Origin of the sequence: Alkalimonas mucilaginosa (assembly GCF_036327005.1) — a bacterium.
In the GTDB taxonomy this organism is placed as follows: Bacteria; Pseudomonadota; Gammaproteobacteria; order Enterobacterales; family Alteromonadaceae; genus Alkalimonas; species Alkalimonas mucilaginosa.
In genome coordinates this window covers 230,687-288,357 of record NZ_JAUGZK010000005.1, presented here as the reverse complement: position 1 = coordinate 288,357, position 57,671 = coordinate 230,687, and the positions used below count along the sequence as shown (strand labels likewise).

General features: G+C 52.2%; 53 protein-coding genes (2 of these 53 running past the window's edge). 33 read left to right on the top strand and 20 right to left on the bottom strand.

Going from position 1 to position 57,671, the window contains the following annotated elements; translation table 11 throughout:
* A protein-coding gene (aroE, locus tag QWF21_RS09440) for a shikimate dehydrogenase (RefSeq protein ID WP_330087798.1) crosses the window boundary here: on the bottom strand, positions 1-784 show its 5' portion. 41 nt of this gene lie to the left of the window's left edge; 784 of the gene's 825 nt are visible here — the first part of the coding sequence; it begins with the start codon at positions 782-784; its stop codon lies off the left edge, out of view.
* Here aroE and QWF21_RS09435 point away from each other — a divergent pair.
* Positions 777-1,226, top strand: coding sequence for a group II truncated hemoglobin (locus QWF21_RS09435; protein WP_407935279.1), 450 nt, complete (start codon positions 777-779; stop codon positions 1,224-1,226). The genes aroE and QWF21_RS09435 overlap by 8 nt on opposite strands.
* On the opposite strand, the gene hemF is transcribed toward QWF21_RS09435, so the two are convergent.
* Positions 1,216-2,145, bottom strand: coding sequence for an oxygen-dependent coproporphyrinogen oxidase (gene hemF, locus QWF21_RS09430; RefSeq protein WP_330087797.1), 930 nt, complete (start codon positions 2,143-2,145; stop codon positions 1,216-1,218). The genes QWF21_RS09435 and hemF overlap by 11 nt on opposite strands.
* A 1-nt stretch (position 2,146) precedes the next feature.
* On the bottom strand, positions 2,147-2,710 hold the full coding sequence (locus tag QWF21_RS09425; protein WP_330087796.1) for a Sua5/YciO/YrdC/YwlC family protein: 564 nt from the start codon (positions 2,708-2,710) through the stop codon (positions 2,147-2,149).
* A 91-nt stretch (positions 2,711-2,801) separates the two neighbouring features.
* Here QWF21_RS09425 and purE point away from each other — a divergent pair, with 91 nt between their 5' ends.
* Together purE and QWF21_RS09415 are read left to right on the top strand one after the other, a co-directional pair.
* The gene (gene purE / locus QWF21_RS09420) at positions 2,802-3,290 is read left to right on the top strand and encodes a 5-(carboxyamino)imidazole ribonucleotide mutase (RefSeq protein ID WP_330087795.1); all 489 of its coding nucleotides are present in this window, start codon (positions 2,802-2,804) and stop codon (positions 3,288-3,290) included.
* Positions 3,290-4,426, top strand: a complete 1,137-nt coding sequence (locus QWF21_RS09415; protein WP_330087794.1) for a 5-(carboxyamino)imidazole ribonucleotide synthase — start codon at positions 3,290-3,292, stop codon at positions 4,424-4,426. Before purE ends, QWF21_RS09415 begins: the two co-directional genes overlap by 1 nt.
* A 72-nt stretch (positions 4,427-4,498) precedes the next feature.
* Here QWF21_RS09415 and QWF21_RS09410 read toward each other — a convergent pair whose 3' ends face one another.
* The 4 genes from QWF21_RS09410 to QWF21_RS09395 form a co-directional block, all read right to left on the bottom strand.
* Positions 4,499-5,041: a DNA topoisomerase family protein gene (locus tag QWF21_RS09410; protein ID WP_330087793.1), complete on the bottom strand. Its 543-nt coding sequence runs from the start codon at positions 5,039-5,041 to the stop codon at positions 4,499-4,501.
* Positions 5,042-5,117: 76 nt separating this feature from the next.
* Positions 5,118-5,591, bottom strand: a complete 474-nt coding sequence (locus QWF21_RS09405; RefSeq protein WP_330087792.1) for a DUF494 family protein — start codon at positions 5,589-5,591, stop codon at positions 5,118-5,120.
* A gap of 2 nt (positions 5,592-5,593) precedes the next feature.
* Positions 5,594-6,679 carry a DNA-processing protein DprA gene (gene dprA, locus QWF21_RS09400; protein WP_330087791.1) on the bottom strand — a complete coding sequence of 362 codons (1,086 nt, stop codon included), beginning with the start codon at positions 6,677-6,679 and terminating at the stop codon, positions 5,594-5,596.
* Between the two features lie 17 nt (positions 6,680-6,696).
* On the bottom strand, positions 6,697-7,797 hold the full coding sequence (locus tag QWF21_RS09395) for a LysM peptidoglycan-binding domain-containing protein (RefSeq protein ID WP_330087790.1): 1,101 nt from the start codon (positions 7,795-7,797) through the stop codon (positions 6,697-6,699).
* Positions 7,798-7,920: 123 nt separating this feature from the next.
* Here QWF21_RS09395 and def point away from each other — a divergent pair, with 123 nt between their 5' ends.
* From def to trkA, 4 genes are read left to right on the top strand one after another with little or no spacing between them, the layout of a single operon-like run.
* Positions 7,921-8,436, top strand: a complete 516-nt coding sequence (gene def / locus QWF21_RS09390; protein WP_330087789.1) for a peptide deformylase — start codon at positions 7,921-7,923, stop codon at positions 8,434-8,436.
* Between the two features lie 13 nt (positions 8,437-8,449).
* Positions 8,450-9,427, top strand: a complete 978-nt coding sequence (fmt, locus tag QWF21_RS09385; protein ID WP_330087788.1) for a methionyl-tRNA formyltransferase — start codon at positions 8,450-8,452, stop codon at positions 9,425-9,427.
* Positions 9,417-10,724: a 16S rRNA (cytosine(967)-C(5))-methyltransferase RsmB gene (gene rsmB, locus QWF21_RS09380; RefSeq protein ID WP_330087787.1), complete on the top strand. Its 1,308-nt coding sequence runs from the start codon at positions 9,417-9,419 to the stop codon at positions 10,722-10,724. Before fmt ends, rsmB begins: the two co-directional genes overlap by 11 nt.
* Entirely contained in the window at positions 10,721-12,097 is a 1,377-nt protein-coding gene (gene trkA, locus QWF21_RS09375; protein ID WP_330087786.1) for a Trk system potassium transporter TrkA, read from the top strand. Before rsmB ends, trkA begins: the two co-directional genes overlap by 4 nt.
* Positions 12,098-12,100: 3 nt before the next feature.
* On the opposite strand, the gene QWF21_RS09370 is transcribed toward trkA, so the two are convergent.
* The 3 genes from QWF21_RS09370 to QWF21_RS09360 are packed head-to-tail and all read right to left on the bottom strand — an operon-like array spanning position 12,101 to position 16,919.
* On the bottom strand, positions 12,101-13,552 hold the full coding sequence (locus QWF21_RS09370; protein WP_330087785.1) for a TrkH family potassium uptake protein: 1,452 nt from the start codon (positions 13,550-13,552) through the stop codon (positions 12,101-12,103).
* Between the two features lie 41 nt (positions 13,553-13,593).
* Entirely contained in the window at positions 13,594-14,916 is a 1,323-nt protein-coding gene (gene pepQ / locus QWF21_RS09365; protein ID WP_330087784.1) for a Xaa-Pro dipeptidase, read from the bottom strand.
* Between the two features lie 50 nt (positions 14,917-14,966).
* Entirely contained in the window at positions 14,967-16,919 is a 1,953-nt protein-coding gene (locus QWF21_RS09360; protein WP_330087783.1) for a transglycosylase SLT domain-containing protein, read from the bottom strand.
* Positions 16,920-17,114: 195 nt separating this feature from the next.
* On the opposite strand from QWF21_RS09360, the gene fadB reads away from it, so the two are divergent.
* From fadB to QWF21_RS09330, 6 genes are all read left to right on the top strand, one after another.
* Entirely contained in the window at positions 17,115-19,268 is a 2,154-nt protein-coding gene (gene fadB / locus QWF21_RS09355) for a fatty acid oxidation complex subunit alpha FadB (RefSeq protein ID WP_330087782.1), read from the top strand.
* A 17-nt stretch (positions 19,269-19,285) separates the two neighbouring features.
* A complete protein-coding gene (fadA, locus tag QWF21_RS09350) occupies positions 19,286-20,449 on the top strand; it encodes an acetyl-CoA C-acyltransferase FadA (RefSeq protein ID WP_330087781.1) in 1,164 nt (387 codons plus the stop codon).
* Positions 20,450-20,585: 136 nt separating this feature from the next.
* Positions 20,586-20,831 (top strand): sulfurtransferase TusA, encoded by a 246-nt coding sequence (gene tusA, locus QWF21_RS09345; RefSeq protein WP_330087780.1) that lies wholly within the window; start codon positions 20,586-20,588, stop codon positions 20,829-20,831.
* A gap of 1 nt (position 20,832) precedes the next feature.
* Positions 20,833-21,258 (top strand): hypothetical protein, encoded by a 426-nt coding sequence (locus QWF21_RS09340; RefSeq protein ID WP_330087779.1) that lies wholly within the window; start codon positions 20,833-20,835, stop codon positions 21,256-21,258.
* Between the two features lie 74 nt (positions 21,259-21,332).
* Positions 21,333-22,388, top strand: coding sequence for a GGDEF domain-containing protein (locus QWF21_RS09335; protein WP_330087778.1), 1,056 nt, complete (start codon positions 21,333-21,335; stop codon positions 22,386-22,388).
* 366 nt (positions 22,389-22,754) lie between these two features.
* The gene (locus tag QWF21_RS09330; RefSeq protein ID WP_330087777.1) at positions 22,755-23,552 is read left to right on the top strand and encodes a response regulator; all 798 of its coding nucleotides are present in this window, start codon (positions 22,755-22,757) and stop codon (positions 23,550-23,552) included.
* A 66-nt stretch (positions 23,553-23,618) separates the two neighbouring features.
* Here the strand turns inward: QWF21_RS09330 and glyS are convergent, their stop codons facing one another.
* The 6 genes from glyS to dnaA all read right to left on the bottom strand — a co-directional run bounded on the left by glyS (position 23,619) and on the right by dnaA (position 32,671).
* Complete coding sequence (gene glyS / locus QWF21_RS09325; protein ID WP_330087776.1) at positions 23,619-25,676, bottom strand: glycine--tRNA ligase subunit beta; 2,058 nt, start codon at positions 25,674-25,676, stop codon at positions 23,619-23,621.
* Entirely contained in the window at positions 25,676-26,593 is a 918-nt protein-coding gene (gene glyQ / locus QWF21_RS09320) for a glycine--tRNA ligase subunit alpha (protein ID WP_305946229.1), read from the bottom strand. The genes glyS and glyQ overlap by 1 nt, the downstream gene beginning before the upstream one ends.
* A gap of 82 nt (positions 26,594-26,675) precedes the next feature.
* Positions 26,676-29,090: a DNA topoisomerase (ATP-hydrolyzing) subunit B gene (gene gyrB, locus QWF21_RS09315; RefSeq protein WP_330087775.1), complete on the bottom strand. Its 2,415-nt coding sequence runs from the start codon at positions 29,088-29,090 to the stop codon at positions 26,676-26,678.
* Positions 29,077-30,177, bottom strand: coding sequence for a DNA replication/repair protein RecF (recF, locus tag QWF21_RS09310; RefSeq protein WP_330087774.1), 1,101 nt, complete (start codon positions 30,175-30,177; stop codon positions 29,077-29,079). The genes gyrB and recF overlap by 14 nt, the downstream gene beginning before the upstream one ends.
* A 7-nt stretch (positions 30,178-30,184) precedes the next feature.
* Positions 30,185-31,288, bottom strand: a complete 1,104-nt coding sequence (gene dnaN, locus QWF21_RS09305; RefSeq protein ID WP_330087773.1) for a DNA polymerase III subunit beta — start codon at positions 31,286-31,288, stop codon at positions 30,185-30,187.
* 12 nt (positions 31,289-31,300) lie between these two features.
* A complete protein-coding gene (gene dnaA, locus QWF21_RS09300) occupies positions 31,301-32,671 on the bottom strand; it encodes a chromosomal replication initiator protein DnaA (protein ID WP_330087772.1) in 1,371 nt (456 codons plus the stop codon).
* 441 nt (positions 32,672-33,112) lie between these two features.
* On the opposite strand from dnaA, the gene rpmH reads away from it, so the two are divergent.
* From rpmH to mnmE, 5 genes are all read left to right on the top strand, one after another.
* Positions 33,113-33,250 (top strand): 50S ribosomal protein L34, encoded by a 138-nt coding sequence (gene rpmH / locus QWF21_RS09295; RefSeq protein WP_091342706.1) that lies wholly within the window; start codon positions 33,113-33,115, stop codon positions 33,248-33,250.
* Between the two features lie 19 nt (positions 33,251-33,269).
* On the top strand, positions 33,270-33,626 hold the full coding sequence (gene rnpA, locus QWF21_RS09290; RefSeq protein ID WP_330087771.1) for a ribonuclease P protein component: 357 nt from the start codon (positions 33,270-33,272) through the stop codon (positions 33,624-33,626).
* A complete protein-coding gene (gene yidD / locus QWF21_RS09285) occupies positions 33,593-33,844 on the top strand; it encodes a membrane protein insertion efficiency factor YidD (protein WP_228612074.1) in 252 nt (83 codons plus the stop codon). Before rnpA ends, yidD begins: the two co-directional genes overlap by 34 nt.
* A 3-nt stretch (positions 33,845-33,847) precedes the next feature.
* A complete protein-coding gene (gene yidC / locus QWF21_RS09280; protein ID WP_330087770.1) occupies positions 33,848-35,509 on the top strand; it encodes a membrane protein insertase YidC in 1,662 nt (553 codons plus the stop codon).
* Positions 35,510-35,578: 69 nt separating this feature from the next.
* Positions 35,579-36,943 (top strand): tRNA uridine-5-carboxymethylaminomethyl(34) synthesis GTPase MnmE, encoded by a 1,365-nt coding sequence (gene mnmE / locus QWF21_RS09275; RefSeq protein WP_330087769.1) that lies wholly within the window; start codon positions 35,579-35,581, stop codon positions 36,941-36,943.
* Position 36,944: 1 nt separating this feature from the next.
* Here the strand turns inward: mnmE and corA are convergent, their stop codons facing one another.
* Entirely contained in the window at positions 36,945-38,006 is a 1,062-nt protein-coding gene (corA, locus tag QWF21_RS09270; protein WP_330087768.1) for a magnesium/cobalt transporter CorA, read from the bottom strand.
* A gap of 95 nt (positions 38,007-38,101) precedes the next feature.
* The gene (locus QWF21_RS09265; protein ID WP_330087767.1) at positions 38,102-39,313 is read right to left on the bottom strand and encodes a hypothetical protein; all 1,212 of its coding nucleotides are present in this window, start codon (positions 39,311-39,313) and stop codon (positions 38,102-38,104) included.
* Between the two features lie 126 nt (positions 39,314-39,439).
* On the opposite strand from QWF21_RS09265, the gene QWF21_RS09260 reads away from it, so the two are divergent.
* Positions 39,440-40,750 carry a DASH family cryptochrome gene (locus QWF21_RS09260; RefSeq protein WP_330087766.1) on the top strand — a complete coding sequence of 437 codons (1,311 nt, stop codon included), beginning with the start codon at positions 39,440-39,442 and terminating at the stop codon, positions 40,748-40,750.
* Positions 40,751-40,891: 141 nt separating this feature from the next.
* Positions 40,892-44,071, top strand: coding sequence for a DEAD/DEAH box helicase (locus QWF21_RS09255; protein ID WP_330087765.1), 3,180 nt, complete (start codon positions 40,892-40,894; stop codon positions 44,069-44,071).
* Here the strand turns inward: QWF21_RS09255 and trxC are convergent.
* Positions 44,068-44,493 (bottom strand): thioredoxin TrxC, encoded by a 426-nt coding sequence (gene trxC / locus QWF21_RS09250; protein ID WP_330087764.1) that lies wholly within the window; start codon positions 44,491-44,493, stop codon positions 44,068-44,070. The two genes, QWF21_RS09255 and trxC, sit on opposite strands and share 4 nt — an antisense overlap.
* Positions 44,494-44,599: 106 nt before the next feature.
* Entirely contained in the window at positions 44,600-46,363 is a 1,764-nt protein-coding gene (locus QWF21_RS09245; protein ID WP_330087763.1) for a DEAD/DEAH box helicase, read from the bottom strand.
* A 295-nt stretch (positions 46,364-46,658) separates the two neighbouring features.
* Here QWF21_RS09245 and mioC point away from each other — a divergent pair, with 295 nt between their 5' ends.
* From mioC to atpD, 13 genes are all read left to right on the top strand, one after another.
* A complete protein-coding gene (mioC, locus tag QWF21_RS09240) occupies positions 46,659-47,096 on the top strand; it encodes an FMN-binding protein MioC (protein WP_330087762.1) in 438 nt (145 codons plus the stop codon).
* A 435-nt stretch (positions 47,097-47,531) separates the two neighbouring features.
* A complete protein-coding gene (mnmG, locus tag QWF21_RS09235; protein ID WP_330087761.1) occupies positions 47,532-49,421 on the top strand; it encodes a tRNA uridine-5-carboxymethylaminomethyl(34) synthesis enzyme MnmG in 1,890 nt (629 codons plus the stop codon).
* Positions 49,421-50,056: a 16S rRNA (guanine(527)-N(7))-methyltransferase RsmG gene (gene rsmG / locus QWF21_RS09230; protein ID WP_330087760.1), complete on the top strand. Its 636-nt coding sequence runs from the start codon at positions 49,421-49,423 to the stop codon at positions 50,054-50,056. The genes mnmG and rsmG overlap by 1 nt, the downstream gene beginning before the upstream one ends.
* Before the next feature lie 23 nt (positions 50,057-50,079).
* Positions 50,080-50,886, top strand: a complete 807-nt coding sequence (locus QWF21_RS09225) for a ParA family protein (RefSeq protein ID WP_330087759.1) — start codon at positions 50,080-50,082, stop codon at positions 50,884-50,886.
* Between the two features lie 14 nt (positions 50,887-50,900).
* Positions 50,901-51,779, top strand: coding sequence for a ParB/RepB/Spo0J family partition protein (locus tag QWF21_RS09220; protein WP_330087758.1), 879 nt, complete (start codon positions 50,901-50,903; stop codon positions 51,777-51,779).
* 126 nt (positions 51,780-51,905) lie between these two features.
* Entirely contained in the window at positions 51,906-52,283 is a 378-nt protein-coding gene (locus tag QWF21_RS09215; RefSeq protein WP_330087757.1) for an ATP synthase subunit I, read from the top strand.
* A gap of 15 nt (positions 52,284-52,298) precedes the next feature.
* Entirely contained in the window at positions 52,299-53,141 is an 843-nt protein-coding gene (gene atpB, locus QWF21_RS09210) for a F0F1 ATP synthase subunit A (protein WP_330087756.1), read from the top strand.
* Positions 53,142-53,199: 58 nt separating this feature from the next.
* Positions 53,200-53,439 (top strand): F0F1 ATP synthase subunit C, encoded by a 240-nt coding sequence (gene atpE, locus QWF21_RS09205; protein ID WP_091342752.1) that lies wholly within the window; start codon positions 53,200-53,202, stop codon positions 53,437-53,439.
* 37 nt (positions 53,440-53,476) lie between these two features.
* Positions 53,477-53,947, top strand: a complete 471-nt coding sequence (gene atpF, locus QWF21_RS09200; RefSeq protein ID WP_330087755.1) for a F0F1 ATP synthase subunit B — start codon at positions 53,477-53,479, stop codon at positions 53,945-53,947.
* Between the two features lie 12 nt (positions 53,948-53,959).
* The gene (gene atpH, locus QWF21_RS09195) at positions 53,960-54,493 is read left to right on the top strand and encodes a F0F1 ATP synthase subunit delta (protein ID WP_330087754.1); all 534 of its coding nucleotides are present in this window, start codon (positions 53,960-53,962) and stop codon (positions 54,491-54,493) included.
* 14 nt (positions 54,494-54,507) lie between these two features.
* Entirely contained in the window at positions 54,508-56,049 is a 1,542-nt protein-coding gene (gene atpA, locus QWF21_RS09190; protein WP_330087753.1) for a F0F1 ATP synthase subunit alpha, read from the top strand.
* Positions 56,050-56,105: 56 nt separating this feature from the next.
* Positions 56,106-56,969: a F0F1 ATP synthase subunit gamma gene (atpG, locus tag QWF21_RS09185; protein WP_330087752.1), complete on the top strand. Its 864-nt coding sequence runs from the start codon at positions 56,106-56,108 to the stop codon at positions 56,967-56,969.
* Positions 56,970-57,001: 32 nt separating this feature from the next.
* On the top strand, positions 57,002-57,671 hold the start of the coding sequence (gene atpD, locus QWF21_RS09180) for a F0F1 ATP synthase subunit beta (protein WP_330087751.1). 719 nt of this gene lie beyond the right edge of the window; only the first 670 of its 1,389 coding nucleotides appear in the window; it begins with the start codon at positions 57,002-57,004; the stop codon falls past the right edge of the window.

The following is a 57,671-nucleotide window of genomic DNA, read 5'->3' as shown; positions in this document are numbered from 1 at the left end:
CCGCAGGTGTTTTACCACGCCAGATGCGAAAAGCTTCAGCCGCCTGCCCCACCAGCATACCCAGCCCATCCGCCTGACGCGGAACGCCTTGCTGCGCACACCAGCGCAAAAATGCGGTCGGCTCCTTGCCATAGAGCATGTCATAGGCAAAGGTGCAGCCCTTCAGTGCTTCCGCTGCAATCGCTGGCCGCTCTCCCGACAAACCGGACGAGGTGGCATTGATCACCAAAGAATAAGCCGCTGGTGGAATTTCCGTTAAAGCACAGCCAGACACCTTACTGCCAAAGTGTTCTGCCAACAATTGCGCTTTGGCAGCGGTTCGATTGGCGATGGTAATGGATGCAGCACCAGCTTGCAGCAAAGGCCCAATTACGCCGCGACTGGCGCCACCGGCGCCAAGCAGCAATACCTGCTGATCTTTTAGTGGTGCTTCAAGCCGCAGTAAGTCCTGCACCAAACCGGCACCATCGGTGTTATCACCACACAACTGGCCGTTTTGATCAAAATACAAGGTATTGACGGCGCCAGCTTGCGCCGCCCGCTCGGTCAACTGCTCCGCCAGAGCAAAGGCCTGCTCTTTAAAAGGCACCGTCACATTGCCACCCCGCCCACCTTCGGCAACAAAAGCCTGCCAGCTCTCGGCAAAGCCATCCAGCGGTGCTAAAATCGCCTGGTACTGCATGGCCTCGGCGCATTGCTGTGCAAAGAGCGTATGAATAAGCGGCGACTTTGAGTGCGCAATCGGATGTCCAAATACAGCGTAGCGGTCCACTTTTATGTCCATCAAACAAATCCTGCAGCAAGTATTTCATAAAAAACAGCCTGAGCGCCAGCCGGAACATCCAACCCCGAAGCAAACGCCTTATGCCATTATGGGTGGAGAAGCCGCAGTGCGCCGCCTGGCCAATCGCTTTTACGATGTGATGGAAACGGCACCAGAGGCGCACGAGCTGTTGGCCATTCACCCCCAACCTTTGGATGCGATTCGGCAAAAGTTCTTTGAGTTCTTATCCGGCTGGCTGGGCGGCCCCGCCCTGTTTGAAGAAAAATACGGCCACCCCAGGCTGCGCGCCCGCCACCTGCCTTTTACCGTCAATCAACAGCTGCGCGATCAATGGATGTTTTGCATGAACCAGGCGCTGGACGAGGTGGTCGAAGACGCCATGTTACGCGAAGGGCTACGCCAGTCGCTGGGACAACTGGCAAGCCATATGATTAACTGTTAACCCCCAGCCAGTCCTGTGGCTGCAGATAACGCTCGTACAAGGCAGCTTCCGGGCTGCCGGGCGCTGGCTGAAAACCGTATTGCCACCGCACCAGCGGAGGCATCGACATCAAAATCGATTCGGTACGGCCACCGCTTTGCAGGCCAAACAAGGTACCGCGATCAAACACCAGATTAAATTCCACATAGCGGCCGCGCCGATACAGCTGGAACTGCCGCTCTCGCTCACCATAAGGGGTCTCTTTACGCCTTTCTACCAAAGGCAAATAAGCAGGCAAGAAGGCCTCGCCGACAGCACGCATCAGCGCAAAACTTTGCTCAAAGCCAGGCTCATTCAGATCATCAAAGAACAAACCACCGACACCACGGGTTTCGCCACGATGTTTTAAGTAAAAATAGTCATCGCACCATTGTTTGTAGCGCGGATAATACTCCGCTCCGAACGGCTCGACCGCCGCCTTAGCAACCTGATGCCAATGCACCACATCCTCTTCAAAGGGATAAAAAGGCGTCAGATCAAACCCTCCGCCAAACCACCAGACCGGCGGCTCGCCTGCTTTTTCAGCAATAAAAAAGCGCACATTAGCATGGGTAGTCGGTAAGTACGGGTTGTTCGGGTGAATCACCAGCGACACACCGCAGGCATGAAAACTACGCCCGGCCAGCTCTGGCCGGTGTGCCGTGGCCGAAGCTGGCATTTGGGCACCATAGACATGCGAGTAATTGACCCCCGCCTGTTCGAACACAGCACCGCCTGTCAACACCCGACTGCGACCACCACCACCTCCAGCGCGTTGCCAGGCATCCTCGACAAAATGAGCTCTGCCATCGGCCTGCTGCAATGCCTGACAGATACTATCCTGCAATTGCTGTAAAAAGCCTTGTACCTCGGCTAGTTGCTGCTGACTGCTAGTTACCATCTTAACTCCTTAACACCTGGCCACTGATGGCATCACGGATCTGGCTGGGCTGGGCAGCACCTCCCAAGTCACCAGCAACCAGAGCTGCAATATCATCGCCCAACTGCCGCAACAGCTCGGCACTATCAATCAGCGCAGGCTCACCGGCACGGTTAGCGCTGGTAGAAACCAGTGGCATCGCCAACGTATGGCACAGTGCCCGCACCACCGGGTGGGTGCTAACCCGCACCGCTATGCTCGAATGCTGACCGGTGATCCAAGTCGGTGCCTTTGCACTGGCCGGCAACACCCAGCTGATATGGCCCGGCCAACTGGAGAAAATTTCGGCCCGACGCTCAAGTGGAATCGCCGCATCGTCAATATAGGGCAGCAACTGTGAGTAATCGGCAGCAATTAAAATTAACCCTTTCTCGACCGGGCGCTGTTTAATCGCCAGCAGCCGCATCACTGCAGCTTCATTTTGCGGGTCACAGCCAAGGCCAAATACCGCCTCGGTTGGGTAAGCAATCACTTCACCAGCTTGCACCAGTTCTGCAGCTGTCTGCATAGATACAATTTCAGCCATGGTCATTTCAGTAAAAATTTAATTCAGAGTCAGTTGCCGCTATAATAGCGCTTTCGTCCACACACTTCATTCTCTTCAGAAGGAAATAGCAATGCTGGTTGGGATTATCATGGGCTCGACGTCGGACTGGCCGACCATGAAGCATGCGGCTGATATGCTGGATCATTTTGGCATCGCCTACGAAACCAAGGTGGTCTCTGCCCATCGCACACCACAACTGTTGGCCGATTATGCTTCCGGCGCCGCAGAACGTGGCCTGAAAGTGATTATTGCCGGTGCTGGCGGTGCAGCCCATCTGCCTGGGATGACTGCCGCCTTTACCAGCTTACCCGTGCTGGGCGTACCGGTACAATCCAAAGCACTGAAGGGGCTCGACTCTCTGCTTTCCATTGTGCAAATGCCCAAAGGTGTTGCGGTAGGAACCCTGGCCATTGGCGATGCCGGTGCTGCCAATGCCGGCCTGCTGGCTGCTCAGGTACTGGCAACGCAAGATCCGGCACTAATGAAAAAAATTGACGCTTTTCGCCAGCAGCAAACTGATACGGTGTTAAGCCAGCCTGATCCGTCGGAGCTATCCTGATGCGGGTACTGGTTCTTGGTGCTGGCCAACTGGCCAGAATGATGGCACTGGAAGCTATCCCGCTGAATATTGAAGTGCAGGCCTTTGATGTACGCAGTGATCAGATTGTCGACCCCATCAATCAACAGGTGTTAGGTGAAGGTCTGCAACAAGCGCTGCGTGATGCAGATGTAGTGACCGCTGAGTTTGAGCATATTCCCCAAGCGGTGCTGGAACCCTGTGAGCAAAGCGGGAAGTTCCTGCCTGGCAGTCGCGCCATTTTATCCGGTGGTGATCGTCGTGTTGAGAAAGCATTGTTGCAGCAAGCCGGGGTCGCCAATGCCGCTTATGCGGAAGTCCACAATAAAGCTGAACTTGAAGCTGCGGTTCAGCAATTAGGCCTGCCTCTGGTACTAAAAAGCGCACTTGAGGGCTATGACGGCAAAGGTCAATGGCGCTTAAAACAGATGGAGCAACTGGATGCAGTCTGGACAGAGATAGCGCAGTTTTTGAAACAAGCCTCAAAAAAGGCCAAACAAGGCATTGTAGCAGAGCAGTTCATTCCCTTTGATTACGAAGTCTCTCTGGTCGGTGCCCGGAGCAACAATGGCGACACGGTGTTTTATCCGCTGACCGAAAACCACCATGTCAACGGTGTGCTAAGTGTATCGCTGGCAAGGCCTGAGCATCCGTTGCAAGCACAGGCTGAGCGGATGTTTCAGGCTATTGCCGATGAGCTTGATTATGTCGGGGTGCTGGCGATTGAGTTTTTCGTGGTCGGTGAGCAATTGCTGGTGAATGAGCTCGCGCCACGGGTGCATAACTCAGGTCACTGGACCCAGCAAGGGGCCGATACCAGTCAGTTTGCCAACCATATTCGGGCAGTCTGCGGCTTGCCACTGGGTGCTACCTCGGTACTGCGTCCCACTTTGATGGTGAATATTCTAGGGCTGGATCAGTTGCCAGACGCCCTACTCACCATTCCTGGTCTGCATTTGCACTGGTATGGCAAAACGGCTCGCCCCGGCCGCAAGATGGGCCATATCAACCTCTCGGCCGATACGACAGAGCAATTGGCAAAGCGTTTTGAGCAACTGATTGCGCTGCTGCCGGAAGAAGACTTTCCCGAGCTGGAGCTGCTACTTCCTAAAATTTAACCATAGCTAGTTTCCACCCTGAAACGGCTTCCCTGCGCTACGTTAGTGCCCGCCTTTCAGGACGGGCACTAACTACGACTGCTCGGCCTGACAAGCTTTATCAGCGCACAGCAGTCGCTCGCCTTTGGCGGTTTTCTTGCGGATCAGTAGTCCAAAGCCACACTGTTGGCAACTGCCTGCGACAGGTTGCTCATTGAGCAAAAACTTGCACTTTGGATAGCGGTTGCAGCCATAAAAGTGCTTGCCGAACTTGCTAATTCGTTCTACCAGCTGGCCTTTACTGCAAGCCGGACAGTCGAATTGTTCGGTTTGGTTATCGGCTTCATGCACCACAAAATCGCAATTTGGATAATCGCTGCAACCGATAAACATACCATAACGACCATTTTTTACCGCCAGCGGCTGGCCGCAGGCTGGGCAAGGCTCATGCGGTAAAACTTTGACCACACTGTGTTCATGCTCGTGCAATGGTTTAAGGTAATGGCAAGTCGGGTAATTGCTGCAACCCATAAAAGGGCCGTTTTTGCCGGATTTGATCAGCAGCGGATGTTGGCATAAAGGGCATTCGCCCTGATGCTGAGGCAGTTTGAACAATGGGTCGGGGTGCGATGTCATGGCTCAGGCTACCACCTTGGAACGAAGGTAGCCAGTATGCCATAACCTCAGGCCCGACCCAACAGAGCTGTTAGTGTCAATGCAGTTGACCATCCGGCTCATCAAAGATCAGATCTTCCATCTGAGCATAGGCACTTTCCCGACCTGGTACATTAAACAGCACCATCAATACCACCCATTTCAGGTCGTCCAGACAAATGCTCTGGCCATCAAGGTCCATCACCCGATCCAACACCATCTCCCGGGTGCTGGCATCCAGCACATTGATTTGCTCCAGAAACATCAGGAACCCCCTGCACTGCGCATCCAGCTTGCGGCTTTCGTCCACGGTATAAACGCGGACAGAGCTGACCGTCAGCTTCGTCAGATAGGGTTTTACATGACTTTCCTGCAGCTTGGAGAGACTGTCGAGCCACTGCAAAGCCCGGAAGATATCGTCATCATGAAAACCGGCCAGACTGAGCTCTTTGGTCAGATCGGCACGATCAGCATAAATTTCCGATTCATTGTGAATGTAGTTTTCGAACAGGTAAACGAGGATATCAAACATACTTAGGTACTCCTCACTCTGATGTAGCCACCAGGCACTACTGCCACCAGACCTGCCAGCTCAAGCTGCAGCAAAGCAATGGTCGTGTCCGCCACCGACAGCCCTGACCGTTCTGCGATCTGATCAACCGCAGTAGCTTCATCTCCTACGTTAGCTAACAAACTGTCATCGAACAAGTCTGGCGTTGAATTTTTTTCACTTTGCTGTTGTTTTAGACCTGATTTTGCGAAAAAAGTCCACTCCTCCAAAATATCGGCGACACAAGTGGTTAGTTTAGCGCCTTGTTGAATTAAAGCGTGGCAACCGGCAGATTGTGGATGATAAATAGAACCGGGAATAGCAAATACATCCCGGTTGGCTTCAACCGCCAAATGCGCACTAATCAGAGAGCCACTTTTTAACGCCGCCTCTACCACCAGAGTTCCCCGTGCCAAGCCTGCCACAATGCGGTTACGCTGCGGAAAATGTGCCGGTCTTGCTTCTACCGCTGGGAAATACTCGGACACCAAAGCGCCCTGCTGCATGATTTGACCAGCCAAAGCCTGATTGGATTTAGGATAGATGCGGGATAAACCATGCCCCAGCACTGCGATGGTGGGCCCCTCGACCGATAAAGCGCCCTGATGTGCGCAGCTGTCGATGCCACGCGCCATGCCACTGGTGATCACATAACCCTGCCGTACCAGCTCAGCAGCAAACTGATACGCTGTTTGTTTACCAGTAGGGCTAGGCTGACGGCTGCCAACGATGGCTATTTGTGGCTGACTAAGCAATGCCGCATTGCCAGCAACAAAGAGCACCAGGGGTGGCTGCCGGGTTTGTTTAAGCAGTGGTGGATAAAGCCGATCCTGATAGCAAATCAACTGATGCAGCGGGCTTTGTTTTAACCAGGACTCGGCCTGCTGCACTAAACGCATATCAGGCTGTCGAATGGCGATGGCCTGTCGCTCGGTCAGGCCCATTTGGCGAAGGGTGCTGACTGGCTGCTGGCAAAGCTCAGCAGCTGTGCAGTGTGAAGCCAGCCGCTGCAGGTGATAACCATTGATACCGGCCTGAGCCAGTACTAAGTAATTCAGGATATCGTCCATGATACCTTCCTTTTGCTCTAGGGACTGACGATATGATCTCCAACCCTCACCGGGCGGTAGGTATCCGTTACAATGGCATAACTGGCACGCTCAGTTACCTTGAATACCATCAGATGCCCCACTCTTTCGCGTGGCATTTGCATTTGTTCATGGCCGAAATTACTGGCCAAGCGCTGGTAACGGCTAGCATCTTCCAGATAGACTGGCTGGCCATTGCCGCGATCTACCACCGCCGGTGATGGCCGCAGAATATCCAGCATATGCCCTGGTTTTAACTGATCGCTAGCGCCACGATTAATGATCACGATATCCCACTTCGAAAATTCACGCAGCTTGGAGGTTGTTTCAATAATTAAGCCATCAATCCTCTGTTCAGGCCGCGCCATATGAAAATAAGCCGGTAGTGCCTCACCATCCAGAGCGGGCAGCACAATATCACCTTGACGAATTTCTCGCTTTACATCCAGAATCTGTAAGGAGGCAGGCTCATTCCGCTCATTGCTGCCCCCACGGAATGCCCGGCTGGTTGCAACCAGCATCATCGCATAGCCCAGGTTATCCCCCGTTTCCGGATCGATATAGGGACGTCCTTTCCGGTAAATGGCATAAGCTTTACCCGGCTCCAGCTCACCTCTGGCATAAAGTGTATGCCCTTCGGTGGCATTCTTTACATTGCTATTGGCACCAAGAATGTAAGGTTTTCCTTCCAGATCACTTTGGCTAAGCATCTGGTCATGCGCTAAAAATGGTCTGATCATCGCCAGTGGGACTGTGGTAATTGCACCTGGCCGGGTATCGCTTGCCCGGGTGTGAGGTGATAACCGTCGAACCCGATCATCACGCACCAGCATAGGTCGGCCATCAGCATCGTAGATCAGTCGTAATACATCGCCAGGGAAAATCAAATGTGGATTATCAATCTGCGGATTCATGCGCCATAGCTGTGGCCAGCGCCAGGGCTGGCTGAGATAAATGGCCGAAATATCCCAAAGAGTATCGCCTTTTTTCACCACATAACGTTCAGGTGCATCTTCGCGAACCTTGAGTTCATCTGCAGTCGCAATGGCAGCAAAACACAAAGCAAACAGCACTAAAAAAATAAGGACAGGTTTTACCATGCCAGCATCCCCAGCGTGATCTTGTTGTAATTATGACAGACGAAGCTGTTCATCGCGCACATTAATGGCTAAAATCAGACCTTAGCACAGTTATTTCAGTTAAGCATAGTATTTGTGGAGCCTATGAGCGTACTTCGAGTGTTGCATTTTCCAGACGACCGGTTACGGACCATTGCCAAACCGGTTGCCGAGATTACCCCAGAAATTCAGCAGCTTGTCAACGACATGCTGGAAACCATGTACGATGAAAATGGTATCGGCCTGGCGGCAACCCAAGTCGATCACCATGTCCGGGTGGTGGTGATTGATGTATCGGAGCAACGGGATGAGCCTTTGGTGCTGATTAACCCGGAAATTATCGCCAAAAGCGGTGATACCACTTACGAAGAAGGCTGCTTGTCGGTGCCAAACAGTTACGCCAAGGTTGAACGGGCCGCTGAAGTCACCGTCAAGGCACAAAATGCCAATGGCGATTGGTTTGAACTGCAAGCAGATGGCTTGTTGGCTATTTGCATTCAACACGAGCTGGATCATTTGCTGGGTAAACTTTTTATTGATTACCTGTCGCCGTTAAAACGGGATCGGATCCGCAAAAAGCTGGAAAAAGAAGCCCGGCTGGCTGCTCGCCACGCCCTTTAACACAGGATAGATTGTGACCGCTCCTCTTCGTATTGTTTTTGCCGGCACCCCCGACTTCGCTGCCGAACATCTGAAAGCGCTACTGAACAGCAGCCATCAGTTGCTGGCAGTCTATACGCAACCAGACCGCCCGGCCGGCCGCGGCCAGCAACTGACGGCCAGCCCGGTGAAGCAACTGGCACAGCAGCATCAACTTCCAGTGTTACAACCCGCCAATTTCAAAGATCCGGCGGCACAACAGCAGTTGGCAGAACTCAATGCCGATGTGATGGTTGTTGTGGCCTACGGTTTGTTGCTGCCACAAGCGGTACTGGATACCCCACGCCTTGGTTGCATCAATGTCCACGGTTCCTTACTGCCACGCTGGCGTGGTGCAGCGCCTATTCAACGGGCGATTTGGGCCGGTGACCATCAAACCGGTATCACCATTATGCAAATGGATAAAGGTTTGGATACCGGTGCTATGCTAAGTAAAGTAACCTGCTCCATCACAGCAGCAGATACCAGTGCCAGCCTGTATCAGAAACTGGCAGAACTTGGCCCGGATGCCCTGGTGCAGGCTCTGAATGATCTACCAGCCTTACAAGCTCAGGCCGAAGTGCAGGATGAGCGCCAGGCCTGTTATGCAGCCAAGCTAAGCAAAGAAGAAGCTGAACTGGATTTCCAAAAAACAGCTGCCCAGTTAGAGCGGGAAATTCGTGCTTTTAATCCCTGGCCCGTCAGTGTGCTTGCACACGGCGCACACCGCATCAAGGTGTTGGCCGCACAGGTAGAGCCCGCGATAGAGCAAGCCACACCGGGCCAGATTCTGGCGCTGAACCGACAGGGCCTGAAGATTGCCACCGCTGAGCATGTATTGGTTATCACCAAACTGCAACCTGCCGGCAAGAAACCAATGGCGATCGCCGACTTTATCAATGGCCGCGCCGACTGGTTCCAGCCCGGCAGTCTGATCCAGGCCGCCACGACCCAAGCAAACAATGCCCGTTAATCTGCGTGCGCTGGCAGCGCAATCTTGCTATCAGGTGGTCGACCAGGGGCGCTCCCTATCCGAAGTGCTGCCCAAAGCGCAGCAACAACTGCAGGACAGTAAAGATCAGGCCCTGTTGCAAGAACTCTGCTTTGGCGTACTGCGCCATCTGGCCCAGCTGGATCATGTCTGTCGCCAACTGATGGATAAGCCGCTGGTGAAAAAGCTACGGCCACTGCAATTTTTGCTGTATGTCGGGATTTATCAGCTGCACTGGCTGCGCATTCCGGATCATGCCGCTATCAGCGAAACGGTGGATGGAGCCCGGGAGCTGAAAGGCAAGTCCATGACCGGCCTGATTAACGGCGTACTGCGCTCCGTGCAGCGCCGGCCAGAGTTGCTGCAGTTTGCACAGCAGCCACCGGCCATTCGCTACAGCCACCCGGGCTGGCTGGTGCAGCAGTTGCAACAGGACTACCCGCAGCAATGGCCCGACATTTTACTGGCCAACCAGCAAAAAGCTCCGCTTTGGCTCAGGGTCAATCAGCAGCAAGTTGCCATCACTGACTTTACCGCCGCACTGAGTGCGGCCGATATTGGCTGGCAGCAACCACTGGCTGACCTGCCAGAGGCGATTTTGCTGGAGCAAGCCCGCGATATCACCAGCCTGCCCGGCTATCAGCAAGGCTGGTTTGCCGTGCAAGATGCAGCCGCCCAGTATGCCGCTCATTTGCTGGAGCCGGCCAATGGCCAGCGCGTGCTGGATGCCTGTTGTGCCCCGGGCGGTAAAACCAGTCACCTGCTGGAACTGGCCCCTTCGGCCCGGGTACTGGCGCTGGATGTTGATGCCAACCGGTTAGAACGGGTGCATGCCAACCTGGCACGTTTACAGCACCAGGCCGAAGTGCAGGCTGCGGACGCCAGTGAGCCAGACCTGTGGTGGGATGGTGAACCATTTGACCGTATATTACTGGATGCGCCCTGCTCGGCCAGTGGCGTCATTCGTCGGCACCCCGATATTCGCTGGCTGCGTAAAGCCAGTGACATCACAGTCCTTGCTGGCATACAGGCCAGAATGCTGCAGCAGCTGTGGCCGTTGCTCAAGCCAGGCGGCATCTTGCTGTACGCCACCTGCAGTGTATTCAGTAATGAAAACCAACAGCAGCTGACAAATTTTTTGCAGCAAACCCCGAATGCTACTTTGCTGCCGATCCATGGAAAAGCCACAGGCTGGCAAATCCTGCCCGGCCAGCAGCAGATGGATGGCTTTTTCTATGCTAAAGTGATGAAACAGCTTAAGGCAGAACAAAAGTCATGAAAATCATCATTCTTGGCGCAGGCCAGGTTGGCGGAACCCTGGCTGAAAATCTGGTCGGGGAAATGAATGAGATCACCGTAGTGGATACCAATATGGAGAAACTTCGGTTATTGCAGGATCGCTTCGACTTGCAGGTCATTCATGGCTATGGCGCCCACCCGGACATTCTGAAAAAAGCCGGCGCTGAAGATGCCGATATGCTGGTGGCCGTGACCAGTAGCGATGAAGTCAATATCGTTGCTTGTCAGGTCGCCTACAGTATTTTTCATACCCCGCTTAAAATTGCCCGTATTCGCAGCAATCAGTACCTGAAGTACCGCGATCAACTGTTCCGCCGGGAAGACATGCCGGTCGATCACTTTATTGCCCCGGAAACCCTGGTGACCGATTACATCCGCCGGCTGATTGATTACCCGGGCGCTTTGCAGGTGGTAGAGTTTGCCCAGGGCAAAGTCAGCCTGGTCGGTTTGCGGGCCTATTATGGCGGTATGCTGGTTGGGCATGCACTTTCTACCCTGAAAGTGCATATGCCCAATATTGATGCCCGGGTCGCAGCCATTTACCGCCGTGGTACCTCGATCAAACCGTTGGGAACTACGGTAATCGAAGCCGATGACGAAGTATTTTTTGTTGCTGCTACCAAGCATATCCGGGTGGTGATGAGCGAACTGCAAAAGCTGGAAAGCAGCTATCGCCGAATTATGATTGCCGGTGGCGGTAACGTAGGCTACGGCCTGGCCAGAGCGCTGGAAAATAATTACAGTGTAAAGCTGATTGAGCGCAGCAAGGACCGGGCTGAATTTCTATCCGGCGTACTGGACAACACCCTGGTCTATGTCGGCGATATCTCCGATCCTGAGTTACTGGAAGAAGAAAATATCGAGCAAATCGATGTTTTTATTGCCGTTACCAACGATGACGAAGCCAATATTATGTCGGCCATGCTGGCCAAGCGGATGGGTGCGCAAAAAACCATTGTGCTGATCAAGCGCGGCGCTTACGTCGACCTGCTGCAAGGTGGAGAAGTTGATATCGCGGTATCGCCACAACAAGCAACCATTTCCGCCCTGCTAACTCATATTCGGCGAGGCGATATTGTTAATGTGTACTCACTGCGCCGTGGTGCTGCCGAGGCCATTGAGGCCATCGCCCGCGGCGATGAAACCACTTCCAAAGTAGTTGGCCGGGCCATTGGCGACATCAAATTACCGCCAGGTGCCACCATAGGGGCCATTGTGCGGGGTGATGAAGTGATCATTGCGCATGATCATATCCAGATTCAAAGTGACGATCATATGATTCTGTTTCTGGTGGATAAAAAACATATCAGCGAAGTAGAGAAGCTGTTCCAGGTCAGTGCGATATTTATTTAGCCGTTAGTTTTTCCAGAAAGCCGGCGTAAAGAGCACCAGCAAGGTGAAAATCTCCAGCCGGCCAAATACCATCGCAATCACCAACAAATATTTACTCATATCAGGGATATCACCAAAATGCGAAGCCACGTCACCCAGACCAGGGCCAAGGTTATTTAGGCACGCAGCGGTCGCAGAAAAAGCCGTCATATTATCCAGCCCGGTCATAATCAGCAGCAGCATAATAATCACAAACACCAAGGCATAGGCAGCGAAAAAGCCCCATACCGCCTCAACCACCCGGTCTGGCACCGCCCGCCGCCCCAGCTTAATGCTGTAGATGGCCCGCGGATGCACCAGCCGGTTTAGCTCGCGCTTGCCCTGCAAGAACAGCAATAACACCCGCACCACTTTCATACCACCACCGGTCGAGCCGGCACAGCCGCCAATAAAACTGGAGAAAATTAACAGGATCGGCAAATACAAGGGCCAGTAAGCAAAACCGCCTGTGGCAAAGCCTGCGGTGGTAGATATAGAAACGGCCTGAAACAGACCATGATCAAAGGCTTCCCAGGTGGTGTCATACACCTGGCTGCGCAGCAAACCAATAAAAATCAGCACAACCAGCGAGCCCTGAATAAACAAAAAAGCCCGCAGCTCGGGATCACGCCAGTAGGTCAGAATATTTTTACCACGCATGGCTGCAAAGTGCAGCGGGTAATTGATGGCACTGAGGAGCAGAAACACCACACAGATAATATTAATGGCACTACTGTTGAAGTGACCAATACTGGCATCGTAGGTCGAGAAACCGCCTATAGCGACGGTGGAAAAAGAATGACCCACCGCATCAAACCAGCCCATCCCCGCCAGACGATAAGCCAAAGCACAGGTCAGCGTCAGCACCACATAAATCAACCACAGATGTTTGGCGGTATCGGCAATGCGCGGTGTGACTTTGTTGTCTTTGACCGGCCCCGGGGTTTCCGCTTTGTACAACTGCATGCCGCCAACACCCAGCATCGGCAGAATTGCTACCGCCAACACGATGATCCCCATGCCGCCCAGCCATTGCAGTTGCTGGCGGTAAAACAAAATGGCTTTTGGCAGGGTTTCAATACCGGTAAGTACGGTGGCTCCGGTGGTGGTGAGCCCGGAAAAGGCTTCAAAGGTAGCATCGGCCAGGTTCATGCCGGTTTCTGACGATAAATAGAGCGGTAAGGTACCAACAGCCCCTAACACCAGCCAAAACATCACTACAATCAAAAAGCCGTCGCGTACTTTCAAATCACGCTGATAGCTGCGGTTGGGGTACCAGATCAACAAACCAACGCTGACACAGATCACAAAAGACAGCAGAAAAGGAACACCAGCGCCATCCTGATACCAAAGCGATACCAGGGCTGGCGGCAGCATGCTGGCGCTGAACACAGCGACCAGCAACCCCAGAATGCGGATAATGGAGCGATATTGCATAGTTCCCCGAACTGGCAGAGCGCCAGACGACTACCTGCCGGTTAATCCAGCTGCAGTTCCCTGGTCATATTTTCATTGCGCTCCCGGTGTACGATGACATTGTCTTCGATCCGGATGCCACCAAATGGCTTAAAGGCCTGAATTTTATCCCAGTTTAGCAGCTTTTTCTGTGCATCAGGCAGCTCATCCAGTAAGGAATCAATAAAATACAACCCCGGCTCTATGGTGTAGACCATCGACGGCTCGATCAAACGGGTACAGCGTAAAAACGGATGCTGCTCTGGTGGCGGCAGATGGGTACCGCGCTCATCCAGCATAAAGCCACCGACATCGTGCACCTGCAAGCCAAGATGGTGCCCTAAACCATGCGGGAAGAAAGCCCGGGTAATGTGTTGCTCCACCATGGCCTCAGCCCCCAACCGGACAAAATCAAAATCCGCCAGCACTTCAGCAATTAACCGATGCGTTTGCAAATGCAACTCGCTGTATTTGATACCAGGTTTCAGGCCATCAACCATCTGCAGCGTAATGGCATCAACCCGTTTGATCAGCTCTGCAAACTCGTGGCCGCGATCAAAACTGTAGGTGCGGGTGATATCGGCGGCATAGCCATGAAACTCGGCCCCGGCATCGATCAGAAAACTGTGATGCTGCACTGGCTTTTGTCGCTCCAGCGCCGTGTAGTGCAAAATAGCGCAGTGTTGATTCAGTGCCACAATATTGCCGTAAGGCACCTCGTTTTCCGTCTGACCAACAGCCGAGAGGTAAGCCAACTGAATATCAAACTCTGAGCCGCCGGCATAAAAGGCTGCTTTGGCAGCCTTGTGGCCCGCCACCGCCATGCGGTTGGCCTGGCGCAGGCACTGCAACTCGTACTCAGTTTTATAAGCGCGGTGGTAATGCAGAAAGTTCAGCACTGGCTCCGGGTTGATTTCACTAAAGCCTAATGCCTGGGCAACTTCCAGGTACTCACCTAAATACGCCAGCCGCTCTTTATCGTACGGCAGCAATTGTTCGACCTGGTTGGCTTTTTCCAGCAATTGAATATCAAAATGCTCAGCCCAAAAATCCCCTGGCACATCCGGTACTTTGTGCCAGAAGTCTTTTGGCCGGTAAAAAATCAATTTTGGTTTATTGACGCCATCCACCTGCAGCCAGCAGTGCGGGTTATCCACCACAGGCAACCAGGCCTTGAAGTGCGGATTGGCTTTAAACGGATAATCCATGTCATCGAGAAATTTACGCTTGGTCTGGCCAGAGTGAATCACCAGGCCATCCAGGTTTTCCCGCTCCAGCAATTGGCGGGTCCGCTGCTGCAATACCTGAATATGGTTGGCGTAGCTTGCAGGATCAATTACCGTCATAGCATCCTTCTTGTGATAGTGGGTACAAAATACGATGCTTCATAATAGCATCAATCCTGCGGCTGCCCAATCCGCATCCCTAGTAAGGGAGCAAACACATCCACCGGTTGATCCATGCGGATATTGTAAATCTGGTAATACGCCATTACAGCTTTGACGTACTCGCGGGTTTCCCGAAACGGAATGGTTTCAATCCAGATATCCGCCGGCACCGCCTCATCTTTCGGGATCCACTGCCGAACTCGGCCATAACCGGCATTGTAGGATGCGGTGGCGATCAGCAGGTTGCCATCGTTACGACGCATCAGGTAATTCAGGTAGTTGGTACCGTAATCAATGTTGGTGATAGGATTGTACAGTTGGCCCAGCTGCACCGGCTGGCGTGCAATGTAGTTGGCGGTATCCGGCATAATCTGCATCAGGCCGCGGGCACCAACCGGTGAATTGGCATCCACCATAAAGGAGCTTTCACGCCGGGTAATCGCCATGGCCCAGGCTGGGTCGACTTCGGCTTTACCGGCAAATTCCGCCATTTCTTCTTTAAAGGCCAATGGGAAACGCAGCTCAATATCATCCCAAAAACCAACATCGGCCAAAGAGAAAATCGATCGTTCATACCACTGCATCTGCGCCGCTAAACGAGCTGAAGCCAGCTTGGTTTGCTCATCGGCGGTGCGCTGTAAATGATTCCACTCACGCCGGGCTTCCGTCATCCGGCCCAGTGCCAGCCACTCCTGCGCACGCTGCACCGAAGGGTGTCCCCCCAGCTCAGCTACTTCGCCGTCGGTCACCGGCACTGGCCGGTGCGATAAGCTGGGAGGAAGTCCCAAACGCGAAGCTGCCATAAAACCATAATAGTTGCGCCGCTGCGCCAGTTCATGCCACAGCACATCGGCTTGCGTTTGCTGACCTTGCTGTTCCAACGCCCGCGCCAGCCAGTATTGCCAGGCGGCACTTTGCTGCAGCTCATGAGGCATGCTTTCTATCAATTGCTGTACCCGAGGCCAGTCCTGCTGCTTTAACACATGGGCAATGCGCCAGTGTGCCAGGGTATCATCCATATGTTCAACCGGCACTTGCACCATCCAGGCATCGGCTCGCTCATCACCACGGCTCGCCAGGGCCACCGCAAAGGCTCGGATCACCATCTGCCGCTGTCCTTCAGTAAAATGAGGATCTTCGGCAAAACGCTGCCAGGTGCTCAGGGCCTGATCCGGATTACGCCAGATCAAGCGTCGCAAGCCATAGGCCAATACTTCCCGTTCGCGTGGATCGCGACGGGGAAAAAAATTGCTCTGTGCCACCACGGCAGGGTTGCGCCTGGCCCGGATCCATAAATCCACCAGATACTGATCACGCGCCGGCATCAGGCCGCGCAAATAAGGCAATAAATTGGCCTGACCGCCATCAGCTACCTTGCCAACCCGCTGCCAGATCACTTCAGGGGTCATCTGACCCGCATCACGCCAGCGGCTAAACAGGGGATCGCAGGCTCTGGGCTGCGACACCCCGACCGTCCAGAGCTCACGCACCTCTGGCCAAATCTGCGCTGGCGCTTCTTTTTCCAGCCGGAAACGCAATGCATGGCAGTGCAACTCGGCATCCTGGGTAGGACGGTAATTGGCTAAAAACAACTCAGCTGAGCGGCGCTGCGCCAGATAAAGCAACCAGCGCTTGCGCAGAGGCCAGTCCATCGGTGACCCCTGATGGCGGGTTAAAAAACGCTCGATGGCATCGCTGGCAGATAAACGTCCTTCCAGCCAGCGTTGCTCCAGATAAGGTTGCAATGGGTAGTCGGCCAGCTGCTCGAGCCACTGTTCGGCTTGTGCTTTGTTGGTTGAACCGATCCGTAACTCGGCATGCAGAAACTGTTCGCGCTGCTGACTGAGCAATAAAGCTTCTTCGTTAACGGGTTCGTCCGCACAAAGCCAAACTGGCAATGCCAGCATGACCCCGAGAATCACCCACCATCCTGCCGGCTGTTTTATCGAACGCTTTAGCATGCTTTCAATCCATTTCCTGCCTATAGTTAGTAGCATTGTCGTGAAAACACAGATGGAACAGCAAAAATCAAACACCTGTTTAAAAAATAGTTGAATTTTCCAGCCATCCACGACACACTGAAAGGAACGCTATCTCATCGTACCAGTTAGCGCGTGACCCTACGCAACATGACCTGACTTTAAGGGAGACCATGCATGATGTATCAAAGTCCACGCATTACCGTCGAACAACTCGCAGACGGCATTGCCAAGTTTACCTTCAATGCCGAAGGCTCCGTCAACAAGTTCGACCAACAAACCTTAGCAGATTGCAAGGCTGCTTTGGAACAGCTGCAGCAAGATAAATCCGTCACAGGTGTGCTTTTCAGCAGTAGCAAGGACAACTTTATCGTTGGCGCGGATATTACTGAATTTCTGCCCATCTTCCAGCGTGACGAGCAAGAGCTGGTGCCCTGGATCAAGCAAGCATCGGATGTGTTCGATTTGTGCGAAGACTTACCGGTTCCAACCGTGGTCGCTATCCGCGGCTTTGCGCTGGGCGGCGGCTGTGAGTGGACTCTGGCCTGTGATTACCGGGTCGGTGACAGCAGCACCAAAATTGGCCTGCCGGAGGTCAAACTGGGCCTGATGCCTGGTTTTGGCGGTACCGTGCGTTTGCCGCGCATCATTGGTGCCGACAATGCGATGGAGTGGATCACCACCGGCAAAGATCGCAATGCGGTCAAAGCCCAGCAGGAAGGCTTAATTGATGCCGTCACCTCGCCGGAGAAGCTGGAAGCAGTAGCATTGTCCATGTTGCAGGATGCCATCGCCGGCAAACTGGACTGGCAGCAAAAACGTGCGGTCAAGCTGCAGCCGCTGAAACTGAACAAAACCGAAGCCACCATGAGTTTCAGCACTGCCAAAGGCATGGTGTTTGCCACCGCCGGTAAGCATTACCCGGCGCCGATGGTCGCAGTACAAACCATTGAGGCGGCTGCAGGGCTGGACCGTGCCGGTGCCATGGCACTGGAGAATCAGGGCTTTGCCAAACTGGCCAAAACCGATTCAGCCACTGCTCAGATTGGTCTGTTCTTAAACGATCAGCTGATCAAAGGCAAAGCGAAAAAAGCTGCCAAAACAGCCAGCAAAGCGGTCAACAAAGCCGCCGTACTGGGTGCCGGCATCATGGGTGGCGGTATTGCTTACCAGTCGGCCAGTAAAGGCGTGCCAGCAGTGATGAAAGATATCAATCAGCAGGCGCTGGAGCTCGGTATGGGCGAAGCGACCAAACTGCTCGCCAAGCAAGTCGAGCGCGGACGCTTGGACGCTGTCGGCATGGCCAAAGTCATCGCCAGCATTACGCCGTCACTGAGCTATGACAGCGTCAAAGACGCCGATATCGTGGTAGAAGCCGTGGTGGAAAACCCGAAAATCAAAGGCGCCGTGTTAAAAGAAACCGAAGCCTTGCTGAGCGACGATGCCATTTTAACCTCCAATACCTCGACCATTTCCATCAATTCGCTGGCTGAAAACCTGAGCCGGCCACAGAACTTCTGTGGCATGCACTTCTTCAACCCGGTGCACCGGATGCCATTGGTAGAAGTGATCCGTGGCAAAGATACCTCGGAAGAAACCGTGGCTGCTGTGGTGGCGTATGCTGCCAAAATGGGCAAGTCGCCGATTGTGGTCAATGACTGCCCGGGCTTTTTCGTCAACCGGGTGCTGTTTCCCTACTTCGCCGGCTTTAGCAAGCTGGTGCTGGATGGTGCCGACTTCACCCAAATCGACAAGGTGATGGAAAAGCAGTTCGGCTGGCCGATGGGCCCGGCGTATTTGCTGGATGTGGTGGGACTGGACACCGCCTTCCATTGCACCGATGTCATGGCCGCTGGTTTCCCAACCCGGATGGCCAAGCTCGACAATGATCCGGTCGCCGCCATGTACCAGGCCAACCGCTACGGCCAGAAAAACGGTTTTGGTTTTTATGCTTACAGCAAAGATGCCAAAGGCAAGCCGAAAAAAGCGGTGGATGACGCCAGCCGTGAACTACTGGCCGGCATTTGCCACAACGCCACCGAGTTTAGCGCCGAAGACATCATTGCCCGCACCATGGTGCCCATGATCAACGAAACCATTCGCTGTCTGGAAGAAGGCATCGTTGCCAGTGCCGCTGAGGCCGATATGGGTCTGATTTATGGCCTGGGCTTCCCGCCCTTCCGCGGTGGTCCGTTACGCTACGTCGATACCCTGGGTCTGGCCAATTTCGTTGCTCTGGCCGACAAGTACGCCCATCTGGGTGAGATTTACCAGGTTACCGATAAAACCCGCGCCATGGCCGCTGATGGCCAGCGTTTCTTCCCGGTCTAAGCGCAGGAGTCAAACAGATGAAAAACGCCGTAATTGTTGATTGCATCCGCACCCCGATGGGCCGTTCGAAAAACGGCATCTACCGCAATATCCGTGCTGAGTCGTTATCAGCCCATGTGATGGCCTCCTTGCTAGCGCGTAACCCGCAGCTGGATGCCAGCGAGATTGATGACATCATCTGGGGCTGTGTGCAACAAACCCTGGAGCAAGGCTTTAACGTTGCCCGCAATGCTTCCTTGCTGGCTGGCATTCCGCACTCGGTCCCTGCCGCCACCATCAACCGCTTGTGTGGCTCCTCCATGCAGGCGCTGCACGATGCGGTTAAATCCATTCAAACCGGCATGGGTGAGGTGTACCTGATTGGTGGTGTTGAGCACATGGGCCATGTGCCGATGAATCATGGGGTGGACTTTCACCCGGCCTTAGCTACCTCGGTGGCCAAAGCTGCGGGCATGATGGGGCTGACCGCCGAATTGCTGGGTAAGATGCATGGCATCAGCCGGCAGCAGCAGGATGAGTTTGCCGCCCGCTCACACCGGCTGGCGCATGAAGCCACTTTGCAAGGCCGTTTTAAAAACGAAATCATCCCTACCGAAGGCCACGATGCCGATGGCGCTTTGCGGGTGTTCGATACCGACGAAGTGATCCGGCCGGAAACCACAGTAGAAGGTTTAAGCCAGCTGCGGCCGGTGTTCGATCCGGCTAATGGTACCGTCACGGCCGGCAGCTCGTCTGCCCTGTCCGATGGTGCTTCCGGCATGCTGGTGATGAGCGAAGACAAAGCCAAGGCGCTGGGCCTGCCGATCCGTGCTTATGTCCGCGGTATGGGCGTGGCCGGCTGCGATCCCTCCATTATGGGCTATGGTCCGGTGCCAGCGTCGAAAAAAGCGCTGAAGATGGCCGGTGTCAGCATCAGCGACATCGACTACGCAGAGCTGAACGAAGCCTTTGCCGCTCAGGCCTTGCCGGTGATGAAGGATTTGGGCCTGCTGGAAGTCGCCGAGCAGAAAGTGAACCTCAATGGCGGCGCCATTGCTTTGGGACACCCGCTGGGTTGTTCCGGCTCCCGCATCAGCACCACCTTGCTGAATGTGATGGAAGCTAAAGGCGGTAAATACGGCCTGGCGACCATGTGCATTGGCCTGGGTCAGGGCATTGCTACCGTGTTTGAACGGCCTTAAGCTGGCAGCAACACAATCGATACCATAGAATAAGGGCCTGCGGGCCCTTTTCTTATACTGGAAAAACAGCTGTGAAAGGGGTTGTTATTCAGCTTTGATGCCACTATTAATCCAGAGTCTTTAGCATGGAGTCATGATGCAACCAATATTTGATAATCCAACACAAACTCTGGATGCCCTGGGGCTGCGCTGCCCGGAGCCGGTGATGATGACCCGGCTGGCTATCCGTAAAATGGCGGTAGGAGAAACCTTGTTGATTATCGCCGACGATCCGGCGACGACACGGGATATCCCCAGTTTTTGCCGCTTTATGGACCACCAGTTGCTTGCCAGCGATACCACCGAGTTGCCCTATCGGTATCTGGTAAAAAAAGGAACTTAAAATGCTTTGGCCCTACATCAAAAACTCACGTACCATTCAATCGCTACTTTTTCTTAGCATCCTATTGCTGGTTTTCTGGCAAGGTTACTATGTATTATTGCTGATGGTGTTGTTTGCCGTTGTCGAAGGTTTAACCGCCTTTTATGTTCAACGCAATACCACCGAATGGACCGATATCCGCGATATTCAGGCGCTGCTTGCCATCGACAAAGACGGCAAACTTCGCGTCGGTATGGAGCAGGCAACCCATCCTGAGTCTGTCAAAGCTCTGTTAAAACGTGATAAAAAATACGGCTACCTGCAAATCACCCTGAACCACCATGGCCCTTTGCGTTACCGTTTCCCTTTGCAGCAGCTGGAGCCCTTGCAGCAATGGCTGCACACAGAGCTGCCAGATCTTCAGCTTGAGCATCAGTTACGCCGCTAAGATGAGCGAGCCTTAGGGCATCCTGATTATTTTGTGCTAGCCTCAAAGCATCCACGGATTTTGAGGCAGCTTTTTTGACGCCAGCTCTGCCTGCCAATGGCCACAAACAAGCACAGCACATAGATGCACGGCGCCGTCATCATATTCTGGTATTTGTCAGTTACATTACCAGTCTGGTGATGTTTTTTTATGGTGTCCGAAGCCTGAATCAGGATTCTCTGCTACTGCCACTGATCCTCTTTGCTACTGGTGGCTGTTTTTTACTCAATGTCCTGCTGTATCACTTCAGTCAACAACTCAATCGCGCCTGTATCATCGAAGCAATGCTGGTGGGCACTTTTGTACTAAGCCTGGTTTATCAGGGTGGCTACAACAACACAGCGCTCTACTGGGTATTTCCTTTTCCAGCCATCTTGTTTGGTTTGTTGGGCGTCCGCAATGCACTGGTTGGCAATGCCATGCTTTTGCTGATGCTGGGGGTGATGCTGTTTACCCCAGATCTGATTCAGGCAGAGTACAAAGAGGCTGAAACCAGTCGTTTCCTCGCTTCCCTGGTAATCGTGATCACTGTGTGCTGGATCAACGATCATTACCGGGAACGCAGCCATGCTGCAATGGAGCACCTGCAACACAGCAAAGAGCTGCAGGCCAATACCGACGCCTTAACCGGCCTGGCCAACCGGCGCTTTCTGGATTCCAGCCTGATCCCGGCACTGGAGCAGCAAAGCGATGAGCTACTGCCGCTGGCTGTCATTATGTGCGACCTGGATCACTTCAAACAGCTGAATGATCAATTCGGTCATGATGTGGGTGATGAAGTGTTAAAAGCAGTCGCAAACGTCTTTCGCCAAAACTTGCGACAGCAGGATATTGCCTGCCGTTTTGGTGGCGAAGAGTTCTTACTGATCCTGCCTCATACCACGACCGCCGATGCCCGCTTAGTGGCTGAAAAAATACGGCTACAACTTAGCAAAGAGCACCTGAGCACTGCGGCAGCAAACCACCAGCTTACTGCCAGTTTTGGAGTAGCCGGCTGCGACGAAACGATGGCTTTTTATGATGCAGTCAAAATAGCCGATCAGCAGCTTTATCAGGCCAAGCATCAGGGGCGCAATCAGGTCTGCGGCTAATCTGCTTCTCCGACCAGCATGAAAGCCGAGCTGCTGGTTGTCGCTGAAAGCCCACTGGCTAATTTTAAAGTACTCTACGGTACCCGCCCTTTCCGGCGGGATGAGCACAACCAATACGCACTTAAGGTGTTCGCTACACCATCAAGGATGACATTAGCTATGATGCACAGCCCCCACAGGCCGATGTGTGAGCCATGGTTGAGCAAGTACAGCTGCAAAGCAAAGCCTTAGCGCCACCGCTTTTCCTGCCCTCAGGCAGCCCCACCTCTTTTGGGCTGCTCAACACCTTACCTGTTTCTGTCAGTGCTGAATGGCTTTATACTCTCTACAGCTTGTGCCAGAATAAGATTTTCAGTAGGAATCAGTATGCAGCTTTCAACTCAGGATTTGGATATTTTGCTGGCCGAGCCTTCGGATGTGCAGCGCAAAATTATCCGGCAAAAACTTAAAGCCGAAGAGGTTCATCAGGTGGCTGAAGCGGCCAGTTTGCAGCAAGCCATTACCGCCATTCGCCAGCATCGCCCGGATGCTATTGCCAGTGCGCTGCACTTTGCCGATGGCACCGCACTGGAACTATTGCAGCAACTAAAAACCGAACCCGCTACCGCTGATATTCCGTTCTTGCTGGTTTCCAGTGAAACCCGTAAAGAACAACTGGAAGCCTTTAAGCAATCCGGTGTTATTGCCATTTTGCCCAAACCTTTTGATGCTGAGCAGCTGGGTAAAGCACTGAACGCCGCCATCGACTACATCAGCCCTTCGGAGTTGGAACTGGATTTGTTCGATGTGCAGGATGTGCGGGTACTGATTGTTGATGACAGCCGTTTGGCACGTAACCATATTCGCCGGGTACTGCAAAACCTGGGCATGCAGCATATTATTGATGCCGACGATGGCCAGCAGGCCATCGGCCTGTTGCAGCAGCAGATGGTTGATTTGGTGGTCACCGATTACAATATGCCGGAAGTGAATGGTGAAGAACTGACCCGCTTTATCCGCGAACACAGTACCTTATCGCATATCCCCATCCTGATGGTCACCAGCGAAGCCAACGATGCCCACCTGGCCAATATCGCGCAAAGTGGCATCAATGCGCTGTGCGATAAGCCTTTTGAGCCCGCGGCGGTGAAAGAGTTGTTGTATCGTATTTTAGGTCAGGACTGAGCAGCGTATCATCGAATATAAAAACGCCAGCATAAGCGCTGGCGTTTTTTATGTTGCTAGCAACGATTAGCTTTGCAGCAAGGAGATATCGGCTACCTGCAAGAACAGCTCGCGCAGTTGCTTCAACAGTGCCTGGCGGTTCGCCCGAACGGCCATATCCTCGGCATTCACCATCACCCCATCAAAGAAGCTGTCGATAGCTGCACGCATTGCGGCCAGATGAGCCAGGCCATCACTGTAGGAGGGCGCAGTAGCCTGGTACTGCTGCTCAGCCTGGATGGCCTGATACAGCGCCTGCTCTGCCGCTTCTGTCAGCAGCTCCGGCTGCACCGTATCAGCAATAGCGCCATCCACTTTCGCCAGGATATTGGCAACCCGTTTATTGGCTGCTGCCAGTGCTTCAGCCGCATCCAGCTTGCGGAAGGCAGCTACTGCTTTTACCCGGCGATCAAAATCAGCAGGCGTGGTAGGCCGACGAGCCAGCACCGCCTGGATCACATCGACCGCATAGCCCTGCTCCTGATACCAGCTACGGAAGCGTCCCAACAGAAAATCCAATACCTGCTCAGCCACATCCTGTTGCGTCAGTTTGTCACCAAAGCTTTGCTTGCTGGCTTCGATCAAATCAACCAGATCAACCGGCAGCTCTTTTTCCACCAGAATACGCAGGGCCCCTATCGCCGCCCGGCGCAGTGCGAACGGATCCTTATCGCCTTTAGGTGCCTGACCAATGCCAAAGATCCCAACCAGCGTATCCAGCTTATCGGCAATGGCCACCGCACAGCTTTCCAACTGGGTTGGCAAGCTGTCACCAGCAAAACGTGGCATGTACTGCTCATTCAGCGCCAGGGCCACAGCTTCGGTTTCACCATCCAGCCGGGCATAATGCATGCCCATAATGCCCTGCACTTCCGGAAACTCACCGACCATATTGCTCATTAAATCCGTCTTTGACAGCAGGCCAGCCCGGCTGGCTGCAGCCACATCAGCACCTATGGTGTTGGCGACCCAGCCAGCTAACTGACTGATACGTTCGGACTTTTCAGCCAAAGTACCCAATTGCTGCTGGAACAATACCGTCTGTAAACTAGGCAAGCGATCGATCAGTTTGGTTTTCTGATCGGTGACAAAGAAAAACTCGGCATCGGCCAAACGTGGCCGCACCACTTTTTCGTTACCCTCGATAATTTGCTGTGGATCCTTACTGCGGATATTGCTAATAAAAATAAATTGATTCAATAAGTTACCAGATTCATCCTGCAACGGAATGTATTTCTGGTTGTCTTTCATGGTAGAAATCAATGGCTCAGCCGGTACCGCCAGGAAACGCTGCTCAAAGCTGCCCACCAACAACTCGGGCCACTCGACCAAAGCAGTAATTTCATCCAGCAAGGGCTGATCCAATAAAGGAACCGCCTTCAGCTCCTTGGCTTTACTAGCCACTGCATCGGCAATCAGCTGTTGCCGTTCAGCAAAGTCGGCCACCACAAAAGCAGCTTTTAGCTTAGGCAAATAATCATCCGCATGCTGGAAGCTGACCTTCTCCGGTGCATGAAAGCGATGGCCATAGCTCTGGCGGCCGGCCTCACGCCCTAGAATGGTCGCAGGAACCACCTCAGTACCATACAGCATCACCACGGTATGCACCGGGCGAATAAACAGAGCATCGGAATTGCCCCAGCGCATCGGCTTGGCAATTGGCAGTTTATGCAGCGCTGATTTCACCACATCCGGCAGCAGTTGTCGGCTATCGCTGCCCGGTTGCTGTTGCTTGTACAGCAGCCAGGCACCTTTATCGGTTTCCAGTCGTTCGGCCTCAGACACTTCAATGCCCAGACCTCTGGCCCAGCCTGCGGCTGCTTTGCTGGGGTTACCACCGGCATCAAAGGCAGCACTGAGCGCCGGCCCACGCTTCTCAACCAGCTTATCGGCTTGTTTGGCCTGCAACTGATTGACCCGAACGGCCAGCCGGCGTGGTGCTGCGTACCAGCTTATCTCTGCATGCGCTAACTCCAGCGCTGCCAGCTCGGCCTGAATATTGTCGGCAAAAGTGGTAGCCAGTGTTTTCAGTGCCTTCGGTGGTAACTCTTCGGTACCAATTTCAACCAAAAAATCCTGCGCCATTACGATGCCTCCTGCGCTGAGGTTTTACATAGCGGAAAGCCAAGCGCTTCCCGGGCGGCGTAGTAGGCTTCGGCACAGGCTTTAGCCAGAGTACGTACCCGCAAAATGTAACGCTGACGCTCTGTCACCGAAATGGCATGGCGCGCATCCAGCATATTGAAAGCATGCGACGCTTTCATCACTTTCTCGTAAGCGGGCAATGGCAGCCCTTGCTCAATCAGGTAGTGGCTTTCTTTTTCGCACTGATCAAACAGCGCAAACAAAGCCGGTACATCGGCATGCTCAAAGTTATAGCGTGACTGCTCCACTTCATTCTGGTGGAACACATCGCCGTAGCTTACTTTACCAAGCGGGCCATCGGCCCACACCAGATCGTAGATACTGTCCACGCCCTGAATGTACATAGCAAGACGTTCCAGGCCATAGGTGATTTCACCCGATACCGGCTTGCACTCCAGGCCACCAACTTGCTGGAAATAGGTAAACTGGGTCACTTCCATACCATTCAGCCACACTTCCCAGCCCAGCCCCCAGGCGCCAAGCGTCGGTGATTCCCAGTTGTCTTCCACAAAGCGAATATCATGCACTAAGGTATCGATACCTAACTCGCGCAATGACCCCAGGTACAGCTCCTGAATATTGTCCGGCGATGGTTTAAGCAGTACCTGGAATTGATAATAGTGCTGCAAACGGTTCGGGTTTTCGCCATAACGGCCATCGGTTGGCCGGCGGCATGGCTGCACATAGGCAACATTGGTTGGCTCAGGGCCCAAAGAACGTAAAAAGGTCATCGGGTGAAAGGTACCCGCGCCCACTTCCAAATCCAATGGTTGCACGATGACACAGCCCTGGCGCGCCCAGTAATCCTGCAAGGCCAGGATCAGGCCCTGAAAGGTATTCAAGTCATACTTTTGCATGGGTGTTGTATTCCATCTATGTAAAAAGGGGCAGGCAGATGCTAGCCCCTTTTGGGTTCGTTTCGTCAATCGCTTACCAGACCTAGACGTCCAGGTTGGCGACCCGCAGCGCATTCTCTTCAATAAATGCCCGGCGCGGCTCAACATGATCGCCCATCAGAGTCGAGAATAACTGATCAGCGCCAATGGCATCTTCGATGGTGACCTGCAGCATACGACGGGTGTTTGGATCCATAGTGGTTTCCCACAACTGATCCGGGTTCATCTCACCCAATCCTTTGTAGCGCTGAATATAAAGGCCTTTTTTCGACTCGCTCATCAACCACTCCAGCGCCTCTTTAAAGCTGCTTACCGGCTTGGTTTTCTCACCACGACGCACATAAGCGCCCTCTTCCATCAGATCGCGGATTTCATTACCAAGAGCGGCAATGCTCTGGTAATCGCGAGAACTGATAAAGTCATGGTGCAGGACATAATCGTATTCGATACCATGTTGGCGCACGGTGATTTTAGGCAAGAATAAGTGGCGCTCACGGTCTTCATGCACCTGATGCACATAGCTGGTGCCATTGCCTTCCTGTGCTTGCAGTTGCTCTACCAGGTTTTTCACCCAGCCACTAACAAAATCGTGATCTTTACACTGTTCCACACTAAGGGCTGGTACATAAATCAGCTCATGCAGTAGCAGGTAAGGAATTTTCCGTGCCAACCGATCCAACGTATCCATCACTTTATGGTATTGACGGACCAGGGTTTCCAACTGGGCACCACCAATGCCCGGAGCGTTTTCATTGACATGCAAACTGGCCTCATTCAGGGCCAAGGTGGTCAGAAACTCGATGCGGGCTGCTTCATCTTTCAGGTACTGTTCCTGCTTGCCTTTTTTCACCTTATACAGTGGCGGCTGAGCAATGTAGATGTAGCCTTTTTCGATTAACTCTGGCATTTGCCGGTAGAAAAAGGTCAATAACAAGGTACGGATGTGCGAACCATCAACGTCCGCATCCGTCATCAAAATGATGCTGTGGTAGCGAATTTTATCCGGATTGTACTCTTCGCGGCCAATGCCGCAGCCAAGCGCCGTAATCAGGGTACCCACCTCCTGTGAAGACAGCATTTTGTCAAAGCGGGCTTTCTCTACGTTCAGGATTTTACCTTTCAGTGGCAAAATCGCCTGATTCTTACGGTTACGGCCTTGTTTGGCAGAACCACCGGCCGAGTCACCCTCCACGATGTACAATTCGGATAAAGCAGGATCTTTTTCCTGACAGTCCGCCAGCTTACCAGGTAAGCCAGCGATATCCAGCGCACCTTTGCGACGGGTCATTTCACGCGCTTTGCGGGCAGCTTCACGGGCACGGGCTGCATCGACAATCTTAGTAACAATAATTTTTGCATCGTTCGGGCTTTCCAGCAGATACTCGTTCAGCCGCTCATGCATCGCACTCTCTACCGCTGATTTCACTTCTGATGAAACCAGTTTGTCTTTGGTTTGCGAGCTGAACTTTGGATCCGGTACCTTGACACTGATCACTGCCGTTAAACCTTCACGGGCATCATCACCAGACGCTGCCACCTTCATTTTCTTGGCGTAGCCTTCCTGATCGATGTAGGTATTCAGCACCCGGGTCAATGCTGAGCGGAAGCCAGCCAAATGGGTACCACCATCACGCTGCGGAATATTGTTGGTAAAGCAGAAGATATTTTCCTGGTAGCTGTCATTCCATTGCATGGCGACTTCAACCGAAATACCATCTTCCCGCTCCTGAGTGAAAGTAAACACCTTGGGGTGAATGGCTGTTTTATTTTGATTGAGGTAAGCGACAAAAGCCTGGATACCGCCTTCATACTTAAAGTGATCGCGTTTGTCGGTACGCTCATCGGTCAAAATAATGCTGACACCAGAGTTGAGGAACGACAACTCACGTAGCCGTTTCGCCAGAATATCGTAATGATAGTTAATATCGGTAAACACAGTTGGGCTTGGCCAGAAGCGTATTTCGGTGCCGCTGTCTTCAGTCTCACCAATCACGCTTAATGGCGCTTGTGGCACACCCAGGTGGTATTCTTGCTCAAATACCTGGCCCTTGCGACGGATGGTCAATGCTAGTTTATCAGACAGCGCATTCACCACCGAGACACCTACACCATGCAAGCCACCGGAAACTTTGTACGAGTTGTCGTCAAACTTACCGCCGGCATGCAACACCGTCATGATAACTTCCGCGGCTGAGACACCTTCTTCGTGCATATCGGTTGGAATACCCCGACCATTATCACGCACAGATACTGAGTTATCGCTGTAGATAGTGACCCAGATATCACTGCAATGCCCAGCCAGTGCTTCGTCAATGGAGTTGTCCACCACCTCGAATACCATATGATGCAAACCTGAGCCATCATCGGTATCACCGATGTACATGCCAGGGCGTTTACGAACTGCATCCAGTCCTTTTAATACTTTGATACTCGATGAATCATAATCATGTTCGGCCATATTCGTCTGTCCGTGCTGTCAATGTCCCATGTTCCACGTGAAACACCGCTGTTGTAGCCGGCGGCATTAAATGCAAAACTGGTTCAGGTTCAATTGCGGTTACAAAAACCTGTGAGTTAATCGTTTTAAGTAATTGGAACACTTGCTGCATAGAATCTGCGTCCAGCTCTGAAGCCAGATCATCAATCAACAAGATAGGTTGCTTTTGTGCAACTGCACCAATTACGTTGCTTTGAGCAATTTTGAGTGCAAATAATAGCATCTTTAGCTGCCCACGTGATAACACTTCTTCCGCGGGTTGCTGCTCGACTTTGATGCGTAAATCGGCTTTTTGGGGGCCAGCTTGTGTAAACCCCATTTTCACATCCGTTGCCCTGTTCTGTTGCAACAGCTCTGCCAGGTTTAGCTGTTGATTCCAGCCCGGATAAAACTGCAGCTGAACATTACTCAGCAATGGATGATCCGATACTTGCTGTTGAAACTCGGCATTTAGTTGCTGCAAGTACTCTTGCCTTAATGCAGTAATGGTCTCAGCACTTTGGCAAAATAAATTGTCCCAATAGCGAAACTGTTCTGCTGTTGCACCTTGCTTCAGTAACGCATTTCGTTGTTTATTGGCTTTACTAAAAAGCTGCCAATGCTGATAAAAGGAAGGTTCCACGTGGAACAATCCCATATCAAAGAAATGCCTCCGCTCTTTAGGACCACCAAAGAAAATTCGAAAACTATCCGGGGTAATTAATTGTACCGGCAGCAAGTGAGCAATATCCGCCAATCGCTTCGCGGTATCGCCATTTAAACGCAGGGTCAACTCACCTTGTCTGGTTCGTTGCATGCCAACCGAATTTAACTGCTCCGCCTGCAAGATTTTGGCATGGACCACACTGAGTTCCGCTTCAAAGCGAATCATCCGTTGCAGTCGAGCAGTACGAAACGAACGACCATGTGCTAAAAAATAAATAGCCTCCAGCAAACTGGTTTTGCCACTGCCATTGGCACCACAGATCAAATTAAAACCAGTGGCAGGTTGAAACTGCTGGCTAACAAAGTTACGAAAGTCAGTAACCGATAACAGTTGTATCGACATGTAAGCCTTAAAGACGCATTGGCATTACGACGTAGGAAGCCTGAGCGTTGCCAACACCTTCGATCAATACACTGGAGTTGCTGTCACTTAAGTGCAGCACTACCAGATCAGTATTTAAACTGTTCAATACATCCAGCACATAGCCAACATTAAAACCAATCTCAAGCACATCCCCTTGATACTCAACTTCAATCACTTCTTCAGCTTGTTCATGCTCGGGGTTATTGGCTGTGATTTGCAGCTCATTTGGAGCAAGGTTAAAACGCACACCACGGTATTTTTCGTTGGATAAAATAGAAGCCCGGGTACAAGCATCTTTTAAGACTGAGCGATGAGCAGTGACCTGCTTGGTGCTATTGCGAGGGATCACGCGCCGATAGTCCGGGAAACGACCATCAATCAACTTGCTGCTAAAACTGAAAGCAGCATCCACCAATCGAATATGATTCGAGCCCAGGCTAAGTGTCAGGCTGCCATCATCATCCGGCAATAAACGCAGCATTTCCAATACTCCCTTACGGGGAATAATCAGCTGTTGCTGCGTAGCTACCGCTTGTCCAAGCTGCAACTGGCTCATGGCCAAACGATGGCCATCGGTAGCCACAGTGCGAACCAGTTGTTGATCAACCTCAAACAACAACCCATTCAGATAATAACGCACATCCTGGTTAGCCATGGAAAAGGCGGTCTCTTCCAACAAGCGCTTTAACTCGGCGCGAGACAACTGCAGGTTGACCTCACCTTGCCAACTTTCAAGATTAGGGTACTCAATGGCAGGCAAGGTAGTTAAGGTAAACTTCGCCTTACCAGAGCTGATAACAAAGTGCTCACCTACCAGGGTAAGTTCAATCTGGCAGCCATCCGGCAGGCTGCGACAGATATCAAGTAGCTTACGTGCCGGTACGGTAATACGCCCTGGCTGGTGCACCTGCGCAACAGCGACACTGGCTACCATTTCAATTTCCAGATCAGTACCCGTTAAAGACAACTGATCCTGCTGCACATCCAGCAGCACATTGGAAAGGATAGGCAGTGTGTGACGACGCTCAATGGCGCCCGAAACCATTTGCAGTGGCTTTAATAATGTTTCTTTGTCGATACTAAGGTGCATAACGGGTCCCTATTATGACGATAAGGTGCGCAGTAAATTCTGAAAATCTTCTTTGATTTCGTGCGTTTCTTCTTTTAATGACTCAATCTTGCGACAGGCATGTAGCACCGTAGTGTGATCACGACCACCGAAAGCATCACCAATTTCCGGCAAGCTGTGATTGGTCAACTCTTTTGATAGTGCCATTGCCATCTGCCTCGGGCGTGCAACCGAGCGGCTGCGGCGTTTCGACAATAAATCGGCAACACGGATTTTATAATACTCAGCCACTGTTTTTTGAATGTTCTCAATGGTTACCAGCTTATCCTGCAATGCCAGTAAATCACGTAACGCTTCACGCACAAAGTCGATGGTGATTGGCCGACCGGTGAAGTTGGCATTGGCTATCACCCGATTGAGCGCGCCTTCGAGCTCCCGAACATTGGAACGAAGTCGCTTGGCAATGAAAAAGGCCACTTCTTCCGGCAGCCGGATCTGATGCTCCTGCGCTTTTCGCATCAGGATCGCGACCCGGGTTTCCAGCTCTGGCGGCTCAATAGCAATGGTCAGCCCCCAGCCAAAGCGGCTTTTTAAGCGATCTTCTACCCCATCAATTTCTTTCGGGTAACGATCACTGGTCAGGATAATCTGCTGATTGCCTTCAAGTAGCGCATTGAAGGTGTGAAAAAACTCTTCCTGCGAACGCTCTTTGTTGGCAAAAAACTGGATGTCATCGATTAATAATGCATCTACTGAACGATAATAACGTTTAAACTCTTCAATCGCATTGTTCTGCAGGGCTTTGACCATATCCTGCACGAAGCGCTCAGAATGCATATAAATTATTTTAGCATTTTCTTTTTTTGCCAGGATCCCATTACCAACCGCATGCAATAAGTGGGTTTTACCTAAGCCGGTACCACCATAGATAAAGAGTGGGTTGTAGGCAGTGCCTGGATTATCGGCTACCTGGCTGGCAGCAGCACGGGCCAACTGGTTAGATTTACCTTCCACAAAGTTTTCAAAGGTATAACTGGCTTTAACATTGGACTTTACAATGGTCTTAGGTGCCGGCTCAGGGGGGCTAACTCTACTGGTGGTTGCAGCTGAGTTTGCTACTGCAGAGATTCGATCCGCTGCAACAGGATCTGAGTGCTGTGGCCTACTGCCAACATCAAACCGCAGCCGTGGCGCATTATCACCGCAGTAATCATGAATCAGCTCATTGATCCTAGTTAAATATTTTTCGCGAACCCAATCCAAAACAAAACGATTGGGTGCATACAGAGTTAAAGCTTCGTCTGAGCTCGCAGCCTGCAGAGGGCGGATCCACATACTGAAATGCTGTGCTGGTAACTCCTGCTGCAGCGTTTGCAGGCAATTTTTCCATACGGACTGGTACACCCTGACTCCCTGAGTTTTTTATCTAAAGCACACGATTTTGAAGAGATAAGCGTCCATTATGGTCTTAGTTATCCACAACTTCAATATTGACTTTTCATAAAAAGTTTCCAGGTTAGAATAGTCAAGGTAACCATATGAATATTAAAAAAAATAAATTTCATTACTGCCCACAAATAACCACAGGAAGCAGCCGTACCATTAGGATGATAGCGTCATTGCCGGCGCTACATTGTGCACACTTTATCCAAAAAAAATGTTACACCTGTGGAAAACATCGGATCCAACAGGATCGGAGTAGATATTATCAAGGATCGCATTGACTTTGTTGACGGGAGTACGTAAAATTCGCGCTCATTTTTATCAACTGTGTTTTGGTGTTTCACTGAGATAATACTAAAACAGAGCGACTAGCAGTATTATCTTAAGCGGACGGACAAGAATATGAGCAAAAGAACTTTTCAACCTAGCGTATTAAAGCGTAAGCGTGTGCACGGTTTCCGTGCTCGTATGGCAACTAAAAATGGCCGTCAGGTCCTGGCGCGTCGTCGTGCCAAAGGCCGTAAGCGTTTAGCTGTCTAAACTGACAGCTCATTGCTTCGTGCAAAACTTTAAATTCGGCAGGGAGTTACGTCTGCTAACTCCTGGCGAATTTAATAGCGTATTCCAACAGCCATTTCGTGCTGGTTCGCCTCTCTTTACCATCCTTTGCAGCAAAAATAACCTTGATCACCCCAGGTTAGGTCTGATTATTGCCAAAAAACGTGCTAAATTAGCCGTGGATCGCAATCGCATCAAGCGCTGTATTCGGGAAAACTTCCGATTGCAACAGCATCGCCTGCCCGCCATTGATCTGGTAGTGATGGTAAAAGGCCCGATCTCAGACACTGAGAACCAAGAACTTAGCAAGCAACTGGAGCGGTTATGGAACAAAATCTGTCGCCATTACAGCGTCTAGCTTTAGCCTTGCTGCATGGTTATCAAAAGCTGATTAGTCCGCTATTTGGACCTAGTTGTCGGTTTCATCCCAGTTGCTCCCACTACGCCATTGAGGCCATCACCCGCTTTGGGGTGCTCAAAGGGACTTGGTTAGCAGCGAAACGTCTATTAAAATGTCACCCCTTACACCCAGGGGGTCACGATCCCGTTCCTGAAAAGCACAATGAGAAAAGCTAACCTATGGACTCGCAACGTAGTATTTTAATCATCGCGCTCGCTTTCGTCAGTTTTTTGCTATGGAAACAATGGCATCAAGACTATGGACCAGAGCCTGTCACTCAACAGCCGCAGGCTGAGCAACTGGATCATTCCGGCGATCTGCAACTCTCTGCTGATGCGTTTGGTCCCCAACCAACAGCCACAACGCCTGTAACAAGCCAGGCTACAGCTCAGTCAGAGCAAGTGGTGCGGGTTGAAACCGATGTACTTCAGGTAGAAATCAGCACTCGGGGCGGTGATATTATTGGCCTGAAACTCTCTGAGTACGAGCTGACCAAAGACAGCCAAACCCCTTATGTCATGATGCGCCGCCAAACCGGTTTTGATTTTATTGCCGAATCCGGTTTGATTGGTCGGCATGGTCCGGATGACAAGAACAATACCGATGAGCGTCCACTGTATCAGGTCAGTCAATCAAACTTTAAGCTGACTGCAGACCAACAAGAGTTGATCGTACCGCTGCAATATCAGCATCAGGGCTTGCAGATTGAAAAACGTTTTATCTTCCGGCCAGGCCAATACGATGTTGGCGTTGAATACCATATCAGCAACCAAAGCGATGAAGTACGGGTGGTGCAAAACTACCAGCACTTGCTGCAAACCATTGATGGTGGCAAAGACAGCAGCTTCTTTATGCCTATCTACCGCGGTGGAGCTTATGGTACCGACGCCGATCGGTATAAAAAATATAAGTTTAAAGACATGCAAAAGCGCAACCTGTCGATCCCAACTCAGGGTGGCTGGGCTGCGATGCTGGAGCATTATTTTGTAACTGCCTGGATACCGGATCAACAGGCCGATAATAAGTTATACAGTCTGATTGACCGTGGTCGAGGCGTTATAGGTGTGCTGGGCCCAGTTATGCAGTTGCAACCGGGCGAGCAGACTGTGATCGCAACAACTTTCTATGCAGGTCCGAAAATCCAGGATAACCTGGCCGAGCTGGCCAATGGCTTGGATTTGACCGTCGACTATGGTTTCCTGTTTTTTATATCCCAGCCACTGTTCTGGTTACTGACCTTGATCCAGGGCTTTGTGGGCAATTGGGGTCTGGCCATTATTTTGATCACCATCATTGTAAAAGGGGTGATGTACCCGCTGACCAAAATTCAGTACGAGTCGATGGCGAAGATGCGCAACCTCAAGCCTAAAATTGAGGATCTGCAGGCCCGTTACAAAGATGATCGGCAAAAGCTTGGCCCAGCCATGATGGAGCTGTACCGCAAAGAGAAAGTGAACCCAATGGGTGGCTGCTTGCCATTGCTGCTGCAAATGCCAATTTTCCTGGCACTGTACTGGGTCTTTGTCGAAAGTGTTGAGCTGCGCCACGCGCCCTTTATGCTGTGGCTGCAGGATTTGTCGGCGCCGGATCCATGGTTTGTGCTGCCAGTATTGTTTGGTGCCAGCATGTTTATGATGCAAAAACTGACACCTATGACGGTGACCGATCCGATGCAGCGCAAGCTGATGATGTGGATGCCAGTCGCTTTCTCAGTGTTCTTTATCTGGTTCCCAAGCGGTCTGGTACTGTACTGGCTGGTCAGTAACCTGATCTCACTGGCCCAAATGCTCTATATTTACCGGGGCATGGAGAAAAAAGGCCTGCATAGCCGGAAGGCGTAAGCCAAGCAATGCAGAAAAAAGCCTGTGATTCACAGGCTTTTTTTATAACTATTTGTGAGGATACTCAGCATGTACAGCACCGATACCATAACCGCTATCGCCACTGCGACCGGCCGCGCCGGAGTGGGCATTATCCGTATTTCCGGCCCGGCGGCCAGCCAGGTTGCCAAGGCAGTGCTTGGCAAAATCCCGAAAGCCCGCTATGCCGATTATCTGCCATTTTTGGACAGTGATGGTTCGGTGCTGGATCAGGGCATCGCACTGTATTTCCCGGGGCCTAACTCCTTTACCGGTGAGGATGTGCTGGAGCTGCAAGGCCATGGTGGCCCGGTATTGCTGGATATGCTGCTACGTCGTGTCATTGCCCTGCCCCAGGTCCGCATTGCCCGGCCAGGCGAGTTCAGCGAGCGCGCCTTTTTAAACGACAAACTGGATCTGGCTCAGGCCGAGGCCATCGCCGATCTGATTGATGCCAGCTCCGAGCAGGCGGCCCGCTCCGCCATGCATTCCTTGCAGGGCGAGTTCTCTGCCCGTATTCATGCGCTGGTGGAAAAAGTCATTCATCTGCGGATCTATGTCGAAGCCGCCATTGATTTTCCGGATGAAGAAATTGATTTTCTGTCCGATGGCAAAGTGGCAACCGATTTGGCCGACATCATTGATGTCTTGACGAAAATACGCCGTGAAGCCAACCAGGGCAGTATTTTGCGTGAAGGCATGCGGGTGGTCATTGCCGGACGGCCCAATGCCGGTAAATCCAGCCTGCTGAACGCTTTGGCTGGCCGTGAAGCCGCCATTGTCACCGATATTGCCGGCACCACCCGGGATGTGTTGCGTGAACACATTCATATTGATGGCATGCCACTGCATATCATCGATACCGCCGGCCTGCGAGAAGCCAGCGATCAGGTGGAGCAAATTGGCATTGAGCGTGCCTGGCAGGAAATTGAGCAAGCCGATCGGGTGCTCTTTATGGTGGATGGCACCACCACAGCAGCGACCGACCCCCACACCATCTGGCCGGATTTTATCGACCGGCTGCCAGCAAAACTGGGCATCACTGTCATTCGAAACAAAGCCGATCTGACCGGCGAGCCGATGCAAGCCGAGCTGAACCAGGCGGTGCCGGTCTTTCGGTTATCGGCCAAAACCGGTGCTGGTATCGAGGCACTGCGGGAGCATTTAAAGCAATGCATGGGCTTCGAAGGCACCACCGAAGGCAGCTTCCTGGCCCGTCGCCGCCACCTGGATGCACTGCAGCGCGCCCACGAACACCTGTTAACGGGTCAAGAGCAACTGCACAGCTTTATTGCCGGTGAGATCCTGGCCGAAGAGCTGCGCTTAACCCAGCAACACCTGAATGAAATCACCGGTGAATTCAGCTCCGATGATTTATTGGGACGGATTTTTTCGAGTTTCTGTATCGGTAAATAACCTACCACCACCCTTTTCTACGGAAATACCACAGCAGGCCGCTGGCGATGGCGGCCATCAGACCAAGGATCAAGGCATAGCCATATTGCCAGCTGAGCTCTGGCATGATTTCAAAGTTCATGCCGTAAATACCAGCAATAAACGTCAGCGGAATAAAGATGCTGGCCATCATGGTCAGAACTTTCATCACTTCGTTGGTGCGGTTACTGACGCTGGTCAGATACAGGTCCAGCAAACCGCCCAGCACATCGCGCAACGTTTCCATGGTATCGATGATATGCACGCAGTGGTCGTAGACATCACGCAGGAAAATACGGGTTTCTGGCTTAATCAGAGCATACTCATCGCGCAGCAGGCTGCTGAGCAACTCCCGCAGTGGCCAAACCGCTTTACGCAGCATCAGCATTTCACGTTTAAAGTGGTGAATTTTAGCCAACACAGCGGTAGAGGGCGCTGTCATTAGCTCATTTTCCAGTTGCTCTATATGATCACCGCACTGCTCAAGCAGAACAAAATAATGATCCACGACCGAATCCAGCAACGCATAGGCCAGGTAATCGGCGCCAAACCCCCGCAAACGCCGACCTGCCTGCAGTCGCTGCAATACCCCTTCAAATACATTCCCCGGCCTCTCCTGCAAACTAATCACTGTGTTATCAAACAAAATCAGACTGATTTGTTCGGCGCGGATCTCGCGGTTATCCGGATGAAAGTGCAGCATTTTAAAGACAATAAACAGATAGTCAGGATGCGCCTCAACCTTAGGCCTGTGATCGGTATTGAGCATATCTTCCAGCACCAACGGATGCAGGTTGAACTGTTTTCCCAGCTGTTCTACTGGTGCAATGCCCGCTAAGCCACATAGATTCAACCAACGCACCATGCCAACAGGTTGTGACGGAAGTTGCTGAAGATCTGTCAGGGTATCGTCCTGCAACAGATTGCTGTTATATTGGACCAGTTGCCAGCTGACATCCTGACTGGATGCGTTACCGGTATACACCAGAGTCCCGGGTGCAGAACCTGCTTTTTTGCCTTTTTTACGAACCAGTCTGCCTGCCATTACACGAATCCTTTTGCAAAATACCAGCTGCATGTTAAGCAACGCTCTCGTTGAAGCAACCCCGGTTTGGATAACCGGGTATCAGTATGCAGCCATTAAAACGGAATATGCACCTGTACATTGCCGCCGCCAAACGACAGATTGTGCAGCTCGATGGTTGGGTTTATCCGGATCATAGCACCACTTTGCTGATGCAAGTGCAGCTCGACCACCGGCACCAGCTTGGCCAGAATACCACTAAAGTCGAGTGGATCTTCATCATCCGGCCGGGCACCCTGGATATCGGCATAGCTTAGCATCAGAGCTGGCTTGAGACGGATCCAGGGACGCCAATGCCAAGCCATGCCGGCGTAGAGGGTCCATTCATTCCGGTGTTCTAACAGTGCCTGCCCGGCGGCCATAGTTTGATCGCGCTCACGCAGGGTCAGATAGCGCAGCCCCCCCCAATAATCCACCGCCTGAGCACCACGCGATTGCAACTCCAGACTGGTGTCACTAAATTGCCGCCGCAGCTCAAATGCCAGTGCATCGCCCTGCCACTGTTGCCGCAGACCATAAAGCCCCTGTGTCTGCAGCCCAAGTTGCCAGCTGCTGCTCACAGGATACAACCAGCCCAGGCCCGCCGAGTACTGTTTGTCGGTCCATTGCTGCGCCAGATCCGGCTGATGGTATTCCATTTGCCGGTTCACATTGGTAAAGCCATACAGCTGCTGGCCAGCAGAAAAGGTGCTACCGGCTGCCAGATGCACGGTTAAAGGCTTCTGCTGATAAAAGCTGCTGTCGTAGGTTTTGCTGTTGTACATCGCATCCGGCGACACCAGGGTCAAGCGCCACCACTGCCGATCAGTCGGTTGCCAAAAAGCTTCCAGCTGCAGATCGATTTCATCTTTACCACCACGCACATCACCCCAGATCCCCAGCTCCACACTGCCATCGGCATTGGTATAGCCACTGCCGAACAGGGTGCGATCAAAACGGCCGTCTAAATCTTCATCGCGGCGAAAACGCACCCCGACAAACATAGGAACATCGAATTGCACCCGCTTTTGCAGATGCGATTGCACAAAAAACTCGCGGCTCCGGGTACTGCCGGCAGTGCCATACCAGCCGTCTTCAGCCCAGCTATCGTGCATTTTTACCACTGGCATCGACTGAAAACTGGCTCGGTGTAGAAAGCTTTCCTCAGTCAAGGTAAAACTACGGCCATCCAATCGTTCCAGCCGAAATGGCTCGGGTCCACCCCAGCCATAAGCCAGCACAGAGCTACTAAGAACAAGGGTCGTGAGAGCCGCCAGTTTACAGTGCATGCATCTATCCTTTTGCAAAATTGAACGCTGTAACAGCCTAGCATAGCAACCAGCACACAGGCGATTACAACTGGTCTGATAGCATCAACTAAACGTACCATAATGCCTTACCTGCAGGAGAGAACTATGCATCGGCTGGGATTATTTTGGTTTCAACAGGATTTACGACTGAGCGATCAACCGGCGCTGACACAGGCCTGCGCCGAGTGCGAGCAGTTAATTCTGCTGTACTGCGCAGAGCCTGGCTGGTTTAGCCCCGGCCGTTATGCCAGCAAACGCATGGGCATGCAGCGCTGGCGCTTTGTATTGGATAGCCTGCAGGAGCTCAGCCATCAGTTGCAACCCTATAAGCAGCAGTTAGTGCTGCGATTCCAGTCACCGGTTGAAGCCATCAGCCAGCTGATCAGCCAATACAAAGTCGATGCCATTTACCAAAGCCGTCAGCCCGGCTATTACGAAGCACGGCAATGGCAGCAACTGCAGCAGCGCTTTCCTTATCTTAGCTTTCAAAACCCGGACAGCAATACACTGTTTACCGAACAGCAATTACCCTTTGCGCTGACAGAGCTACCCGCTAGCTTTAGTCAATTTCGTAAGCAGGTTGAGCAGTTACCTCTGGCTGCAGCCATAGCAGCGCCACAGCACATTCCGCCTGCGCCAACAGGCGTGCAGAGTGAGCCATTGCCTGGCTATCCAAGCTGGCTTAGCTCATTATTCTCTGGTGGCGAATACAGTGGGCAACAGCATCTAAAGCGCTACTTTAACAGTACCCTGCCCGGTTTTTATAAGGAGGTACGCAATGCGCTGGATGGTTTTGATAATTCCACCAAATTTTCGCCCTGGCTGGCGGCCGGTTGCGTATCTGCCCGCCAGGTGGTCACAGCTCTGCATGGCTATGAAGCACGGCATGGCCGCAACGACTCCAGTTACTGGATCTACTTTGAACTGCTATGGCGTGAGTATTTTCATTGGTACAGCCACCGTCATGGCAACGCTTTGTTTCTGCGTCAGGGCATTAAACAAAGTGCACCCCTGACCAGCTTTTACCCGCAACGCTTTCGCGCCTGGTGCGAAGGCACCACCCCTTATCCGCTGATCAATGCCTGCATGCGCCAACTGAAGCAAACCGGCTATCTTTCCAACCGGGGCCGCCAGCTGGTTGCCAGTTGCTTTGTGCATGAGCTGCAACTGGACTGGCGTTATGGCGCGGCCTGGTTTGAGCAGCAGCTGATCGACTACGATGTCGCCATCAACTGGGGCAACTGGCAGTATCTGGCTGGGGTTGGTGCCGATCCCCGAGGCCATCGCCAGTTTAATCTGGAAAAACAGCAGCAACAGTATGATCCGGATGGCAGTTACATCCGTCAGTGGCAGGGCGATAGCCGTGTACTGGCGCTGGACAGTGTTGATGCTGCCGACTGGCCCATGCTGGGCTAACCGGTTTTGCTGGCAACAGCACTTTTCAGTGCAATAGATGATGCAACTCAACTTTGGTGGCAATAACCGCTAAAGCGCTGGGGAAATCAACGCAAAACCGTTACAATAGCCGTTTGCAAAAAATTCGTGGACCCATGTTTCATGCCCGATCTCCAGACTCAGCTGTTCCCACTGTCGGATTACGAACTCAAACTGCGTTATGGTGCCGCCGTCTATCAGCGAGCGCAGCCCTATCTGGAGCAAAACAAGGTATTTAGGCTGGACATAGCCGATGACTACAGCCGGATTGATGCCCAGGTCTGGGGCAATTCGCTGATCCCCTACCGCCAAACCATCCGACTGCTACGTCAGGGCCGGGACTGGCAACTGCAGGCACGCTGCAGCTGCCCGGTGGCGGTCAATTGCAAACATACCCTGGCGGTGCTGCTTAAGGTTATTCAGTTGCAACAGCAGCAACATCAGCAACAGCAAGACAAAGTTCAGCTCTGGCTCAATAGCTTGCAGCAGTTAGAGCAACAGCCGGTCGAGCTGGAATACAAAGATCGGGTGTTGTTTTTACTGGATCTGACCGAGCAAGGCCTTAGTGTTAGCCCGCGCCGGGCCAGACGACTAAAAAAAGGCGGTTTTGGTCAGGGCAGCTTGCTTAGCGAGCACGATTACCGCCAGGGCTATATCCCGCACTGGGGCTGCAGCGAAGATTTTCGTCTGCTCGGCCTTATCAGCAGCCAGAATCGCTTTGGGCAGATGCTGTTAAAAGAGCGCTGGGGCGCACTGGCGCTGCAAAGCATGCTGCAAAGTGGCCGCTGCTTCTGGCAAAAAGTACAGCAAGAAGTAAAGCCAGGCCCGGGCCGGCAACTCCAGCTCAGTTGGCAGCAACAAGATGAACACCATCTGTTGCAGTTAACACTGGAAGGCTTACCAAACTGGCGGTTAATTGATACCACACCCCCGATGTACCTGGATGAAAGCCGCTTCGAAATGGGTCCCATCCACACCCGGTTAAGCGGCGAACAGCTGCAGCACCTGCTGAATATTCCCAAGGTACCGGAAGCAGAGCTGGCTCAGCTTTGGCTGGGCATGCAACAGGCGTTGCCAACCGAGCAATTACCACCACCGGCCGATATCCAGATTGAAAGCATTCAGCAAGCGCCTCAAGCAGTGCTGAAGCTTGGTATGCAGCAAAAAGGCCGGCGTAACCTGCCGGTGGCAGAGCTTTGTTTTCGCTATGGCCCGGTAGAACTGGCGGCCATGGCAGTCGATGCGCCCAAACTCCATCACCACTGCCAGGGCCAGCAACATTTCGCCATTGAGCGCCAGCCCGAACAGGAACAGGTGGCGATCGAACAATTACAAGACACTCAGCTGTACCCTGAACATGCCCACCACAGTGCGGTGCGTTATTTTTCGGTGGTAGACGACAGCCCGGTCGCCTGGCTGGAATGGCTGGAACGCGATAAACCCTGGTTGCAACAGCAGGGTTGGACTATCCAGCAAAGTGCCGACTTTGATCTGGGCATCATTGAAGCCGACACCGAATTTGAGGTGCACAGCGATCAACCAGGTTGGTTCCAGCTGGATATGCATGTGCAACTGGGGGATGAGCGGCTGCCGATGCTGCCATTGGTGCAGCAGTGGTTGCAGCAGCACGGTGAACCCGAGCCAGACAGCATCCTCTGGCTGCCCTTGCCGGATGGCCGCACCCTGAAACTGCCAGCCAATCAACTGCAGCCTTTGTTTAGTACCCTGCAGGAATTTTTGCAGCAAGGCAGCGATGCCAGCAGCCTGCGCTTGCCTTCCTACCGCAGTGCCCTGTTGCAGCAACTGCCCGGGGAGCAACTGAGTTTTCATCAGGCCAGTGATATTCGGGCACTTAGTCAGAAATTACAAAATTTCCAGGGCATTGAAAACATCACGGTACCAGCAGGTTTAGCTGCCGAACTTCGCCCTTACCAACAGCAGGGCCTGAACTGGCTGGTCTTTTTGCAGCGCTACGGCTTTGGCGGCATTCTGGCCGATGATATGGGGCTGGGTAAAACCCTGCAAACGCTGGCGTTTTTGCTGCAACAAAAACAGCAAAGCCGGCTGCAGGCGCTGGTGATTTGCCCGACCAGCCTGATTGGCAACTGGCAACAGGAAGCCGAACGCTTCACGCCGGAGCTGAGTGTGCAGGTGATCCATGGTCAGCAACGTGGCAAAGCCTTACAACAACTGGCTGAAGCAGAGCTTATCATCACCACTTACCCCTTGATGGCGCGGGATCTGAAGTACTATCAGCAGCACCAGTTCAGCCACATCGTGTTGGACGAAGCCCAGCAAATTAAAAACAGCCGCAGCCAGACCACAGCGGCTATCCGCAAATTGCAGGGCCATTTCCGTTTGTGTTTATCCGGTACCCCGTTGGAAAACCATCTGGGCGAGCTGAAATCCCTGTTCGACTTTGCCCTGCCGGGTTTGCTGGGCAGTGATGCTTTTTTTCGCAAACAATTTCGCCGGCCAATAGAGCGCGAGCAACACCCGCAGCGCGGACTGGAATTGCAGCAACGGGTGGCGCCGTTTTTACTACGGCGCACCAAAAGCGAAGTGATGAGCGAATTGCCAGAGAAAATCGAAATCGACCAGTATCTGGCGATGGAAACCGACCAACGCCAGCTGTATGACAGCATTCGCCTCAGTATGGAAAGCCATATCCGTCAGTTGTTTGCGGAAAAAGGCCTGGCCAAAAGCCAGATTGAGTTCCTGGATGCGCTGCTGAAATTACGCCAGGCCTGCTGCGATGCGCGCCTGGTTAAACTGGCCAGTGCCCAGAAAGTACAAAGCAGTGCCAAACTGGACTGGCTGACGCAAAATGTACCGGAGATGATCGAGGAAGGGCGCAAAATCATTATTTTCAGTCAGTTCACCAGTATGCTAGCGCTGATAGAAGAAGTGATGCAGCAACAGGCCATTCCTTACGCCAAACTGACCGGCCAAACCAAAAAACGTCAGCAGCAAATCGACAGTTTCCAGCAAGGCGAAGTGCCGCTGTTTTTGATCAGCTTAAAAGCCGGTGGTACCGGTTTGAATTTAACCGCTGCCGATACGGTGATTCACTATGATCCCTGGTGGAACCCGGCCGTGATGCAACAAGCCACCGACAGGGCACACCGCATTGGCCAGGACAAAAAAGTCTTTGTCTACAAACTGATCGCCAAGGATACGGTGGAGCAAAAAATACAGCTGCTGCAACAGCAAAAGCAGGCCCTGGCCGATAGCCTGTTTAGTGGCAGTCAGCAAGGCGTCTGGCAAGGCAGCGCCGACGAATTGCTGCAGCTATTTAGTTAGCGCAAATTTTGCCGTAACCACTGCAGCAGTTGCTGTTTTGGCATGGCCCCACTTTGCTGCGCCAGTACCTTGCCCTGCTGAAACAGCATTAGCGTCGGGATGGAGCGAATAGCAAAGCGACCAGCCAGAGCTTGCTGCTGCTCGGTATTGATCTTCGCCAGCCGCAGTCCAGGTTCCAGTTCGGCAGCCAAGCCGGCAAAAACCGGGGCAAACTGCACGCAAGGCCCGCACCAGGGCGCCCAAAAATCAATCAGCAAAGGCAGCTCGGATTTTTCCGCATGCTGCGTAAAGTTAGCCGAAGTCAGTTCCACAACCTGGCCGGTAAAAAGCGGTTGCTTGCACTGGCCACAACTGGGCTGAGCGTTCAGGCGCTCCTTAGGCAGGCGGTTTAAACGATGGCAATGTGGGCAGGCCAGGATCATAGCAAACTCCATCAAAAGGGTATGGACTGGATCTATGGGGCCAAACGGTATTTTTCAATAAAAAAAACCTGCCACGAAGAGCAGGTTTTCAGACAAAAAAGCGCGATTATGATTGCGAGCGGCGTTTAGGCGCAGCTCCAGGGCGCGGACCTGCACCCGGACGAGGCCCTGGACCACTTCGGCGCTCGCCAGCACCCGAATCGACCGAGATATTCAGCTTTTGCTTGCGCACATACACCTTCTTCAGGTGCTGGAAAATCTCCTGCGGCATGCTGGCTGGCAGCTCAACGGTACTGAACTGATCAAACAATTTAATGTTACCAATGAACTGGCTGTCGATATTGGCTTCATTGGCAATAGCACCAACGATATCGCCGGCACGCACCCCGTGCTCTTTACCTACTTCAATGCGGTAGGTGGTGTAGTCGCCTTTCATCTCACGACGCTGACGAGGGCCACGCTCCGCGCGATCAGGCCGGTCACCGCGCTCGCGTACCGGGCGGTCACTGCGCTCACGATCGCGTTTGCTGCTTGGTTCACGCAGCGCCGGGAACTGAGCGGCTACATTCAGTGGTTGCTCTTTTTGCGCCATATAAAGCAGAGCAGCAGCCAGCTCATTATCGCCACAATCCAGTGTTTCCTGCCACTTGGCAATCAACTCCTGAAAGAAGGTGAGATCCTGGGTTTCAATCGACTGCGCCAATTCCGCCCGGAAATTTTGGATCCGGCGTTGTTCAATCACAGCGCCGGTCGGCAGTGTCATCTGCTCAATCGGCTGACGGGTCGCTTGCTCAATGCTGCGCAATAAACGACGCTCGCGCGGCGAGACAAACAAAATCGCCTTGCCTTCACGGCCAGCCCGGCCGGTCCGGCCAATCCGGTGGACATAGGCTTCACTGTCGTACGGAATGTCGTAGTTGACCACCAGACTGATGCGCTCCACATCCAGACCGCGGGCAGCAACATCGGTCGCTACAATCACATCCAGCTGACCATCTTTGATTCGACGGATGGTTTGTTCACGGTGGGTCTGGTTCATATCGCCATTTAAACTGGCCACTGCGTAGCCGCGGGCACCCAGTTTTACCGCAATTTCTTCGGTGGCGCTTTTGGTCCGCACAAAGACGATACTGGCATCGTAATCTTCGCCTTCCAGCAAACGGGTCAACGCATCCAGTTTTTGATTGTTCTCCAGCAGCACAAAGCGCTGGGTAATACGCTCTACTGTGCTGGTTTTAGTGACAATTTTGATCTCATGCGCATTGCTTAAATGCTTCTGCGCAATGGCACGGATTTGCGTTGGCATGGTCGCCGAGAACATCGCCACCTGACGACCTGGCGGTGTTTGATCCATGATGGTCTGCACATCATCGATAAAGCCCATCCGCAGCATTTCGTCAGCTTCATCCAGCACGATGGCTTTTAGTTTATCCAGTACCAGGGTACCACGCTCCAAATGGTCCATAATACGGCCTGGCGTGCCCACCACCACCTGACAACCACGCTTTAATGAACGCAACTGGTTGCTGTAGCTCTGGCCACCATAAATCGGCAGTACATGAAATTGTGGCAGGTACTTGGCGTAGGACTGAAACGCTTCTGCCACCTGGATCGCCAGCTCACGGGTAGGTGCCAGCACCAGAATTTGTGGCTCACGTTGGCCAGCTTCAAGCCGAGCTAACAGAGGCAAAGCAAAAGCTGCTGTTTTACCAGTACCTGTTTGCGCTTGGCCAAGCAAATCATTGCCCGCCAAAAGTTTTGGGATCGACTCCGCCTGAATCGGCGATGGCGTTTCATAACCCAGTTCAGCCACGGCTTTTAATACTGCTTCGGGCAGATCCAGTTCAGCAAAAGATGTCACTTCAGACATAAATAATAAAACCTCAATACACAGGCAGGCAGCATGGTTGTGCTATTCTGGTCTTTACCTTGCCTGCCAGGCAGTAAAAACACCAAAAATCCGGCAATGCCCAGTGCACCGCCAAATCATCTTCCAATGGCATACCCAATGGATTTCTAAATGCGCGTAGGCGGCAAGACCGTTCATCCCCATGAGCTTAGCAGTACTAAGTGATTGGGGTGAACGATCGCAGCCAACACCCGTGCATTTTGAAAGACGACGGGTATAGTATAGTCAAACATTCAACAAACCTAAGGACAGATCAATGATCCAAATCCTTGTCGGCAGCCAGATGGGTGCAGCGGAATATGTGGCAGAACAGGTTGCGGAAACCATGGCTTTAGGAGGCTTTGAAGCGCAGCTTCAGTTAACTCCTGAATTGGATCAACTCAGCAACAGTAATAGCTGGCTGGTGATCACGTCCACTTATGGCGCAGGGGATCTGCCTGATAATATTCAACCCTTCGCGGATCGATTAGCACAAGATCAGCCAGATCTTACCACAATTTCCTTTGCTGTGATCACTTTAGGTGATTCCAGTTACGATACTTTTTGTCAGGCCGGCCGAACCATAGCAACTTTATTGCAGCAATTGGGGGCCAGACAACTGCTGCCAGCACTGGAAATTGATGTGCTAACTGAGGAGTTACCCGAAGAGCAAGCCTTGAACTGGCTGCCAAATTATCTGGCAACACTCAGTTAGCAGGATCCTTTGATCACTGCTTACACGCAAGTTATAAACAGCTTTAGCCTATTAAAAAGATTATTGTGAATAAGTAAGGTATAACATCAGGTATAAACTGTAGTTATCCTCTTTATAGAAATCATGGAACCTTAGGCTGTGGATAAACACCATGGTTATCCATAGGTTGGATCCGATCGGATCCTGGCTTGATCACAGGATCCGATCGGATCTAACGCAATGATCTTCCGTAGTAAATTTACCTTACACACTGAAAACAAGCTGCTTAGTAGTAACAGTAATAAAAGATCTTTAAAAAAGATCCTTTAATTAGATCCTTAGTGATCTTAAGGATCCAAGCTAATTTTCAGGTTGGTTCCATCCTGTGAAACAGGGTACAATACGTGCCCTTTTTGCTTAGTAGCGAATTAATAGCAAAATCATTTGAGGCACCCAATGCATTACCAAACCACCTTTGATGTGATCGTGATTGGCGGCGGCCATGCAGGCACTGAAGCTGCCCTTGCTTCAGCACGCATGGGCATGCAAACGCTGTTGCTGACACACAATATTGATACGCTGGGACTGATGTCCTGTAATCCGGCGATTGGTGGTATTGGTAAAGGGCACCTGGTCAAAGAAATTGATGCCTTAGGCGGGGCTATGGCTCAGGCAGCGGATCTGGCCGGGATCCAGTTTCGAACCCTGAATGCATCCAAAGGGCCGGCAGTTCGTGCCACCCGGGCACAGGCCGATCGTCAGCTTTATAAAGCCGCGATACGGCACAGATTGGAAAACCAACCCAATCTGGTTATTTTTCAGCAAGCTTGTGACGATTTGATTGTCGAGCAGGATCAGGTCAAAGGCGTGATCACTCAGATGGGCTTACGCTTTATGGCCAAAGCCGTGGTGTTAACCACAGGAACTTTCCTTGGCGGTCAGATCCATATTGGCTTGCAAAACTACAGCGGTGGACGCGCCGGCGATCCTCCGGCTATAGCCTTGGCCAAACGCTTACGAGAATTACCATTTCGGGTGGATCGGTTAAAAACCGGTACCCCGCCTCGTATTGATGCCAGAAGCATCGATTTTTCTGTGATGCAACCACAGCCTGGTGATACACCTTTGCCGGTGTTTTCCTACATTGGCTCGATCGAGCAGCATCCAAGGCAGATCCCTTGTTACATTACCTACACCAATCAGCACACCCATGATGTGATCCGCGGAGGTTTGGATCGTTCACCGATGTATTCCGGTGTGATTGAAGGCATTGGCCCCCGTTATTGCCCGTCAATTGAAGATAAGATCATGCGCTTTGCTGATAAAGATCAGCATCAGATCTTTGTTGAGCCAGAAGGACTGACGACGCACGAAGTCTATCCAAACGGCATTTCCACCAGCTTACCCTTTGATGTACAAATCGAGCTGGTACGCTCTATCAAAGGCTTTGAAAACGCCCACATCACGCGGCCTGGCTACGCTATTGAATACGATTTCTTCGATCCGCGTGATCTGAAACACTCGCTGGAAACCAAATTTATCCGTGGTTTGTTCTTTGCCGGCCAAATCAATGGCACTACCGGCTACGAAGAAGCCGGCGCCCAGGGGTTATTAGCAGGGTTGAACGCTGCCTTGCAGGTACAAGGCAAAGACAGCTGGGCTCCGGGGCGTGAACAGGCTTATTTAGGCGTGTTGGTAGATGATCTCACCACTTTAGGAACCAAAGAGCCCTACCGCATGTTTACCAGCCGGGCGGAATACCGGCTAATGCTGCGGGAAGACAACGCCGATGCCCGTTTAACTGCCAAAGGCCGTGAGCTTGGCCTGGTGGATGATCTGCGCTGGACCCGGTTTAATGAAAAAATGGAGCAGATTGCGCTCGAGCGGCAACGATTGCAGCAGCAATGGATCCATCCGCAGCATCCGGCCCTTGAAAAGGTCAATGCTCTGCTGAAAACACCACTCAGTCGTGAAGCCAGTCTGGAAGAATTGATCCGCCGTCCCGAGGTGACTTATCGCGATCTGGTAGCGATCGAAGGACTGGCTGCAGCCAGCATTGATCCTTTAGCCGCTGAGCAGGTCGAGATCCAGATCAAATACCAGGGCTACATTGAACGGCAGCAGGACGAAATTGACAAACAAAAACGCCACGAACAAACCCGCTTACCGGCTCAATTTGATTACAGCCAGGTCAAAGGGCTGTCGAATGAAGTGGTGGCAAAATTAAATCAGACCCAACCGGAAACGGTTGGTCAGGCAACCCGCATTTCTGGGATCACGCCGGCTGCCATCTCGTTGCTGCTGGTGTACTTGAAAAAACAGGGTTTGCTAAGGAAAACGGCCTGATGCTGCGTGCTGAACTCGATCGTTTGCTGGCGCAAACCAGCCTGAGTGTCAGTGAGCTACAGCGTGAGCAACTGATCGGTTTTTTGCAGTTACTGCACAAATGGAATAAAGCCTACAACCTGACCTCAGTGCGTGAACCAATGCAGATGGTTGGTCGGCATTTGTTGGATAGTCTGGTGGTGGGACCCTTTCTGCAACAACCCGACTGTCAGCGCATCATTGATGTTGGGACAGGTCCGGGCTTACCTGGTGTACCGCTGGCGATTTTATTTCCTGAAAAACACTTTGTGCTGCTCGACAGCCTGGGCAAGCGCATTCGCTTTTTAAATGAAGTGAAACGTCAGCTCGGGTTAAGCAATATCGAGCCATTGCAAAGCCGGGTGGAAGATCATCAACCGCAGCCAGGGTACGATGCTGTATTGAGCCGTGCCTTTGCCAGTTTGAATGATATGCTGCACTGGTGCCGGCATTTGCCCGCTGAAAATGGCCGTTTTCTGGCCATGAAAGGCGCTGCGGTGGAAGAAGAAATTGCAGCTTTAGCGGATTTTGTTAGAGTAACGGCTGTGCATACACTGAAACTGCCAGAGCAGGATGCGGAGCGCTATCTTGTGGAACTGAAAAAAATTACCGCCTGACAGCAGGCATACAAGGGGTTGGTGTGGGAAAAGTCATCGCAATTGCTAACCAGAAAGGTGGGGTTGGAAAAACCACTACGGCGGTGAATCTTGCTGCGTCGATGGCAGCAACCAAGCGCAAGGTATTGCTGATCGATTTGGATCCTCAGGGCAATGCCACCATGGGCAGTGGCGTCGATAAATACGAGGTACCTGCTAGCGCCTACGAGTTGCTGGTGGACGAAAAACCACTGGATCAGGTGGTGGTCAAAGAAACCAGCGGTGGTTATCATCTGGTGGCTGCGAACTCCGATGTGACTGCTGCCGAAGTGCGACTGATGGATGTATTTGCCCGCGAGCTGCGGCTGCGCAACGCCCTGAAACCCTGGCGCAACAGCTACGACTTTGTCTTTATCGATTGCCCACCTTCGCTCAATATGCTGACGGTCAATGCCATGGCTGCCGCCGATTCAGTGCTGGTGCCGATGCAGTGTGAGTATTATGCGCTGGAAGGCTTAACCGCGCTGATGGACACCATCCGTCAACTGGCAGCTGTGGTCAATGCCGATTTGAAAATTGAAGGCATTCTCAGAACCATGTACGATCCGCGCAACCGGTTGGCCAACGATGTCTCCGAGCAGTTAAAGCAGCATTTTTCAGACAAAGTGTATCGCACCGTGATCCCACGCAATATCCGGCTGGCAGAAGCGCCAAGTTTTGGCTCACCGGTGATGTATTACGACAAAAGCTCAACCGGTGCCAAAGCCTATCTGGCGCTGGCTGGAGAACTATTGCGCCGGGCTGATAGCAATACCAGCCAACAGCCGAAAAGCACACTGACAGAATCATAAGGAATGACAAACCGATGGTGGTAAAAAAACGAGGGCTTGGCCGGGGATTGGACGCACTTTTAACTGCCAGTCAGCCAGTCGAGCAGGGCAACCGCAGCAACAGCACTGAACTGCAAAAGCTGGCCATCGAGTTTCTGCATCCTGGCAAGTACCAACCACGCAAAGACATGTCGCAACAAGCGCTGGAAGACTTGGCACTGTCCATTCGTGCCCAGGGCGTGATTCAACCCATCGTGGTGCGTAAAGTTGCGAACGACAGCTATGAAATCATTGCCGGGGAACGTCGCTGGCGGGCATCCCAGCTGGCGCAACTCAGTGAAGTGCCCTGTATTGTGCGCGATGTTCCGGATGAAGCTGCGGTTGCTATTGCTCTGATTGAAAATATTCAACGTGAAGATCTCAATGCGATGGAAGAGGCGGTAGCGTTGGAACGGCTACTGACCGAATTTGAACTGACCCATCAGCAAGTGGCCGATGCGGTGGGTAAATCCCGTACCAGCATCACCAATTTATTGCGCCTGAATCAACTGAATGATGAGGTCAAACTACTGCTGGAGCATGGTGATATCGATATGGGCCATGCCCGGGCGCTGCTGGCTCTGGATGGCGAGCAGCAATCGGAGGCCGGCCGACTGGTCGCCGCTAAACAGCTGACGGTGCGGGAAACCGAAAATCTGGTGCGCCGCTTGTTGCAACCACCGGCAGAAAAGCCCGCTGTGCGAAAAGATCCGGATGTAGCTGCGCTGGAAACCCGGCTTAGCGAGCATCTGGCGGCACCGGTGCAGATTGATTACAACCGCAAAGGCAAAGGCAAAATGGTGATTGCCTATTCCAGCCTGGCAGAGCTGGAGCAAATACTCAGTAAAATGCAATGGCAAGGCCAGACAGATTAAGGCGTACGGGCTTTGTGCTTATCCTCGGGACTACACCGCTTTTGGTTGCAAATTAAGGCGAGATAAGTATACTTACGCAGGTTTTTTACCCCTGAAACCAGTACTGTGGTCAACAATGGAGCCAGGATGCAGCCGACAGCACGTCAGGTACGAGTTTCTGCCTACCAATTGATTGCTGCACAGGTGCTGGTGGCAGCCTTAATGTCGCTGCTTTTTTTGCTGTTGCAGGGGGCTCAGGCGGCTTATTCCGCCTTGCAGGGTGGCTTGATTGCTGCCTTGCCGAATTTAGTATTTGCACTCTTTGCGTTTCGCTATTTAACGCAAGGCAGTGCCGAACAGGCCCGCACATCGTTTATGCGTGGTCATGCGCTAAAAATTTTGCTGACGATTGGTTTATTTATCGGGGTAATGCGACAGGATGATGTGGTGGCCTCTGCACTACTCACCAGTTACATCGTCACCCTGCTAGCGCAATGGTCGGCCGTTTTTTTCTTTAAACATTGATAATTAGGATGAAACATGGCTGATAGTAATATTTCAGTCCAGAGTTACATTAATCACCACTTAAACGATCTCACCATAGGGGAAGGCTTTTGGGCCGTAAACCTTGGTGGTCTTGGTTGGTCATTAATTCTGGGCTCACTCTTCATCATTTCCTTTGCCTGGGTTGGCCGTAGGGCCACTACAGGGGTACCTGGAAAGTTCCAGTGTCTGGTAGAGATGATTATCGAATTCATTGATACCTCGGTAAAAGAAGCTTTCCATGTCAAAGACAAACTGATTGCACCTATTGCTCTGACCATCTTTATGTGGATCTTCCTGATGAACCTGATGAAGCTGGTTCCGGTGGATTGGTTCCCCATGGTAACTGGCCTGGCAGGTATGGCATTTAATAGTAGTGCAATGCCAGAGTATGCGGCAGATTACGGCTTTATCGAGCGGGTTATGGCTCACCCGTGGAGTTACTTGAGCATCGCACCGACCACCGATCTGAACATCACCATGGGCATGGCACTGGGCGTCTTTATTCTGATCCTGGGTTATTCCATTTACTACAAAGGCCTGGGTGGTTTTGCCAAAGAGCTGTCCTTTACCCCGTTCAACCATTGGGCGCTGGTGCCATTCAATCTGGTCTTGGAGATAGTTACCTTACTGGCCAAGCCGTTGTCACTGGGTCTGCGTTTGTTTGGCAACCTGTATGCCGGTGAAGTTATCTTTATTTTGATTGCATTGGTTGGCCTGGCGCAGTTGCCGCTGCACTTTGCCTGGGCGGTGTTCCATATCCTGGTTATTTTGTTGCAAGCCTTTATTTTTATGATGCTGACCATTGTTTATTTAAGCATGGCGGCTGAGAAGCACTGATTTTAGTTGTTTTAACCTTTAATTTTTAACCTTAACTTTTGAAAACTGGAGAAACTCAATGAGTATTGAAACTGCAACTTTATTCGCTGTAGCTATTATTCTGTCTACTGCGGCTTTGGCTACTGCAATCGCTTTCGCCCTGATGGGTGGTAAGTTCCTGGAAGCCAGTGCGCGTCAACCAGAAATGGCTCCACAGCTGCAAACCAAAATGTTCATTCTTGCAGGTCTGATCGATGCGATCTCCATGATTGGTGTGGGTGTTGCTCTGTTGCTGTTGTTCGCTAACCCGTTTGCTTAAGAGTCCCCCGATAACCAACTTTTAAAGGAGGCTCGTTGTGGATATTAACGCAACCCTTATAGGTCAGTCGATTGCGATGGCTGTCTTCGTGTGGTTCACACTGAAATTTGTGTGGCCACCGATCAACGCAGCGATTGAAGAGCGCCAGAAAAAAATCGCCGAAGGTCTGGCACATACTGATCGGGCAGAAAAAGATCTGCACATCGCTCAGGACAAAGCCAAAGACATTATTCGCGACGCGAAAGAGCAGGCAGCTGCCATCATCGAGCAAGCACGTAAGCGTGAAGGCAAGATGATCGATGAAGCAACCAGCAAAGCCAACGAAGAGCGGGATCATATCCTGACTCAAGCGCGGGCTGAAGTGGATGCCGAGCGTAGCCGCTTACGCGAAGACTTGCGCAAGCAAGTGGCGGCTCTGGCGGTTGCAGGTGCTGAGCGCATTCTGCAGCGCGAAATTGATGACGCTGCGCATAGCGACATTCTGGAAAAACTGGTTCAGGAATTGTAACGGGAGCGAGCCATGTCAAACTTGACGAATATTGCTCGTCCTTACGCAAAAGCCGCTTTTGAGTACGCGCGTGATAACAACGCCCTCAGTGGCTGGCAACAGATGCTGGCTTTTGCTGCTGAAGTAGCGAAAGACCAGCAGATGGCTGCTTTTTTGCTAAGCAACAGTACTGCTGAAACACAGGCATCGCTGTTTAATCAGGTATGTGCCGATCAGCTGGATCAACCGGCACAAAACTTGGTTCGGATGATGGCTGAAAATCAGCGTTTGCTGGCACTGCCTGAAGTATTTGCCCAGTTTACCGAGCTGAAAGATGAACACGAGCGTGAAATCAACGTGGATGTGATCGCGGCAACTGAACTAAATGCCGCTCAGCAGGAAAAACTGGCTGCTGCGTTATCCAAGCGTCTGGCGCGTAATGTGAAATTGAACTGTAGCGTTGATCCGAATGTGGTCGGCGGTATGTTAATGAAAGCGGGTGACATGGTCATCGATGGTTCGATCCGTGGCAAGCTGGATCGCCTGATCACCACGCTGCAGTCCTAATTGGGGAACAGAGTATGCAACTGAATTCCACTGAAATAGCCGAACTGATCAAGCAACGTATTGCTCAGTTCGATGTGGTCAGTGAAGCTCGCAATGAAGGTACCATCGTGCAGGTCACGGACGGTATCATTCGGATCAACGGCCTTGCGGATTGTATGCAGGGTGAGATGATTGAGCTTCCTGGCAGCCGTTATGCGATTGCGCTGAACTTAGAGCGCAACTCGGTCGGTGCCGTCGTTATGGGTCCGTACGCGGATTTAACCGAAGGCACCAAAGTTAAAAGCACTGGCCGTATCTTAGAAGTTCCGGTAGGTGAAGCTCTGCTGGGCCGCGTAGTGAACACCCTGGGTGCTCCTATCGATGGCAAAGGTAGCATTGACGCCGCTCGTTTTGAGCCGGTTGAAAAAATTGCCCCTGGTGTTATCGACCGTCAATCGGTTGATCAGCCACTGCAAACCGGTTACAAATCAGTCGACTCGATGATCCCAATCGGCCGTGGCCAGCGTGAGCTGGTGATCGGTGACCGTCAGACCGGTAAAACCGCACTGGCCATCGATGCCATCATCAACCAGAAAGGCACTGGCGTTAAGTGTATCTATGTGGCGGTTGGTCAAAAAGCGTCCACCATTGCCAACGTAGTTCGTAAGCTGGAAGAGCATGGCGCCCTGGCGCACACCATCGTAGTGGTTGCTTCGGCTTCTGAAGCCGCAGCGCTGCAGTTCCTGGCACCTTATGCCGGCTGTACCATGGGTGAATACTTCCGTGACCGCGGTGAAGATGCACTGATCGTGTACGATGATTTGTCGAAGCAAGCTGTTGCTTATCGTCAAATCTCCTTGCTGTTACGTCGTCCGCCAGGCCGTGAAGCTTACCCGGGTGATGTGTTCTATTTGCACTCCCGTTTGCTGGAGCGTGCATCGCGCGTCAATGCCGACTACGTCGAGCGTCTGACCAATGGCGAAGTGAAAGGCAAAACCGGTTCACTGACTGCTCTGCCGATCATCGAAACCCAGGCCGGTGACGTTTCTGCTTTCGTACCAACCAACGTGATCTCGATCACCGATGGTCAGATCTTCCTGGAAACCGATTTGTTCAACGCCGGTATTCGCCCTGCGGTGAATGCGGGTATCTCGGTATCGCGGGTGGGTGGTGCAGCACAAACCAAAGCCATTAAGAAATTGGGTGGTGGTATTCGTCTGGCGCTGGCTCAGTACACTGAATTGGCTGCCTTTGCTCAGTTTGCTTCCGATCTGGACGACGCGACCCGCGCCCAGCTGGAGCACGGTCAGAAAGTGACCGAGCTGATGAAGCAGCTGCAGTACGCGCCAATGAGCGTAGCGGATATGACGCTGTCGATTTTTGCCATTGAAAAAGGCTTTATGAAAGACGTAGCAACCGACAAGATTGGCGACTTCGAAGCTGCCTTGTTGTCCTATGCCAAGTCTGAGCATGCTGGTCTGATGGCGGAAATCAACAAAACCGGTAACTACAACGACGAGATTGAAGCAGGTTTGAAAAACGTGGTTGAGACTTTCAAGTCCACCCAAACCTGGTAATCAGACGTGGGTGGCTGCGGCCACCCTTCGTCGTTGAATGAAACGGAGACAACGTCATGGCCGGTGGTAAAGAGATAAAAAGCAAGATTGGGAGTATTAACAATACTCGCAAGATCACCAGCGCTATGGAAAAGGTTGCGGTTAGCAAAATGCGCCGCGCGCAGGAGCGAGTCGCTGCATCCCGCCCATACGCTGAAGGTATGCGCAAAGTGATCGGTAACATGGCCGGAGGTAACCTGGATTATCGCCACCCTTATATGGTGGAACGTGAAGCAGGCACCGTTGGCTACATCATTATCTCAACCGATCGTGGACTTTGTGGTGGCCTGAACAGCAATGAATTCAAAGCTGTGGTTCAGGAGCTAAAAAGTTGGAAAGAAAAGGGAGTGTCTGCTGAGTTTGCCTTAATTGGTAACAAAGCCACTGCTTTTTTCCGTCGTTTTGGTGGCAAAGTACTGGCCCAGCAAGCCGGCTCGGGTGAGAACCCGAAGCTCGCGGATATCATTGGGTCCGTGCAGGTGATGCTGAAAGCCTATCTGGAAGGTCGTATTGATCGCCTCTATCTGGTGTACAACCAGTTTGTCAACACCATGAAACAAGAGCCAACGATTGAGCAACTGTTGCCTTTGCCAACCCAGGATGCGCCTAAGCGTAAATACAAGTGGGATTACATTTACGAGCCGAAGCCAGAGCCGATTATCGACATGCTGATGGATCGGTACATTGAGTCGCTGGTGTATCAGGGGCTGGTAGAAAACGCCGCCTGTGAACACGCTGCCCGTATGGTCGCGATGAAAGCGGCCACCGACAATGCCGGCAACCTGATGGATGAGCTGAAGTTGGTGTACAACAAAGCCCGTCAGGCCGCCATCACTCAGGAACTGAGTGAGATTGTATCGGGTGCAGCTGCGGTTGGTTAAGTGAACAGTTTTGAGACATTTGAGGAAACAACATGAGTCAAGGTAAGGTAGTCCAAATTATTGGCGCCGTTGTGGATATCGACTTTCCACAAGATGCGGTACCTGGTATCTATGACGCGTTGAACGTAACTGACGGTGACCTCTCAGGTCTGGTGCTGGAAGTACAGCAGCAGCTGGGTGGTGGCACAGTGCGTACCATCGCTCTGGGCACAACTGATGGTCTGCGCCGTGGCGCTGCCGTTAGCAATACCGGTAAAGCCATTCAGGTTCCGGTGGGTAAAGCCACACTGGGCCGTATTATGAACGTACTGGGTGAGCCAATCGACGAAGCTGGCCCTATCGGTGAAGAAGAGCGTTGGTCCATCCACCGTGAAGCACCAAGCTATGAAGATCAGGCAGCTTCTAACGCCCTGCTGGAAACTGGTATCAAGGTTATCGACCTGGTTTGTCCGTTTGCTAAGGGTGGTAAAGTTGGTCTGTTCGGTGGTGCCGGTGTTGGTAAAACCGTGAACATGATGGAGCTGATCCGTAACATCGCGATCGAGCACAGCGGTTACTCGGTATTTGCCGGTGTGGGTGAGCGTACCCGTGAAGGTAACGACTTCTACCACGAGATGAAAGATTCCAACGTACTGGATAAAGTATCGCTGGTGTATGGTCAGATGAACGAACCACCAGGCAACCGTCTGCGTGTGGCGCTGA

Excerpts from the sequence above, each read along its gene's own strand:
- QWF21_RS09360 (WP_330087783.1), bottom strand. The coding sequence starts at position 16,919 with ATGCTAAAGCGTTCGATAAAACAGCCGGCAGGATGGTGGGTGATTCTC.
- QWF21_RS09265 (WP_330087767.1), bottom strand. The coding sequence starts at position 39,313 with ATGCACTGTAAACTGGCGGCTCTCACGACCCTTGTTCTTAGTAGCTCT.
- rpmH (WP_091342706.1), top strand. The coding sequence starts at position 33,113 with ATGAGCAAAAGAACTTTTCAACCTAGCGTATTAAAGCGTAAGCGTGTG.
- QWF21_RS09330 (WP_330087777.1), top strand. The coding sequence starts at position 22,755 with ATGCAGCTTTCAACTCAGGATTTGGATATTTTGCTGGCCGAGCCTTCG.
- atpB (WP_330087756.1), top strand. The coding sequence starts at position 52,299 with ATGGCTGATAGTAATATTTCAGTCCAGAGTTACATTAATCACCACTTA.
- trxC (WP_330087764.1), bottom strand. The coding sequence starts at position 44,493 with ATGATCCTGGCCTGCCCACATTGCCATCGTTTAAACCGCCTGCCTAAG.
- glyS (WP_330087776.1), bottom strand. The coding sequence starts at position 25,676 with ATGGCGCAGGATTTTTTGGTTGAAATTGGTACCGAAGAGTTACCACCG.
- mnmE (WP_330087769.1), top strand. The coding sequence starts at position 35,579 with ATGTACAGCACCGATACCATAACCGCTATCGCCACTGCGACCGGCCGC.
- fadB (WP_330087782.1), top strand. The coding sequence starts at position 17,115 with ATGATGTATCAAAGTCCACGCATTACCGTCGAACAACTCGCAGACGGC.
- QWF21_RS09435 (WP_407935279.1), top strand. The coding sequence starts at position 777 with ATGTCCATCAAACAAATCCTGCAGCAAGTATTTCATAAAAAACAGCCT.
- QWF21_RS09255 (WP_330087765.1), top strand. The coding sequence starts at position 40,892 with ATGCCCGATCTCCAGACTCAGCTGTTCCCACTGTCGGATTACGAACTC.
- yidD (WP_228612074.1), top strand. The coding sequence starts at position 33,593 with ATGGAACAAAATCTGTCGCCATTACAGCGTCTAGCTTTAGCCTTGCTG.
- atpH (WP_330087754.1), top strand. The coding sequence starts at position 53,960 with ATGTCAAACTTGACGAATATTGCTCGTCCTTACGCAAAAGCCGCTTTT.
- QWF21_RS09370 (WP_330087785.1), bottom strand. The coding sequence starts at position 13,552 with ATGCAATATCGCTCCATTATCCGCATTCTGGGGTTGCTGGTCGCTGTG.
- pepQ (WP_330087784.1), bottom strand. The coding sequence starts at position 14,916 with ATGACGGTAATTGATCCTGCAAGCTACGCCAACCATATTCAGGTATTG.
- purE (WP_330087795.1), top strand. The coding sequence starts at position 2,802 with ATGCTGGTTGGGATTATCATGGGCTCGACGTCGGACTGGCCGACCATG.
- QWF21_RS09410 (WP_330087793.1), bottom strand. The coding sequence starts at position 5,041 with ATGACATCGCACCCCGACCCATTGTTCAAACTGCCTCAGCATCAGGGC.
- mnmG (WP_330087761.1), top strand. The coding sequence starts at position 47,532 with ATGCATTACCAAACCACCTTTGATGTGATCGTGATTGGCGGCGGCCAT.
- yidC (WP_330087770.1), top strand. The coding sequence starts at position 33,848 with ATGGACTCGCAACGTAGTATTTTAATCATCGCGCTCGCTTTCGTCAGT.
- QWF21_RS09220 (WP_330087758.1), top strand. The coding sequence starts at position 50,901 with ATGGTGGTAAAAAAACGAGGGCTTGGCCGGGGATTGGACGCACTTTTA.
- dnaN (WP_330087773.1), bottom strand. The coding sequence starts at position 31,288 with ATGCACCTTAGTATCGACAAAGAAACATTATTAAAGCCACTGCAAATG.
- dprA (WP_330087791.1), bottom strand. The coding sequence starts at position 6,679 with ATGGACGATATCCTGAATTACTTAGTACTGGCTCAGGCCGGTATCAAT.
- def (WP_330087789.1), top strand. The coding sequence starts at position 7,921 with ATGAGCGTACTTCGAGTGTTGCATTTTCCAGACGACCGGTTACGGACC.
- rsmB (WP_330087787.1), top strand. The coding sequence starts at position 9,417 with ATGCCCGTTAATCTGCGTGCGCTGGCAGCGCAATCTTGCTATCAGGTG.
- QWF21_RS09425 (WP_330087796.1), bottom strand. The coding sequence starts at position 2,710 with ATGGCTGAAATTGTATCTATGCAGACAGCTGCAGAACTGGTGCAAGCT.
- mioC (WP_330087762.1), top strand. The coding sequence starts at position 46,659 with ATGATCCAAATCCTTGTCGGCAGCCAGATGGGTGCAGCGGAATATGTG.
- QWF21_RS09415 (WP_330087794.1), top strand. The coding sequence starts at position 3,290 with ATGCGGGTACTGGTTCTTGGTGCTGGCCAACTGGCCAGAATGATGGCA.
- hemF (WP_330087797.1), bottom strand. The coding sequence starts at position 2,145 with ATGGTAACTAGCAGTCAGCAGCAACTAGCCGAGGTACAAGGCTTTTTA.
- atpE (WP_091342752.1), top strand. The coding sequence starts at position 53,200 with ATGAGTATTGAAACTGCAACTTTATTCGCTGTAGCTATTATTCTGTCT.
- corA (WP_330087768.1), bottom strand. The coding sequence starts at position 38,006 with ATGGCAGGCAGACTGGTTCGTAAAAAAGGCAAAAAAGCAGGTTCTGCA.
- tusA (WP_330087780.1), top strand. The coding sequence starts at position 20,586 with ATGCAACCAATATTTGATAATCCAACACAAACTCTGGATGCCCTGGGG.
- QWF21_RS09340 (WP_330087779.1), top strand. The coding sequence starts at position 20,833 with ATGCTTTGGCCCTACATCAAAAACTCACGTACCATTCAATCGCTACTT.
- atpA (WP_330087753.1), top strand. The coding sequence starts at position 54,508 with ATGCAACTGAATTCCACTGAAATAGCCGAACTGATCAAGCAACGTATT.
- atpG (WP_330087752.1), top strand. The coding sequence starts at position 56,106 with ATGGCCGGTGGTAAAGAGATAAAAAGCAAGATTGGGAGTATTAACAAT.
- QWF21_RS09260 (WP_330087766.1), top strand. The coding sequence starts at position 39,440 with ATGCATCGGCTGGGATTATTTTGGTTTCAACAGGATTTACGACTGAGC.
- fadA (WP_330087781.1), top strand. The coding sequence starts at position 19,286 with ATGAAAAACGCCGTAATTGTTGATTGCATCCGCACCCCGATGGGCCGT.
- QWF21_RS09395 (WP_330087790.1), bottom strand. The coding sequence starts at position 7,797 with ATGGTAAAACCTGTCCTTATTTTTTTAGTGCTGTTTGCTTTGTGTTTT.
- recF (WP_330087774.1), bottom strand. The coding sequence starts at position 30,177 with ATGTCGATACAACTGTTATCGGTTACTGACTTTCGTAACTTTGTTAGC.
- trkA (WP_330087786.1), top strand. The coding sequence starts at position 10,721 with ATGAAAATCATCATTCTTGGCGCAGGCCAGGTTGGCGGAACCCTGGCT.
- QWF21_RS09215 (WP_330087757.1), top strand. The coding sequence starts at position 51,906 with ATGCAGCCGACAGCACGTCAGGTACGAGTTTCTGCCTACCAATTGATT.
- glyQ (WP_305946229.1), bottom strand. The coding sequence starts at position 26,593 with ATGCAAAAGTATGACTTGAATACCTTTCAGGGCCTGATCCTGGCCTTG.
- rsmG (WP_330087760.1), top strand. The coding sequence starts at position 49,421 with ATGCTGCGTGCTGAACTCGATCGTTTGCTGGCGCAAACCAGCCTGAGT.
- QWF21_RS09245 (WP_330087763.1), bottom strand. The coding sequence starts at position 46,363 with ATGTCTGAAGTGACATCTTTTGCTGAACTGGATCTGCCCGAAGCAGTA.
- gyrB (WP_330087775.1), bottom strand. The coding sequence starts at position 29,090 with ATGGCCGAACATGATTATGATTCATCGAGTATCAAAGTATTAAAAGGA.
- QWF21_RS09405 (WP_330087792.1), bottom strand. The coding sequence starts at position 5,591 with ATGTTTGATATCCTCGTTTACCTGTTCGAAAACTACATTCACAATGAA.